A 57,012-nucleotide genomic window follows, 5' to 3' on the forward strand; every position below is an offset into this window, starting at 1 on the left:
GAGTCATTGTCGAGAGACACATAATAGGGATTCATGAGACATGCTGTTTAGCTGAAAAAGAACAGCTTACACGTTCTGTTCCAAATTTTTCTATATTTGTAAGTGACGTTTTGAGCCGCCATTATGTCATAAGAAAACAACTAACAAATATGTTTGTGGCTGTTTTTCGGAGCAGATGCTGTAAAAAAGGCAGAAGCTATGTCGTTTGATGAATTTTTGACCAGTAAAAAAATTGATGCTGACCGGTTTCGTTTAGCCGAGCCGCAGCATTATGCCGAGTGGAAACGTATTTTTGCGCAGATGCACCCGGAAAGCTTTACGGCTCAGAAGAAATTTCTTTTAAATGATACCCGAAGAAAGTATCTTATTCGTTAAAATTGTACCCAGCAGCCTGAAGGTCAGGCTTGCCGTGATTCTTCAACCTATATCCTCTTTACAATGTTGACATTGGGAGAACTGCGCGGCATTACCGATGCCGTATTGAATTCACTGAAAGCCCAGGGTCTGGGCGACAGTAATGGCCTTTTAGAAGCGGCCCGCACACCTCAGGGACGCAAAGAACTGGCATCGGCGGCTGGTATTGATGCCGCTACTCTTCTTAATCTTGCCAACCGGGCCGACCTTGCCCGCATTAAAGGTATTGGCCGGGTATATAGCGACCTGATGGAAGAAGCTGGCGTTGATACGGTAAAAGAACTGGCCCACCGGGTTCCAGAAAACTTACACGCTAAACTGATTGAAATCAACACAAAACGCCAGTTTACACAGCGGCCTCCTTCCGTTGAGCAGGTGAGCGATTTTGTTGAGCAGGCGAAAAGTCTACCGCCCATGCTCGAATATTGATGACAACAGTGGGTGCGCTAAAACTGAATGAGCGCACCCACCGCTGCATAATTGATCCAGGTAAAATTGTAGATGCTTTCTACATTGGCTCCGCCTTCTACAACGCGGTAGCCCGCCTTCAGACCGACGCGTCGGCTGACTTGATACGTAATACCGCCGAAAATATCTTCGGCCCTTCCTTGCGTCGACCCCAGCGCGTCGCCTTCCAGTAGTAAGCCTAATCGCTCGGTTGGGCGGTAGTGCGCGTAGAAATTAATCAACGGTACAAAACCGAAATTGTCGAAATTCGTGTCGCGCCCGCCAGTTTCGCCCCTCAGCCGAACGTTGGCATCCCTGATTTTTGCCGTAAGCCCAAGCCCGACGCGCCACCGTTCGCGAACAACCAGATCGTATCGATACGTCAGCCGGTAGGAATTGAACTGGTAGAAAGCCGTGATTGGCTGACCTGTCGGGAAAACGATTCCGTTGTAATTAACAGGCTGGCTGAAACTACCTTCGTAACGAACCGTGAGTGGGGCGTATAGAGCCGAAATAGTATGTCGGCCCCCCAGCGTGTAGCCCAGCCGGATTCGATAGAATGCCTTAGGTTGAGCCTGCAACTCGTTAAGATCAACGAGTGTGCCGCCCGTGTTGGGAATACGAATTTTGTTGTATGCTGTGCCCAGAACGGCCCCGCCTTCGAGGTCGAGCCGAATTTGAGACAAACCCGTTCGTGATAAACCGAGCAGGCTTATGAGCAGCCCGCCTGCCAAAAGAAAACGCTTCATAGGTCGACGTTGAGTTTTCAAGCTAACCCGAAAGCGCGTAAAAGGGTTTTGGTTAGCCTCTCGGTTCGTGAAGATAGCGTTCCAGGCGGTTCTCTAATTCGGCCTGATTCAGATTGGTATATAACTCGCCGTTGAGGGCCAGAGCCAGCCGGCCACTTTCTTCGGATATGGCAATAATGGCTGCATCGGTGGCTTCGCTCATACCCAATGCGGCCCGGTGCCGAAAACCAAGAGCGGGTGGTAGTTCATCGTCGTCAGAAACAGGCAAAATACAGCGGGCGGCCCGAATACGACCCCGCATAATGAGTACGGCACCATCGTGAAGGGGGCTATACTGACTAAAAATAGCCAGCAGTAACGGCTTCGATAAGTCGGCGTCGATAATCTCGCCCGATTGGGCAAATTTCTCCAGATCGTCGTGCCGCTGCAAGACCAGCAGACCGCCCGAAAACTCTGCACTAAGCGTTCTGCAGGTATCGAGTATGGGCTTGAGAGCAATGCGCTCGTTTGTATGTTCTGACTGACGCAATAACCAACGCCGGATCCATCGGTTACTGCTAAGATTGGTCGATTTGCCGATTAGCATCAGGAATCGCCGGATTTCCTGCTGAAAGATAATAATCAGAGCCAGAGCACCGACGCTGATGAAGTATTCAAAAATAGTTGTTGTCAGGTTTAACCCCAATGCTTTGACCAGCAAATAGGCCAGATAAACCAGCAGATACCCCACAAACACACGGCTGGCAACACTACCCCGAACAAGGTTATATATCTGATAAAGCAGGAAAGCTACCAGCCCAATATCGAGCAAATCGAGCCAACCAATGTCTAAAAAACCCAGGCGAAAAGCCAGCATGAACACATTGAACTAGTTATGGGCCTAAATATAAACAAACCGCATGGGTCTATAGGCTTATTGTTTCGCCTTCGGTAGCTAAATAGGTTTCGCCAAAAACAGACCGGGCCTCGTTCAGGAACTCATCCAACTGTTTATAGCGCGATGAAAAATGACCAATCAGTAACCGTTTCACCTGGGCTTTATCGGCAATGGTAGCGGCTTCGCGGGCCGTAGAATGATATACTTCGGCGGCTCTCTGCGCATTATCATCTAAAAACGTGGCCTCATGATAGAGCAGATCGACGCCCTGCAACTGCGGAATCAACCCTTCAACGTAGCGCGTATCCGAGCAGTAAGCATAGGAGCGAGGCTGCGGTCCTGGTTCGGTGTACTCAGCAACGGCGTAGCGCACATCGCCGTTCTCGTCTAAAACGTCATGTCCTTCCTTGAGTTGTTTCAGGTACTGAATTGGTGTGTCGGTGGGGAGTTTCTCGCGCAGGAGGTGCGGCTTAGCCGGTTTTTCCCGAAACAGATAGCCCGTGCAGTGAATGCGGTGTTGAAGCGGAATCGATTCAACAGTCAAGTGCGGATGGTCGAGAATCAGCGTCGACTGATTGGGGTCAACGGGCTGAAAGTGAAGTTTATAGCCCAGTCGGGAATCGGACACCCGGAAAATAGTCGTCAGCACCTCATCTAAACCATGTGGTCCGAACAGGTATAAATCTTCGGTGCGTCCGCCCAGATTGAGCGTCGACAGGAGCGGAGCCAGTCCAAAATAATGATCGCCGTGGAGGTGGCTGATGAAAATATAGCGAAGTCGCCCCGGCTTGATTCGTTGTTCAAGTAGCCGAAATTGAGTGCCTTCGCCACAATCGATCAGCATATACTCGTTGTTGACCGTAAGCAACTGGGCCGTGGGGTGCATCCGAAGCGTGGGCGTAGCCGAACCGGCCCCCAGAATAGTGAGGGCAAAGGATACATGGGCCGGTCGATGCATAGCAGTTGCTGAGTGGTCGGCGGGTTCAGGGTTCGTCTCGACCAATAGTGGTGCCTCCGGCGTCGTACTCATCGTCATCTTCGCTGCGAAAATCGTTCTCTAATTCATTCATAAACACAGCGTCAATTCCTTCCTCTACCGTTGGCAGAATAGTCAGATCACTGAGATTCGCCGAATCTAATGTTTCGATTAGTTCGTCGCTTTTTGTTACAACCACCAGCAGACCAATCTCGTTGGTACATTGGCGATTAATTTTCCGAATGGTACTGAACCCGGCCTGATCGATGGTCTCTATAGTAGCCATGTCCAGAATAATATTGCTGTATCCCTCGCGGAACAAGTTGCGGCTGAGTGTTTCAAACGTAGCGGGAACATCGCCCTCAAACGCGCTTTCGGCCAGACGGATCAGGGCATACCGTTCGGTTTTCTCAATGGTGTACTTCATAATTAGTTTAATGTCAGGTTTTAGCGAATGGTTTCCCGAATGGCCATTTCAATGCGTAGCTGAGGGTCGGCCTCAGAAGCTGGCACAAATGGCTGACCCGTTACGGTCTCAAACAGTTCGATGTATCGGGCCGAAATCTGGTTCACCCACGCATCGGTCATGGCCGGAACAATCTGCCCGGTTTTACCCTGGAAGCCGTTGGCAATAAGCCATTCCCTAACGAATTCTTTCGATAATTGCTTCTGCGGTGATCCGGCCTGTTGGTTTTGGTCGTAGGTGTCTGCGTAAAAGTACCGCGATGAATCGGGCGTATGCACTTCGTCGATCAGGTAGATCTGGCCGGCTAACTTTCCGAATTCGTACTTGGTATCAACCAGAATCAGGCCCCGTTCGGCGGCCATCTCGGAGCCGCGTTGAAATAAAGCCAGCGCGTATTGTTCCAGCACTACATAGTCGCTTTCGCTGACGATGCCCTGCCGGATAATTTCGTCGCGGCTGATGTCTTCATCGTGGCCCTCGTGCGCCTTGGTCGAAGGGGTAATAATTGGTTGGGGCAGTCGGTCGTTTTCGCGCAGGCCGTCGGGGAGCGGTACGCCACACAGCGTCCGGTGGCCGTCGCGGTATTGTCGCCAGGCGTGGCCCGCCAGATAACCTCGCACCACCATTTCTACGGCAAACGGTTCGCAACGTCGGCCTACGCTTACGTTTGGGTCGGGCACGTCGAGGAGCCAGTTTGGCACAAGGTCGGCGGTAGCTCGCAGAAAATAGGCGGCTGTCTGGTTCAGCACCTGCCCTTTATAGGGTATAGGCCGGGGCAACACCACGTCGAAAGCCGAAATCCGGTCTGACGCGACCATAACCAGCCGGTCGGGAAATGAATATACGTCGCGAACTTTACCGCGATAAAATCCCGTTTGACCGGGGAACTGGAAGTGAGTTTCCTGAATAGGCATGTAGCAAAATTATAACATCTCAATCACTAAAGCCGACGCGCCCCCGCCCCCGTTGCAGATGCCAACGGCTCCATAACGCCCCCCGTTTTGCTGCAACACGTTTGTTAGTGTCGTTACGATGCGGGCACCGGATGCACCCAGCGGATGACCAATGGAAACGGCTCCACCAAACACGTTCAGTTTCTCCTGCGGCACCTGCAAAACTTCGCTGAATGCCAGTGGCACTACGGCGAAGGCTTCGTTTACTTCAAAAAAATCAATGTCGTTCATGGTCAGGCCGGCGCGTTCAACGGCCAGCGGAACGGCTTTGGTAGGGGCCGTCGTAAACCACTGCGGCTCCTGCTCGGCGTCGGCATAGCCCAAAATGCGGGCCAGGGGCGTCAAACCCAGTTCGTCGGCTTTACGGCGACTCATAACCAGCACCGCCGACGCGCCATCGCTGATGGGCGACGAACTGGCGGCTGTCACTGTTCCGTCGGGCGTGAAGGCGGCTTTCAGGGTCGGAACCTTGTCGTAAATGACATTTTTGTACTCTTCATCCTCGCTGACAGTCACACTGCCTTTGCGTCCGGCCACCTCAACGGGTACAATTTCGGCACTAAACCGACCACTTTGCGTACTGGCTTCAGCCCGACGGTACGACTGTATGGCGTAGTTATCCTGCTGGTCGCGGCTGATATTATATTGCCGGGCGGTCTGATCGGCAAAAACGCCCATTGCGCACTGGTCATATACGTCGACCAGCCCATCGCGGGCCAGCCCGTCAACTAATTCAGCATTGCCGTATTTATAGCCGAAACGCGCTTTAGGCACGTAATAAGGCGCATTCGACATACTCTCCATTCCGCCAGCTATAATAACGTCGGCCTGACCTAACTGGATGGCCTGAGCCGCCAGCATAATGGCTTTAGTGCCCGACGCGCATACTTTATTAATGGTTGTGCAGGGCACGCTGGCTGGGATGCCCGCTTTTAAAGACGCCTGCTTCGCTGGTGCCTGCCCCACGTTCGCCGAGACCACATTACCCATAATGATTTCCTGCACCTGCTCAGGCTGAATACCTGCCCGGTTCAGCACCCCCTTAATAGCTGCCGCGCCCAGTTCTGTAGCCGACAGCGTGGCTAAGGCACCGCCAAAACTGCCAATGGGCGTGCGGACGGCAGCTATAATTACGACTTCATTCATACTGCGGTTTATTAATTTGTTGTACGGATTACCAGCGGATGTTACCCGATTCAGGGTTGGCTCCCAGACGCCGGGCCGACGAAGACAGGGCATACGGAAGGTCGTCGTTGCGCATCGCGTCAAGCAGTTGAAGAGCCTGTTCCTCAGTCAGATTGAGCCGCTGAAATCGTTTCAGCAAATCGTCCCGACGTTCAGACCGTTCTACCTGTTGCCCGATGGGTTGTCGGGTTAACGCAGGCCGACGGGCTGTCAACGGACGCGCCGACGAGGGCTTACCGCTGTATTGGTTTTTTACTAATTCAAAGTTATACCGCGCTGGTTCATTTTCAGTATTTTCGAGCAACGCCCGCCGAAACAACACCAATGCCTGGGCCGTATCGCGTTCAATACAGGCAATGATGCCCAACTGCGTAGCGGCCACAGCACGCAGGTCGGGCTGCTCTGACTGAAGCAGGGTTTGATACTGCGGCTTCGCCTTGTGGTATTGATGTAACTGAAAATACGTATGGCCCAGGTTCAGGCGTACCCCAGGGTCGATGGTTGTTGTTGTACGGCTCAGATGAGCATATAACCGTAGAGCATCTTGATATGCTTTTGATTTATAGGCTTTTTCGGCGTCGATACGGGCCTGGTTATTCTGTGAAATCCGACTCAAGACGGGCAATTCGGAGAGCCAGACCCAGGCAGCAAGAAAAGCGAAAGCAATCATAGACGATAAATAACTTGCCAAAAATAAATTGAAACGCTGAATCCGTCATAGCCGAAACGTGCGAAGCCGAATAATTATGTCAAGTGAAATCAATAGTAATGCGGCCAACAGGAAATAATAGTACTTATTGCTTAAGACAGCGGCCCGGCGTTGGTCGGCAACACTACCTTTAAGTGATAGCACTGCCGTAATCAACTGGTCGGCGAAGTGTTCGTTAACATCAGCTTCCAAGTACTGCCCCTGTCCATTGCGCACCAGGTTCTGCAAAAAAGTACGATTTAACCGACTTCGTACAATTTGCCGGTCAGCGTCCCGGACAAAGTCACGGCCTGCCCGAATAGATGCGCCCCCTTCGGTGCCGACGCCGACGGTTATGAGCGACAGGCTGTTTCTGCGGAGTTGGTTAAGCGTTGATTGTGCACAGGTTTCATTCGTTTCGCCATCGCTGAACAATAGAATTGCCTGGGCATTCCGGCGTATCGACGGGGTAGTCAGAAGCTTTTGTTGAGCTAATTCGAGCGCATTACAGATAAGTGCCCCCCCACCCGGCAGTACGTTTGTTCGGATGTCGCGAATAACTTGCCGGAGTGCATCGTGGTCGTTCGTTAACGGAGAGAGCAGCAACGGCTCATCAGCGGCCAGAATGATGCCAAAACGGTCGGCGGGTAAGGAGTCACAAAGTTGCTGAACGTCGAATTTGACCCGTTCCAATCGTGTTGGCACCACGTCGTTGGCATCCATCGACCGCGACACGTCAATCACGATAAAAACATCGCGGCTGATGGCGGCTACCTCGCCCTCCGCTTCGCCGAACGACGGGCCCAACAAGGCGATGAGCAGCAGGCTCAGATAACTACTCCGTAAAAAGAACTTAGGAACAACGCCCCAGGCCGACGTACCTAACTGATTTGCCAGCCAGAATGTACGCCAAATGTAAAGACCGTAGAGCAGCACAAACAGGCCAATAAAAATTAATTCGGTTTGGGATAAGGAATAAAGCCAGTTCATTCGGACGTGTAATCATACTGACATAGAACGCACTATGTGGTGTGGCTGTGCTGACGAAAGGGGCGAAATTAGCGAATTAAAAAAGATTTTGTTTGGTATGATTTGCGGAGAACGGTAAATCACACTATCTTTGTGTCCCAATCATTCGGAAAGACGATAATTGGTCCTGGAGAGATGCCTGAGAGGCCGAAAGGAACAGTTTGCTAAACTGTCGTACTGGCAACGGTACCGAGGGTTCGAATCCCTCTCTCTCCGCGAAAGTTATAGCTTTCTTTTCGGGGTGTAGCGTAGCCCGGTATCGCGCCTGCTTTGGGAGCAGGAGGTCGTAGGTTCGAATCCTGCCACCCCGACTACTTAGTAAACAGTCATCAGCCAACAGCGAACAGTGTACACTGATTACTGTTGGCTGATGACTGTTTAGTGTATTGGTCCCGTAGCTCAGTTGGATAGAGCATCTGCCTTCTAAGCAGACGGTCTTTGGTTCGAATCCAAACGGGATCACTTTTTACGTAAAAAGGCTAATCAGTTTTTGAGTAAAAATTGCTCATTTTCAACTGGTTAGCCTTTTTTTTGCTTGTGCTTTGTTAGAATAAATACGATAAAATAAAGTAAATCCGTCCCCCAATCAGGAGGTTGATACGATTCGTTTACGACCAACGCATTTTTGGCCTACCGTCTCGATTATGAAGATAACCGGCCACAAGTCTGAAGCGCAGTTTATGAAGTACATCAAAGTCACGGGCGAACAAAACGCCCGCTTATTACTCGACCATCCTCATGTCAACGGAACCGCAGCAAGGCGGAACACCAATGTAGTACGAACCATGCACAAGGCTGTGTAACACTGAGGAATCTAATGCTAATCTTTGACGAATACGGATTTCTGAAACCCTATGAACCCATTAAAATTGACCTCGACATGCTGGAGCATGTGTTTGTCAGGGAGTTTGCTAACTCGATTACGCGCCAAACCATATTTGAGCAATACCGGGCCTATACCGACCGATTACTGACGCTCTTACCGGGCGGGTTTACGCAGTGGATAGACGGTAGTTTCGTGAGCCGTAAACTTGATCCCAACGATATAGACGTTTTGACGTTTATCGACGCTGACCTGTACAGTCGGCACGAACGGGCATTAAAAGAATTGAAAAATGAATTTGCACAGGGAGCCGGGCGGGTAGATGTTCATTTCATTCGGATATATGCCGAAGGCCACCGCTACCGACCTCATTTTGAATCTGACCGGGTGCAATGGCTATTTGACTGGAGCCGTACCAACACCCGCCCCCGCCGAAACAAAGGATTTCTTGAACTTATAGTCTGTTGAGCCATGCAAGTAGAGGACATTTTAGACGACCTGCCAACGACACCGCACGAACGGGCCGAACTCATTGAACAACTGTTGGAAATGATAGAACATTGGGACGCAGGAATCAAACGCCATGAATCTTACCCGGAACGGGACGAATTCACGATTGACCAGTTCACCGACCAACGAAACAAGTACATCGCGCAATTAGCCGTACTGCTGAATCAATACGGATTGATAGTTCAAATGCCTACTCAACCCACAACCGGGCGGTTAGCGGCCTGACCTGACGCGCTGAATTGCTATGATACAGGAACTTGATGGCTTCGGCCACCCGGTTAGTGGCTCTGATGGTTGACCGCCCCGCGCTGGGGGATGTGGGAACCGTCGTTCGCATCTACCAGACGAACGACCTTAGGCTCAAAAGAGCATGCGTTTAGCCGGGCGGTAGTGTTTTTTTGGTCATAACGCGCAGTAGAGCGTTCATTCGTACTGAGAAATTGGCCGCTATTCTTGGATCATACTATTCTTACATCATCCCACTCTTACAAAATCTCACATTTAGTCACCAAAAAAACGGGTCGGGGAACCACCCACCCGACCCAATGAGTCCGAAGAAGTATAGGGCCACCCCCGCACCGCCCGGCATATTGTTAATCGATTAGCCTTTTTGCTTGATTTTACTTTATCGCCCTGTCATACGTTCGGAGCTTTCTGGGTAGCGGGCACCCTGCACAGTAATCTGGGCAGCAGCATTGTCAATATCACGCAGGTCGTCTGTCGTTAGTTCGATAGATGCGGCTCCGTTGTTTTCGGTCAGGCGATGCAACTTGGTAGTGCCGGGAATCGGTACAATCCACGGTTTTCGGGTTAGCAGCCACGCCAGAGCAATCTGAGCAGGCGTCGCGTTTTTGGCCTGAGCCACACGACTAAGCAAATCGACCAGCGTTTGATTGGCCCGACGCGCTTCCGCCGAAAAACGTGGTACTACATTGCGGAAATCGGTCGGGTCGAACTGGGTGCTGTCATCAATTTTTCCGGTTAAGAACCCTTTACCCAGCGGACTGAACGGCACGAAACCGATACCTAACTCTTCCAGTGTTGGAATAATTTCGACTTCCGGCTCCCGATACCAGAGCGAATACTCACTTTGCAGGGCCGTAACGGGTTGCACAGCATGTGCCCGGCGAATGGTTTGAGGGCCGGCCTCCGACAGCCCGAAGTGCTGCACTTTGCCTTCCTGAATCAGGTCGCGTACTGTACCGGCTACGTCTTCAATCGGCACGTTTGGATCTACGCGGTGTTGGTAAAACAGATCGATGGTTGCCACCCGGAGCCGTTTCAGGGAGGCTTCGGCTACCTTCCGAATATGTTCGGGTCGACTGTTCAGACTACCCCATCGGGCTTCGCCGGGTGCGTTGGGGGCAAAGCCGAACTTGGTGGCAATAACCACTTCCCCTTTAAATGGCTCGAGGGCTTCGCCAACAAGTTCTTCGTTGATGAATGGGCCGTAAACCTCGGCAGTGTCGAAGAACGTAACACCCTGTTCGACAGCGGCCCGTATCAGGGCAATCATGTCGGTTTTATCGGCAGCCGGGCCGTAACCAAAGCTCATGCCCATGCAGCCCAAGCCAATGGCCGATACGTTGAGACTATTTCCGAGTGTGCGTGTTTGCATAAAAGTTTTGGGGCACAGAGATTCACAGAGAAAACAGAGTTACACAGAGATTTTGTAGTTTGTTTCAAAAATCTCTGTGCATCTCCGTATCTTCTCCGTGCATCTCTGTGTAATAAGTTACAGCTTAACCTCCTCTATCCTAAATGGTTGCTTGTAAAACCGCTTGCCAGTGGTTTTGTACAGTGCGTTGGCAACGGCCCCGAACACGGGCGGGAATGGCGGCTCGCCGAGTCCGGTTGGGTCGATGTCGTTCTGTACGAAATGCACCTCAATTTTCTTCGGAGCTTCGTTATGCCGGATCATGCGGTATTGGTCGAAGTTGGTTTGGCCCGATACGCCGTCTTTGTGCGTCAGCCCACCGTACAGCGCGTTGCCGATGCCATCCACAACCGCCCCTTCGACCATGTTGATGGCCGCATCAGGGTTGATGACAATGCCGCAATCGACCGCGCTGAACGCCTGTTCAACGTAGGGTTGCCCGTCGCGCAGGGTCATCTCTACTACGTGGGCCGCGTAGGCGTTGTGGCAGAAATAAGCCGCTACGCCCCGGTTCTTCGCCTTGTTTTCGGGTTTGTCCCAGCCCGATTTTTCGCGCAGCAACGTCAGTACCCCGGCGTAGCGGTCGGCGTCGTAGTCGTTGTTTTTGCCGACGGGGTTTTCTTTGGCCCGTTTCAGCAGGTCGAGCCGGAGTTGAATGGGGTCTTTTCCCATCATCTCGGCCAGTTCGTCTAAGAACGACTGTTCGGCGGCTGCGTTGAAGTTGGAACGTGGTGCCCGGAATGCCCCAATCGTGATGTTCGACGGAATCTCCCAGCTTTCGGCTAAGTAATTGTCTACGGCCCCTGCCGGGAAGCGGTTGGCATGAACCGGATTTTCGGGAATACCCCCGCCCCGGACGTGGAAGCCGATCAGATTCTTATTGGCATCGAGCGCGGCCCGGTACGTAGCGGTGTACATGGGCCGGTAGATGCCATACGTCATATCATCCTCGCGGGTATACACGAGTTTGACCGGAGCCTTCACCTGCCGCGAGATCACGCCCGCTTCGACCATATAATGCGGATAGGCCCTACGACCGAAGCCTCCGCCCATGCGCGTCATCTGAATGTCAAGTTTGTCTTTGGAAATCCCAAAGCGGTTCGCCAGCGTTTCTTCGGCCAGACCCGGTGCCTGCAACGGCCCCACGAACAAGGCTTTGTCCGCCGTTACGTGGGCGAAGCAGTTCATAGGTTCCATACAGTTGTGGGCCAGAAACGGGGCCGTATAGGTACGTTCCAGAATCTGCGCGGCCCCTTTGAACGCCGTTTCGGGGTCGCCGTCTTTGCGGAGCTGGGTGGCGGGTTGTTTGGCCCGTTCCTGCATTTTCTCGAACTGGGCAGCGGTGGTTGCCAAACCGGCGGGCATCAACTCCTCGCGTTTGTTGCCGCGCATGTTGACCATCTCTTTGAAATCGGTCATCGGCTCCCAGTTCACTTTCAGCTTTTTGCGGGCGTTCATCACCTCCCAGGTGCTATTGCCCACCACGGCCACCAGCTCATTAAAGGTGCGGGTCTCGAACATACCCCGTTCGGTGCCATCTTCAAATACCTTGAACGAGAAAACAGCTTTGATGCCCGGCATTTTCAGTACCTGAGCCGCATCGAACGATTTCAGTTTCATGCCAAATGCGGGCGGGTGCTGTACCATCGCAACGAGCATTCCTTCGGTCTGGTAATCAATACCAAACAAGGGTTTGCCCGTTACGACCTTTTTGCCTTCTACGTTTTTCTGCGACTTCCGAACCACCGAGAAGTCTTTCGGAGCTTTGAGTTTCACGTCTTTCGGCACGGCTACCGTAGCGGCTTTGGACGCCATCTCGCCATACGTGGCCGATTTGCCGCTGCTGTGACTCAGCACCCCCGCTTTGGTCGTTACTTCGTCAACCGGAACGCCCCACGTCTGAGCAGCGGCTTCGCGGAGCATCTGCCGGGCCGAGGCTCCGGCCTGACGTAGCGGTTTCCAGTACGCCCGCACCGACTGACTACCGCCCGTAAACTGAAAACCGTATTTGACACCATCGTGCGGGGCCATCTCGACCACCACGTTCTTCCAGTCGGCATCGAGTTCTTCGGCGGTAATCATAGGCAACGAAGTCATCACGTTCTGCCCGAATTCAGGATTCGGACACATCAGTTTGATTACGTTGTCGGGCGTGATACGGATATAGCCGTTTAATTCCTGCCACGCATCAGCGAGCGTTTCTATTTTATCGGCGGCCTGCGCTTTAGCCATCCAGCTAAAACTCAGCAACAGTCCGCCCCCGGCCAGAGCCGACGATTTGAGGAACGAACGCCTATTGAGGGTTGTCTTTTTCATGGTCTGTGAGACCCCACCCCAACCCCTCCCCGTTAGGGAGGGACGAGTAGAAAATTCTATCCCCAAAGCTAACTGTTGGTACGGAAGGCCGACGATTAGCCCCTCACTAACGGGGAGGGGTTGGGGTGGGGTTATTTATTTCGCGGCTGAATGAATAGCTTCTTTAATCCGTAGGTACGTTCCGCAACGGCAGATGTTGCCGCTCATCGCATTGTCGATATCCTCGTCGGTGGGCTTTGGATTCGTTTTAAGCAAACTCACCGCGCTCATAATCTGCCCCGCCTGGCAGTAGCCGCACTGCGCTACGTCGTGGTCGAGCCAGGCTTTCTGTACGGGATGGTCGCCGTTTGCCGACAAGCCTTCGATGGTCGTGATTTCCTGATTCGCTATGGCCGAAAGAGGCAACTGACAGGAGCGCGTGGCGGTGCCGTTGAAGTGAACCGTGCAGGCCCCGCACTGCCCTACGCCACAGCCGTACTTGGTGCCTTTGAGGTTCAGCGTGTCGCGCAAGGCCCACAGCAGGGGCATTTGCGGGTCGGCATTCAGCGTTTGCCGCTTGCCGTTGAGTTTGAAGGTGATGGTTGCCATAAGGTTTGTTTAGTTGCCTACCCGGCTTTGCTCGACGGGCGTGTAACGGTCGCCAAAGATGTTGATTTGTGAAATCGTATCGCCCAGCAAAGGCTTCCAAGCAGTTGCGCCAGGCTAATTGTTGTTCCGTTCGTTTGCCATAACGTAATCCGTTTATTGACACAGTATTACGAAGACAAATCTCGCCTACTTTCTAACGGAAAAATAATAAAAAACAAACAGAGACTTACGAATTTCAAACAGGAACTTTTGCCCAGTTGCCTTAAACACAGGCGGGTAGGCGGGTTCGCCCATACCGAATCTACTTTTTCCTGTACACCTGTTTCCGATCTGCCACTTCAATCACCCTACAGTCAGAATGGTATCGTTGATTTCGTAAATAATGCGATAGGTACCAACCCGAATGCGGTATGCTTCCACGTTGGTCAACTTGATATAGTTGTGAGGACGGGGATTCTGGGCTAACCCGGCAATGGCTGCTTTGATGGACGTGATTAGTTGCCTGTCGAGTTTTTTGAGCTGGCGAATGGCATATTCGGTGATGACAATCGTGTACATTCAGGAAATCTGATTGCTGTGGTGAGCCTCTATTTCCTGAAAAGCTTCATCGAATGGCACCGATTTTCCGCTTCTTTTTTTTGCTTTTTTATACGCGGCAATATCAGCCAACTCCTCGGCATCGGCCACTAATTTCTCGTACTCTTTGACCGGTATCTGCACATAAAGCGGCTTACCCTGACTATCGGTGACGTAGTGAACGTGTAGCATGAGCGAAATTCTTTCTGTTAACAAATATACACTACATCCGTAAAAGCTGTATGCCAGCACGCGCTACGCCACTACGACGATTTTTCTAAACCTTCCGAAAACGGCTGGTCATAAAACCGCTTGCCGGTGGCTTTGTAAAGTGCGTTGGCAACGGCGGCAAAAACGGGCGGATAAGCTGGCTCGCCCATGCCGGTTGGAGCAATCTCGTTTTGTACGAAATGCACGTCGATTTTCTTCGGGGCTTCGTTATGGCGAATCATCCGGTAGCGGTCGAAGTTCTGGGCATCGGGTACGCCCTTGGTGAAGGTCATCTTGCCGAACAGTGCCGTACCCACGCCATCGACCACCGACCCTTCGATCATGTTTTGAGCGGCAATGGGGTTGATCACAATGCCACAGTCAACTGCCGCGCAAACCCGCTGCACAATGGGCTGCCCGTCTTTTATGTCCAACTCAAGCACGTGTGCCGCGTAGGTGTCGTGGTTGAAATAAGCCGCTACACCGAGGTGTTTGGTTTTCTTTTGCCGCTCCCAATCCGACTTCTCACGTACCAGTTCCAGCACCCCGGCGTAACGGTCAGGGTCGTAATCGTTGTTCTTACCAACGGGTTTTTCTTTGGCCCGTTTCAGCAGTTCCAGCCGGAACGCGATGGGGTCTTTCCCGGCTACTTCGGCCAGTTCGTCTAAGAACGACTGTTCGGCGGCTGCCATGAAGTTGGAGCGCGGGGCGCGGAACGAGCCAACCGTGATGTTGGTGTTGATGCTCCAGTCTTCGGCGAGGTAATTGTCCACCGCACCTGCCGGGAAGCGGTCAGGGAAAAGAGGTGGCTCAGGAACGCCCCCGGCCCGCACGTGAAACGCAATCAGGTTGTTGTCGGCATCGAGCGCGGCCCGGTACGTAGCCGAGTACGACGACCGATAAATGCCGGATGTCATGTCGTCTTCGCGGCTGTACACTAATTTGACGGGAGCCTTCATACGTTGCGAAATCAGGGCCGCTTCGAGCAACCAATGGGCATACGACCTTCGCCCAAACCCACCGCCGAGCCGGGTCATCTGAATGTCGATTTTCTCTAACGGCATCCCCAGCCGGGCCGACAGTGCCTTTTCCGTAAACTCCGGCTTTTGCAACGGCCCGATGAGTTCGGCCCGCTCGTCGGTTACGTGGGCGAAGAAGTTCATCGGCTCCATGCAGTTGTGCGCCAGATGCGGGCCGGTGTAGGTTCGTTCGAGTACGTTGGCCGCGTTTTTGAACGCTGTTTCCGGGTCGCCGTCGCGTCGCCGAACGGTGGCCGGTCGGCGGCTGACCTCCGCAATTTTGGCCCGGTGTTCGGCGGTATCTTCGAGTCCTGCCGGGATGGTGGCGGTCACTTTCCGGCCCATCATATCCTTCTTCTCAGTGTATTCGGCAAACGGCTCCCAGGTAATTTTCAGGGCTTTTTTTGCCTGCATCACCTCCCAGGTCGAGTTGCCCACAATGGCGACGACTTCGGGAAATTGGGCAGTATCGAAAAACTGCCGCTCGTAGTCGTCGTGCATGGATTTGACGGTGAACACGTCCCGAATGCCGGGTAGTTGACGGGCGGCTGCATCGTTTACGGCTTTGATTTTCAGTCCAAAAGCAGGCGGATGCACAATCATGGCGATGAGCATGCCGGGCCGCTGCACGTCGATACCGTATAAGGGTTTGCCCGTCACGATTTTCAACCCATCCACGTTTTTGCGGGACGTGCCGACCAGCGTAAAATCTTTTACCGATTTCAAGGAAACATCTTTGGGAACCGGGAGCGTAGCAGCGGCTGAAGCCATTGCGCCATACGTGGCCGACTTGCCGCTTTTGGCGTGGAGCAACGTACCGGCTTTGGTAGTGACCTCATCGAGCGGCACGTTCCAGGCGTTGGCGGCTGCCTGCCGGAGCATCTGCCGGGCCGCAGCACCGGCAGTACGTAGGGGTTTCCAGCCTATGCGGATAGCCTGACTGCCGCCAATAAACTGCCGGGTGAAATGTTTGGTATCCAACCCCGCCTGCTCGATCACAATCGTCTGCCAGTCCACGTCTAACTCTTCGGCTACAATCATCGGCATGGATGTTTTGACCCCCTGCCCGCCTTCGGGATTGGGCGACATAATACGGATAACGTTGTCGGGCGTGATCTGCACAAATCCATTGAGTTCTGTCCAGTTGGCGGGGGCAGAAACACCCGCCCCCGTTGGTACGCCGGACGCCTGGGATTCAGATAGCCAGCTAATACCCAGCAGCATACCGCCACCGGAGAGGGCCGAGACTTTCAGAAACGAACGCCGGTTATAGATGGTTTTGACGGTTTTCATGGCTTTGGCTGATAGAAAGCATGATTATTAAGATCAATCATAAAGATCATAATGGTCTGTGTTCTATCGGTTTGTCTGGTTAAATAACGTTTAGTTTCTGCAACCATTTCTTCACCTCCCGCTTTACTTCGTCAGCACGTTGGCCTTTGATAACCAAGTATTGGCCGTCTCGTTCTACTCCACCTTTTGTTGTAAAGCCTTCTAAGATTTTACTGTCAGGACACAATTCCTTCACCGTCTGAAAACTGCTGCCCACGCCATAGCCAGCATTGGAATTGAACGGAATAACGGTTTTACCACTTAGATCATTTTGTCGCAAAAAGCTTTTCACGGGCGGGGGCAGTTGCATACCCCAGGTCGGAAAACCCACAAACACAACGTCGTATTGTTGAATACTATCAATTTTTGTTTTCAGAGCGGGCAGGAAACCCGTTTCATTTTCCCGCGCTACCTGCTCAACGGTGGTGCGGTAGTCCTGCGGGTAGGGTGTCACCAGTTCGAGCGCAACTAATTTACCGCCAACGTGCTTATGGATGATTTCGGCAATCGCTTTGATATTATTAGTCCGCGACAGATACACAATCAGCACCTTGTCGGGGGCCAATGTAGCGGCTACGGTGGCCCTGCTGTCCGTCTGTTGAGCGGGCGAACAGGCTGAAATCAGCAGAAAAAGAGCCAGTAGCAGGTGCATCGTGGACTGAAGCTTATTTAATGCTCAATTTTGTGCGTGTCGCGTACACTGCTAAACGTCAGGGCCAGGAGTTTCCAATCCTTAGCCTGTTTTGTGTAGACTTCGGTTACGGTAAACTCAACCTTTGCTTCACTGCCCCGAACTGTGGATTCCAGCGTAATCCGGCTCCAGATAATAGCGGTGTTGTCCACAATCTCTACGGCCACATCGTGTACATCGGCTTTCCTGTACCAGATTCGCCCGGTTTTGATGATGTCGAGTTCTTCGGCTTTTTTCCAGGTGCCGCTCATGTGAACGAACTTGGCCTCATCGTGAAAGAGCGGAGCCAGCTTGTCTACGTTCTTGTCGGCCATCCACTGCCATTTTTGCTTCGAGAGGTCAATGATTTCCTGTTCGGCCTTTGTCTGCGCGAAGGCCGATGATGCGCCCATGATAAAAATACACAGGTTGATAATCAGGGTTTTCATAAAACGATTGGTTTTTAAGCGATTAAGGTTTGTACGGACTATTTTAGTTTAACAGGCCGCATCAGCTTCGAGAACGTTAGCGAACCCATTTTCCACTTGCCGTTTTGATTCACATACACCTCCGTCACCATAAACGGATTGACGACTTCATTGCCGCCCACTACCGCCACTAAGTCAATGTCGTTCAGCAGGATGGCCGTGTTGCCCATCATATTCACGGACGCTCCGTAAACTTCGGCTTCTTTGTACCAAATGCCGCCCATTCGGATAACGTTGAGTTCCTGCGTTTTGCCCCAGCTTCCGCCCATATGAACGAACACCGATTTTTCAGCGAACAGCGTGTCTAACTTGTCCACACTCTTGTCGGACATCCATTTCCATTTGTCTTTCGACAGTTGGAGAACTTCCTGTTCCGCTTTTGTCGGGGTTGCCGGGCTGGTTGTGCTTGACATTGGCAGGCTCGCCTGAGCACGGGATAGCTGTACACTGGCTACGCACAGGAACAAACCAAAAATTGCTTTTATCATTATTGTTTTCATAAGGGCGATGGCTAACGAATAGCAAACAGAAAGGTAAGAGATTCACTCAGACCCGAAACGTTTTGGGGCTTGTTCCGGTCATTTTCTTGAAGAAGTTATTGAAGTAAGTCGGGTAGTCGTAGCCCAGGCCGTAGGCGATTTCCGAAATACTCCAGTCGGTGTGTTGCAGCAACGCTTTGGCTTCGCTGATGACCCGCTCGGCGATGTGGGCCGTAGTAGGGCGGCCCGTCACCTCTTTCACGGCCCGGTTCAGGTGATTGACGTGAACCGACAGCCGGAGGGCGTAATCCTGCGCGGTACGTAGTGTCAGGGGTTTGTTGGGGCTTTCGATGGGAAATTGCCGCTCCAGCAGTTCCAGAAACAACGTAGCAATCCGCGACGCGGCATTCTGAGGTTTTACGAAACCCTCGGACGGTTGCAGCTTCAGCGTTTCGTGAATAATCAGGTTAATGTAGGTACGTATCAGTTCTCCCTTAAAGGCATAATCTGTATCCTGCTCGGCCAGCATCTTCTGAAAGATAGGCGTGATGGTCTCTTTCTGGGCATCGTTGAGCAGGAAAACCGGAGTGCCGCCGATTCGGAACAGGGGCGATTGCAACAGACTTTCGGAGCGGTCGTTGGGTTTTAGAAACTCCTCGGAAAACACACAGGATATGCCCTTCTGTACGTCGGTGAGCCGTTCGACCGAATAGGGAACGTGCGGATTGGCGAAGAACAGCGAAGTTCCTTCCATTTCGATACTCCGATCTGCATAATGAATAACCAGATGCCCCGTACTCAGCACAATTTTATAAAAATCCCGGCGTGTGTAGGGGTGGATTTTGCTAACGGGCAGGTCAACTTCATACACCTTGAAGCCTTTAAGCTTTAGCTCCAGCGAATTGGCCTCGGCGGTCTGCGTATCGGGTTGGTTGTTCATCTGCACGACTGATAAAGTCAAACAAGCTTATTTTGGGCAACAACGGCGTCACGGCAAACAAAGGTAGCTTAGTCAAGTTGCCTTCGAGTAAAGAATATCAAGCAGATGATTATGAAAATCAAACAATAACGTGGAATAAATTTCCGAGCCACTAACTGAAAATGACCATGAGCAACCAATCACGCCGAAATTTCGTTAAAAACACAATAATAGCCGGTTTGACAACTACTCTGCCAACCATGCCCAACCCCGAAACTGCTCCCCCAAACGTGTTTGTACACCACGTACTCTTTTACCTGAAAAACCCCGATAGTAAAGCCGATCAGGCGAAACTGCTGGAAGGACTCAACAAATTAGCTAAATGCCCAACCATTCGTATGGTACACATCGGCACGCCTGCCGCTACCAACCGGGCCGTCATCGACCGGGCATATGCCTACTCGTGGCTGTGCTTTTTCGATAGCCCCGCCGACGAAGAAAGCTACCAAAAACACCCCATCCACGATGACTTTCGCAACAACTACGCGCATCTGTGGGAGAAAGTGGTGATTTACGACGCCGTCGGCCCGAAGCTCTGAATATGACCAACCTGCTGGAACGCTATAAACAGGTAAGGGCGCGTACCGAAGCCATTTGTCAGGGGTTGCAGGCCGAAGATTTTGTGGTGCAGCCCGTTGTCGATGTCAGCCCGCCAAAATGGCATTTAGGCCATACAACCTGGTTTTTTGAAACCTTTATCCTGCAACCCTACGCGGCTGAGTACGCGGTTTTCGACGCGGGATACAATTTCGTCTTCAACAGCTATTACGAGTCGGTCGGAGTCAGGGTGGTACGTACCGACCGGGGAAATCTGAGCCGGCCAACCGTGGCCGACGTGCTGGCCTACCGGGCCTTTGTCGATCAGGCTATGCATCGCTTTCTGGCTGAGGAGACCCGGCCTGACGAACGTCTGAACGCCATGCTGGAATTGGGCCTTAACCACGAAGAGCAGCATCAGGAGTTGCTGATTACCGACATCAAATACATTCTGGGTCATAATCCGCTGCTGCCCGCCTACCCAACCTGCTACGACAAACCAGACGTGCCCCACATCGGCCCGGAGCAGTGGGTTAGCCAGTCGGCAGGCATCTACAACATTGGGGCCAACGGCGACGCGTTTTGTTTCGACAATGAACTGAACCGGCATAAGGTCTATTTGTCGGCTTATCAGATTCGTCAACAACTCGTTAGTAATGCTGAGTATCTGGCGTTTATCGAAGCTGGGGGCTACACCGACTTTCGGCACTGGCACGCCGAAGGGTGGGAGTGGGTGAAGGCAAATCGAATCGACGCCCCGCTCTACTGGCATCGGATAGATGGCGTATGGCATCATTACACGCCGGAAGGGTTGATGCAACTACCTCTCGATGAGCCGGTTTGCCACGTCAGTTATTACGAAGCCTGGGCCTACGCTCAATGGCGGGGGCTGCGCCTGCCTACGGAAGCCGAATGGGAAACCGCACAGGCTCAATTGCAGTGGGGCTCGCGCTGGGAATGGACCGAAAGTGCTTACCTGCCTTATCCCGGTTTTACAAAAGCCGAAGGAGCCATTGGGGAATACAACGGCAAATTCATGGTTAGTCAGATGGTGTTGCGGGGAGCGTCTGAAGGTACGTCGCCGGGGCATAGTCGCCCTACCTACCGCAATTTTTTTCACCCGCCGTTACGCTGGCAGTTTACGGGCATAAGGCTGGCAAGATTTATCTGATTTATCGCTATCGTATGGAAGTTACGCTGATCGACAGCCTGTTCCGGCAGGATGTTATCCGGGGGTTATCGGCCCCACAGAAGTATTTATTACCCAAGTATTTTTATGATGCTACCGGCGACGCGCTGTTTCAGCAGATTATGCACTGCCCGGAGTATTACCTGACCCGCGCCGAAACCGAAATTCTACAGCAAAAAAGTGGGGAAATCCTGCAAGCCTGCACCGCCACGCTACCCGTGTTCGACATTGTTGAACTGGGCGCGGGCGATGCTTCTAAAACAATCTATCTGTTGCAGGAAGCGTTGGCCCGCCGATGCAGCAGACAGTATATCCCGATTGATATTTCGGCCAGCATGATCGCGCACCTCAACCGGAGCTTACCGGCGCAGTTGCCGGGTATGCGCGTTAGTGGCCTCTGCGGAGAATACATCCCGATGCTGGCGCACTTGCAGACCAGCCAACCTACGCCAAAGTTGGTTTTGTTTCTGGGGGCAACCATCGGCAATTTGCTTCCCGACGAGGCTTCAGCGTTTTTTCGGTCGTTGCATACGTTCCTGAACCCCGGCGATTATGTACTGACCGGATTCGATTTGAAAAAAAATCCGCAACTGATCTTAGACGCTTACAACGATAAAGGCGGGCTTACGCGGGCTTTCAATCTCAACCTGCTGGAACGTATCAACCGGGAGTTGGGCGGCAATTTTGAGGCAGATGCGTTTAATCATTTCCCCGTCTATGACCCCATGAGCGGAGCCTGTAAAAGCTATCTTATCAGTACCTGTCAACAACGGGTAACATTAGACGACGGCACCCATTTCGACTTCGACCGCAACGAACCCATTTACATGGAAGTATCGCAAAAATACAGCGTTGCTGAAATAGGCCAACTGGGGCGAAAAGCCGGTTTTACACCCGTTGAAACGTATTTTGATAGTGAGCGGTTATTTGCCGATGTGCTTTTTACTGTAGCATACCCATGAAGGCGGCTATCTTATACAACCCTGGCGCGGCTGACCAGTTTCGGTTGGAAGAACGACCAATACCAACTCCTCAGGACGGACAGGTACTGATTCGGGTAAAAGCCTTTGGGCTGAATCGTTCGGAGTTGATGACGCGCAAGGGATTGTCGCCCAATGTCCGGTTTCCGCGTGTGCTGGGCATCGAATGTGTGGGCGAGGTAGCGCATGACCCAACGGGCGAATACGCACCCGGTCAGCAGGTTGCGGCTTTGATGGGCGGCATGGGCCGTGATTTCGATGGCAGTTATGCCGAATATACCGTTGTGCCTACATCCATTATTTATCCGTTTCGGAGTACGCTTTCCTGGGCGCAGTTGGGGGCCATCCCCGAAATGTTTCAGACGGTGTATGGCTCGTTGCAGTTGTCGCTTCGCATTCAGCCGGGCGAAACAGTATTGATTCGGGGTGGTACGTCGTCGGTGGGAATGCTTGCTACACAACTTGCCAAAAACGAAGGACTAACGGTGCTGACTACCACCCGAAACGGGGATAAGAAAGCACTGTTGGTAGCCAATGGAGCCGATTATGTGCTGATTGACGACGGCAATCTGCGCGGTCAGGTGAGGAGTATTTTTCCGCAAGGGGTCGATAAGGTGCTGGAACTGGTAGGGGCGAGCACGCTACAGGATTCGTTGCAGTGTGTGAGGCCCGGCGGAACGGCCTGTATGACGGGGATGCTGTCTGAAACCTGGTCTATCGACAACTTTGCCCCGATGGAATTTATCCCCGCAACCGTACATCTGACCATTTATGACAGCGGCCAAATCAGAAGCTCTCCGGATGTATTTCAGCAGTTTATCAACGACGTAGAAACGGGCCGGGTCAAGCTCACGATAAGTCAGGTATTCCGGCTCGATGAGATTGCTCAGGCGCACCGGCTGATGGAACAGAATCAGGCGAGTGGAAAGATTGTCGTGCTGACCTGATTTTCGTTAGTGAGACGTAACGGGGTGACGGCTGACGCAGGTGAGACGCAAAGGGTTGCGTCTCTACGCCGGATGGTCTACTGTAGAGACGCAACCCTTTGCGTCTCTTTCGCGCCAGCCATTACCCCGTTGCGTCTCTACGTACAGGACATTGTACGCCAATTAAGGGAATCCCCCGCTAAGGCAGGGGGAAGGATGTCAACTAACACTATTCAACGCGATACTTACGATTTTCAAACAACGGATGGCTGACTATTATTCAGCTAATGCGCTACTACACATAAATTCTTTCGGGCATAGAGCACTTTTTTTACTTTGGGCCGTTACGTTCCCGCATACAGCTTCGACTCTGTATCAAACCGAAGAATCATGAACAGACTAACTCGTACATTACTGTCCATCGTTACCGTAGGGCTGGTGGCACTGGTCGGCTGCGAACGCAGCGATTCCAACCAGGGCATTGATCCGCAGACAACGGGGGCTGGCGGCACGAATCCGGCCTGCGCGGCATTTCAATATGCCGATACTGTCTTCTACTACCGTGAGCAGACAACCCCTTATCTCGAACTCCCGACTACGGCACAATCGGGCACCTACGGAACCTATCCGCAGGGGCTGAGCATCAACGCTGCCACTGGCGCGATCAACGTCAATGCCAGTGAGTCGGGTCTGAAATACCGGGTGTGGTTCGTGAAAACCGGTACTGCCGACACCTGCACCCGATACGTGACCATTTCGGGCGTCAACTATACCAGCAAAGTCTATCAGCTCTCAGCCAATGATACACTGGCCCGGCCCTTCTACAATGCCATTCGTGCACTGGCTCCGCCCTGTAGCGACGATGACGATGATGATGATGACGACGACGAGGAAGAAGATGAGGACGATGATGATGATGACGACGACGATAACTGTGAGTTTGACGATGGGCGCGACGACGACGACGGCGATGGGCTGGGCGATGAGCCACCCGCTGGTCAGGAAGTGATTCCGCAGGGTATTGCCATCAACAAGCTCGACGGTATCATAGACCTCCGCCAAACGGTGAACAACGGTACGTTCGGTACTACACCTGTGAATGGCAGCTCGAAAAGCGTGCGGATTTATTACCGCCTGAACGATGCCAGCAACAAGACGCTCAATCACATTGACGTTACCTTCCACTGGTATGCCACACTGAGTCAGGTGCCTGCCTCTCTGCTGTCGCAGATTACCACAAAAACCGGGGCTACCCTGCGTGTTGCGGCTACCTCGCTTGCTGCCAGCCGCCCCCGCCCACCCGACATTGTGCTGGTAGGTCGTTAAACAAAAGGTAATATATATAATCCTGTTGCTTTGTTTATATTTGAGCAAGGCAACAGGATTATGCGTATTTACTACTGGGTATTACTACTTAGCCTTAGCCTGCTTGGTGCAGTACTCTACGGGCAGGAAAGTGACGGAGACCGGTTAGCGAGGGCGTGCCATCAGCGGGCTTCGGCTTACTATAATACGCCCAATCCGACTGATGAAACCGATAGCCTTGCGCTACTTTTCTACCGCCGTGCGCTGAAGTATTCCCGCTTAAGCCCAGCCACCGCTGCGTTGGTGTTCGACTGCCATGAGAAAATTGGTATTTACGGGCAAACGTTTGATAATCAACAGGAAGCGTTGCTCAATTATCGGCGGGCCATTGCCATTTGCAGGCAATACAAGTTGTCTGATTCGTTGCTGTTTATCCCGTACCTGTACACCGGCTCGGTGCATTTTTACCAGCAATCATACGATTCGACGACGTATTATTTCGAGCAGGCCGAAAACCTGTTCCAGCGGTATCGCCGACTGCCCGAAGCGCAGCGACTCTTCAATTCGCTGGGGGTGCTGTATCACGAAACCGGCAACTATCGGCAGAGCATCAACTACTTCCAGAAGGCACTGCAACTGATGCTGGCGAAACCCAAAACAGACAGTGCCGCCCTGTACAGCTACAAAAGCAACATCGCAACGGCACTGCGAAACCTGAATCAGTACGATTCGGCGGCCACCATCTACAAAAGCCTGCTGCCCATCACCCAGAACCGAAATAAGCTGTACACCAACCTCGGCATCGTGTACCTCAGCAAACACCAGCCCGCCGAAGCCCTGCGCTATCTGCTGAAGGTGGAAACCGATTCAACCAACGCAATCATTGTGCGTAACGCGCTGGCCGAAACCTACCTACAGCAACTGCGCTATACCAGTGCCGAAACAAGCCTGAACCAGTCTTTGCAGGTAGTGAGCCGGTATGGTAATCAGTCAAAAAAAAACAGCCATGTCGGACTGACCTATAAACTGCTCGGCGACATAGCCCGGCAGCAGAACCAAATCTGGCGTGCCCTGAATTACTACCAGCAATCGATAATTCAGTTAGACCTCGATTTTGCCTCTACCGACGTTTACCGTAATCCACAAAACTATGCGCAGGGTTTCAGCAGCTATCTGCTGTTTGAAAGCCTCGTTGCCAAGGCCGAATGCTGGCGCAGCCTGCACCGGAAACGCCCCAATAACCAGCACCGGCAGGCAGCTATCAGCACGTACCTGTCGGCGTTTCGGCTGGCCGATTACATCGAAAAATCATTCGACAATGAAGAAGCCCGGCTGTTTACGGTGCAGAAAGCCTACCCCGTTTACAAGCAGGTGGTAGCTTTTCTGATACAAACCTATGAAGAAACCGGCGATGCTACCTACCTGAACGAAGCCTTCTGCTGGAGCGAAAAAAGTAAAGCGGCAGTGCTGGCTATCGGGCTGAAAGAAAATGCGGCCAAGTCGATTTCGGGCATTCCCGATTCGCTGCTGTCGCGCGAGCGGAATCTGCACCTGAGCCTGTCGCGGCTGATGATGAAAGTTGAGAACGCCGTTGACGATGCCGAGACCGAAACGCTGACCGGACAGTTGCGCGATACCGAACTGGAACTGTCGCGGCTGACCGACAAACTGCACGACTACCCGGCCTACTATCGGCTGAAATTTAGCTTCGACAGTGTTAACGTAGCTCATCTGCAACGTAATGTGCTGGGAAAGCAAACGGCCCTGCTATCGTATTTCTGGGCCGATACAACGCTGTTTGGTTTTGTACTGACGGCAAAGCAACTTCGGTATTTTCGGGTGTCGCAGCGTTCTTCTCTCAATCAGGCTCTGGGCGGTTTACTTACGCAGTTGAAGACCGTTTCGCCGGGGCGGGCGTTTGGGGGGCACATCTACGCCGAGTCGCTGTATAACAAGCTGGTTCTGCCTGCCGAACCGTATCTGACCACTGTTAAATCATTGATTATAATTCCGCACGATGAACTGACCCTGCTGCCCTTCGAGACGCTCCACGACCATAGCCGGGCCTACCTGCTCGAACGCTTCGACGTGACGTATCAATATGCGGCTTCGTTTCTGCAAAGCCGACTACAAAGTCCGCCCAATCTTGACCAAATGCTCTCGGTTGCCCCTTTCGATAAGCCGACTAATTCAGGTGAATTTGCGCCACTGACGGCTTCCCGGCAGGAAATTAGTTCGCTGGGTGGCGAAAAACTGACCAGCCGGTTTGCTACCAAAGCCAATTTTCTGCGCATGGCCGCCGATTATCCGGTCATTCATCTGGCTACCCACGCCGTTGCCGATAACGTAAACCCGCTACGTTCGTTTATTGCTTTTTACCCTACCAGCTACGCCAGCAACCGGCTTCATGCCCACGAGATCAACTACGGTACGCTGCCCAATACCGAACTGGTTTTTTTGAGTGCATGTGAAACAGCCAGCGGAAAACTGGTTCGGGGTGAGGGGGTTATGAGCCTGTCGAGGGCATTTTCGCTGGCAGGTTGCCCCAATCTCGTTACCTCGCTCTGGAAAGCCGAAGACAATGCCACGGCGTATATCAGCAGCCGGTTTTATCGGCATCTGCGTCAGGGAATGCCTTTTTCGCGGGCGTTGCAGGCAGCCAAATTAGACCTCCTCCGCGACCGGCAGCAGGTTCAGTTTCATTCGCCCCAATACTGGTCGCATCTGATTTACATTGGCACCCCCGCCCGAACCAGTGCATCGTGGGCCGTTTGGTTGCTGCTTACGCTCGGCGGGTTGGGGGCAGGCGGGTGGTTCTGGCGGTATCGGCGCAACAAACAAAAGCGTCTCCCGGCGGGAAACGCTTGACTATGAACATCAGGCACTTAAGGCGTCATGATTCGCTCAGTACGGGCTGCTGCTCCGCCGACCTGGTGCGGCTGAAGCGGGCCAGCACCCAGCGCACGGCGTATTCGGCTGGGAAGAAACACGCATACATGGCCGCAAAAAGCTGATACCGGAAGGTAATGTCCATCACGAACAGGATGCCCCAGTGCATGAGCCAGGCCACCACCGCCCAGCGCATGGCCCACTTACGACTGGCGAGCGCAAACGGCGAACCCAACTCCACCACCATCGTGGTCAAGCCCAGTAGCATAAACAGCAGTGGCTGGTCGTAGAGCCAGTAAATGGCATCGGACGACGACGTGCCGAGAACAATTTTTCGCAGCGTGTCGGTTGCTACCTGATCGCGCATAACCTCGCCCGTTACCCAGCCCAGTCCCGTTGGCCCGGCTAATTTGGCAATGCCCGATAGAAAATACGGTGCCGTAGCCACAGCCATCATCAGTTTGGCAGGCCAGCCGTATTGCCAGTCTACCCGGTTTGGTACGCGCCCGAAAAGCAAGCTTCCAAACCTCGCCCGCCGAACCGAATCGACCGACCACGCATCGGCAGCGGGCGCGAAACCGAGAATCAGTGCGTGCAGCACCACAATATTATCGTTGTGAAAAATCATCGACCACGAGTTACGGTAACACATCGTCAGCAGCAGGAGCAGCGCGAACAAAGGGCCTGTGAGCCGGAATTTCCAGCCTAACAGAAAGGCTACAGTAGCCAGCAGAGTCAGGCCCAGCAGCGCATCGAACAGCAGTGGGGGCAGGGGAGCCGTTAGCCAGCTTACAGCTCCTATTGGTTCAAACAAATCAGCGGTTTGTTGGCTCATTTCGCGGTACATGCCAATGCGTGGTAGCAGATAACCGAGCGTAAACAGGCCCAGCACGATGCGGAGAGCGGCAAGCCGTTCGGCAGGAGCTTCGGCAAACCAGAACTGACGGAGGTGATTCAGGGTATTTTTCATGATGCAGCCAGATTAGTAGCGGAGTTATTTGTGGGCGATAGCATCGCGGTTAACGAAACACGAACACAGCACGTTGCTGCTTTTGGGCGTTTGATCGCCCGAAAAGAATTGATCGAAGCTAAACTGACCGCGAATGATTTTCACCGTCTGCACGTCGTTCAGGTCGCGCTCGCCACTGGCAATGGCATCGGCCACGGTTTTGCACAGGCCGGTGGGGTCTTTTTTTGCCCGTTTGGCAATTACTTTTCGCACCTGATTCATGCCGCCCGTGCCTGCCAGTTGGTAGGGCAGATACCGACGCTTGCCATCTGCCGAAACACCCAGCAGGTATGTCATCTCGGCCTTGCCGTGCCGGTCGTGCGAAAACATAGGGTAATACGACAGCGGGAAACTGTCGACGGGTTTTCTGGCCCAGTTATACCGGACGGGCCAAACGATGACCAGAATCATCAGTACGCTCAGGCCAGCGGCTAAGCGCATACGGGGCGTGTTTGTCATGGTTGTTAAGTTGAAAGTGAGCCGGAAATTCGTCGCGCAGAGCCTGCTGTGCTGCGTGATAGCCACACAGCCCATGAACACCACCACCCGGCGGGGTCGATGATGAGCACAGATACAGCCCTCGCGCCGAGGTGCGATAGGGCGATGCCCGCAGAGCAGGGCGGGTAAACAATTGTGTCAGATCGGCCCGACCCCCGTTGATGTCGCCCCCGCGATAGTTGGGGTTATAGTGTTCGAGGTCAGCCGTATTCAGCGTGTGGCGGGCCAGAACCCGGTCGCGGAAGCCGGGCGCAAACCGTTCGATCTGCCGTTCGATAGCCGCCGTCATATCCACTGTCGAACCATTTGGGACGTGGCAGTAAGCCCAGGCCGTATGCTTCCCGGCGGGCGCGCGGGTGGGGTCGAACCGGCTTTGTTGAGCCAGCAGCACAAAAGGGCGTTCGGGGTGCTGACCACGCGCTACGGCCCGTTCGGCAGCCGCAATTTCGGCCAGTGTGCCGCCGACGTGTACCGTTCCGGCGTGACCGCAGCTTTCGTTTTTGAATGGCACAGGACCATCGAGTGCGTAATCGACTTTAAAAACACCCGCGCCGTGCCGATACCGTTTCAGTTGCCACCGATACAGAGCCGACAGCCGATGCCCGGCAATGTTGAGCAGTTGCGTAGGTGTCAGATCAAACAGCACGGCTCGTGCCAGTGGTAGCTGTCTTAGCGATTTCACCCGTATGCCCGTCTCGATTTTACCCCCCAGCGACACAAAGTAGCCTGCCAGCGCATCGGCAATGGCCTGCGAACCACCTTTCGGCATGGGCCAGCCTTTTAGGTGAGCCTGCGTCATGAGTACCAGCCCAATGGCCGAGGTTGTGAGTTGGTTGAGCGGCAGTAATGAATGAGCTGCCATACCGGCAAACAACCCCCGCGCAGCTTCGCCCCGAAAAAGGGCATTCGCCAGCCACTCGGCGGGCATCAACGCTTTCAGCCCAAACGACATGATGTTCAGCAGGCGCGGGTGCAGGGTCAGCGGCCCCAGCACACTGGCTTCGATGTCGGCCCATCGCTCTCGGATGGGGGCCACCAGCCGGGTGTAGGCTTCGGCATCGATGCCCAACCCGTGCGCCGTTTCGAGAATCGAGTGCCGGAGCAAAGCCGCCGTGCCATTGTCGAAGGGGTGGGCGGCAGCTATGGGCGGCTCAATGTAGGTCAGGCCAAAATCAGACAAGGGCAACTGGCGAAAAAACGGTGAGTTAACGCCCATTGGGTGAATGGCCGAACAGATGTCGTGCCGAAAACCTGGCAGCGTCAGTTCGGCAGTGCGCATACCACCCCCCACCGTTTTTTTGGCTTCGAGCAACAGCACCGACAGGCCCGCGTGTTGTAGGGTGATGGCCGCTGCCAGCCCGTTTGGTCCGGAGCCAACTACAACAGCGTCGAAATCAGGGTGTGTGTGCATGGTAAGAGCGGTTCAGTGCCGATTTCCCGGTTGCTTGCCAGTAAAATCGTCAGGTTATCAGCGCGTTGGTCGAGCCAGTCGATCAGTTGGCGGGCACCGTCGTCGGTCAGGCCGGCAAACGGTTCATCGAGCAGCAGAATTGGCTTCCGGGTGAGCAGGGCACGCGTTAGCCGCAGCACCGACCGTTGGCCTTCGGAGAGGTTGCGGCCCTGTTCGCCAATCAGATCGTCGAGGTGCAGGCGTCCGGGCAGGTTCGTTATGGCCTGTAGTTCGTTCAGCAGTTTCTCGGCGCGGGGCCGTTTGTCAGCTTTTCGGCTGTACGAAATGGCCTCGAACACGGTGCGGCCCAGCAGCGGCACGTCTGCCGAGGCCAGCGTGACGTGTTTGCGAACCGACGCCACCGAGTGTTCGCTTACTACCTGCCCATCGATTCGGATATTGCCACCGCTGGGGGTGTACAGGCCCAGAAGCAGGTTGAACGCGGTGGTTTTGCCCGTACCCGGCCCTCCCGGCATCTGCGTGATGGTGCCAGCACTGGCCGACAAAGACAGGTCGTTCAGCACCGATTTACCGGACACATAGGCAAATGAAACCGCATCGAATACAACTACTCCTTTCGTTACCTGCAAGGCTGGCCGGTGGTCGGTATCTTCGGCAGGCTGGGCGAAAAAGTCGGCTAATTTGTTGAGCGAGAGTCGGCCCGTTCGCCAAACCGATCCTACCCGCAGCAACCGCCGAAAAACGGGCCGTAAACTCAGTACCAGCAGAATAAACGTTATCAGAATACCCCCCGTCTGGCGACTGACCCCATTGGGCAACAGCGCGTGGACGCCCAGCAGAACCGCGAAGATCAGTGCATAAACAGCCACCGGCAGTACGCCTTCCAGCGCACTACGCCAGTCAAGTGCATCACGATTAGCCCGCGTGAGGTTAGCTGACCGCTTCGCAAACTGTTCATTCTCAACAGATTCCCGGTTGAAGACTTTGATGGTCTCCAGGGCGGCCAGCCGGGTGGCTACGTGGGCCACATAGCCTGAACGCAGATCGCGCCGTTGTATCGTGTGGGTTTCCAATCGGTTGTTGATCCACCGGAGCAACCCCAGAAACGGTAGCATACTGAAGACCAGGATGCCCGTGAGCGGGGCGTTGAGCCAGAGCAGCACCAGCCCCGCCAGCGTCAGAAACAGCACGTCCTGCATAAACCCAATGCCGCCTTTGGTGAGGTATCGGCGCAGACTCCCAAAATCGCTGCTGTAGCGAAGCAGGTACTTGCCAATGGGTTTCTGCCGGTGAGTGGCCGTGGGCAGGGCGAGCTGATGGGCAAAAACGCGCTCGCGCATCTCCTGCACAAAATACTCGCCCAATGTGCCGGTCAGCCGATAATTGGCGTATCCCAACAAGCCACGCAGCACAATCAGAGCCGCAAACATGCCGAAGAACGTACTCCACGCCTGACCGCTAAGCCAGCTCATTCCCAGCGTGTTGAGGGCTTGCCCCCGGTTAGAAACTCCGCCGAAAAACTGCTCGTAGAACCGCCCCAGACTAAGTGGGAGCAACAGCGTGACGGCACTGTTCAATAAACCTATCCCCACCGACAGGCCCACCAGCCGCCACCGCTGGCGCAGAAACGGGTAAAGTAGTTGATGCTGGGTAGCCATCGTCAGGCTGCTTTTAGCATTAGTCGCTGCTCCAGGGCGTAAACCGGCACTTCGCAGTCGGCAGGGAGCGGCTTACGGCTCATCAGCAGCGACGCGCCTTCGCTTTGCAGCTTCTCGAGCGTGAAAATGGGCAGGCTGACCTGTTCGTTCACTTCGCGCATCAGCAGCGGGCTGGTGGTAAACATACCACAGAGGGCAAACGGTGCAATACCCCAGCGTTGTAAGGTCTGTACACCACACACCGCCGAGAGGCTGTCGCAGGCCGAGAAAATAACTTCGTGTACCGTCTGCATGAAGCGTTCATTTTGCAGCAGCATTTTGGTTTCGCGCTGGTAAATACCGTCGGCTATTTCCATCACAACGTAATCGGGGTCTGATTCGAGGGCCTGATGCAGCAGCGATTCGTAGAGATCGAGTAGTTCGTTTTCGGCGCACATGTAAGTCGAAGGGAACCCGAACAGGCTGAAATCCAGCGATTGAGCGGCACCGAGGTCGTAGGCCAGGTCGCGGTCTTTGGTAAATACCGTACCGGTGAGTTTGATAAACACAACGCGCTTTCCTTTCCGAACGAGACCATGTACGAGGTGGGCCGCCGTAGTTGTTTTACCGCTGTCCATCGACGAACCAATCGACAGCACAACTTTCGTGAACGAAGCCGACAGTCCTGAGAAGCCAAAAAGCTGTTCGGCTTTCATTTTTTTTGTATTAACGACCTGCCCGCTGTCGTCGGTGGCGTAACCAATGATGCGTAGCCGCGTTGGGCCACCCCCACTGAATTTGGCGTGGGTGCTGTGTACCCAACCTACCGTGCCACCCGCACCGAGGATGTGAAATTCCTGCTGGCACTGCTCTGGCACGTAGCCTTCAAATTGTTCGGTAGCGTAGCGATGCCCAAAAGCCGCCATGATCCGGTCGCCGGGCATAATCTTGTTCATGACGCCCGTTTCGCCCTGAATGGTCAGGTGCTTGCCCAGACTGAGGACTTCAAAAACGGCTACGTCGCCTACCTGCGGCACGTAATACTGAGTACGCTGCTTGTCGAGTGAAACATGCTGCACATCGGCGCAGATAAAGGTTTTTTTCAGACGGGGTTCCATGCGCTTATTTTTTTAAAGTTGATGCACGACTTGGTTAGCGTTGGTCTGGCTGATCGGGGCGGGTTGCGAATCGCACCGATTAGCCAGCCTTCCAATCAAAGTCGTAGCTACCCGAGCGGATGTAATCGAAGTATTGAAAAATTTTATATGATAGTTTCTGAAAAAGAAAAAAGGCTCGTCTCTGCATCAGAAACGAGCCTTTTTTGTAAATAACTATCCTTATTTTTTCCAGGCAATTAGTTTTAGTTTCCACAAATCCGTTCGGCTAACGAAGGCGTGGTAAGGGTGATTGGCATCTTCATAAATCCGGCTGAAGAGGGCGTAAGCTGGTTCGTACTGTTTCGCGCCTAAATAAGCCAATGCCTGATAATACTCGGTTTCTGACGAGAAGTAGGGCGTAACCCGCTGCCTGTTGGCCTGTTGCAGTTGTCCGAAGGCAGCAAGCGCAGATTCATACTGCCGCAATTCGAGGTGCGCCACGCCCGTCAGAAAATAATCGGGTGGTCGCTGGGTAGGCAGGGTTCGGGCCTGTTGCACTACGCCGGCAAAATCACCGGCCCGGTAGCGCGATTCTAACCGCGAAGGCAAATCGTCGGTGCCGCGCGTGGTGGGAAGCTGATAGCCTACAAATTTTTCGCCGTAAATGCCCTCCTCGCTGACGGTGGCAAGCTGGTAGCCACCAAATCCCAGCACTGCCAGCAGCACCGACGCGGCAATGCGTACTACCCAGCCCAGTGCGCCGGACCGCCCGACGCTGCTATTCAGCGGGATTACTTTAGCTTCGACAGCGTTAGCATCCTGTTCGGCGCGTTCGGCCCGAAGCTGGGTCATAAACTGTGCATGAACCTGCCGCACGTCGGCGCGGATGGCTCCCACCTGCACCGCCCGTTGGCTAATCAGAAGGCTGTCGAAGAGGTGACGGAGGTCGGGGTTTCGTGCCAGTTCCTGCTCAAAGGCGGTGGCTTCGTCGGACGTCAGTTCGTTGCTGAGGTAGCGGTCAATTCGGTCGATTGGTTCCATATCATCGGGTGCGCTGGAGCGCGTCTCTCACAGATTCCGACAGGCCGGGCGTGCGCTGAACAAACTCGGTCATGTCTTTTAAACATTTGTGTTTCTTGTTTCGAAGTACCTGTTCGCTGCCGTAATCGGTTTGGGTAAGAATTTCCTTCATCGACAGGTTCTGGTAATAAAACAGCGTCAGAATTTTCCGACAGGCGTCGCCTAAGCGGTCAAACAGGGCTGTCAGGGTTTGCTGGGCTTCGAGGCTCATCACGTAAGCCGATACGTCGTCTTCTTCCTGATCACGTTCGGTTTCAAAGACTTCGTTGCGCCGGGTGTCGCTGCCGCGCTTCCGCAGCATAGTAATCCAGTGGTTGCGGGCCAGTGTAAACAACAGCGATTTTACACTGGCTTCACCCCGATATTTATCCTGCTGTATCAGATCGACCAACGAGACCATTACCTCCTGTACTACGTCTTCGGCGTCCATTTCACTACCACTGTTCGTCAGCACGTATCGTTCCAGCAGCCGGTAATAGCGGTCGTACAAGAACAGCAGTGCCTGATTCACATTGGTTTTCGACCGGATCGCCTGGATTAGTTCGGCATCGGTGAATGTTGTTCGGGTTGCCATAGCTACGGTTAATAGTTAGTCGAAATAAGCAGTGGAAATGTAATACCGATTGCCTGAAAAAACCGTATTTACAACGAAAACCAGTACGTTAATTTAGCGACGAGGGCGCGGTCGCGGGTGCGAAACGGCTCAAAATAGCGTGCTTCCGACAGTGTGGTAGCCTGCGTAAAATAATTATTGGTGTACACAAGGTAAAAATCGCTGACGGGCTTAAACCGCCACTGAAGCCGGGCGTTGATGTTCAGGTTGTTGACCTGATTGTTGTACTGCACAAACGTGGTCAGATACAGATTTCGGGTAAACGTCAGGTCGGCGCGGGGGCCAATCAGCCACAAATCGGCGTCGTTATAGCCATCTGGTAGTCGAATGCGGTTGTAGTTGACCTCAAGAGCCACCGACGCGAAGGGCTGATGCCGATAATGGAGCGTGCCGTGCAGATTCACCAACTGCCCGTTGTAGTACTGCCCAAACCGCGATTCGATAGTGCCGTAAATCAATTGCCGACTGTCGGACTGATACTGGATTTTTGCCTGTGCGTATCGGTACGATGAACCTGCCGGAAGCTGCCGTTCGGGGTCATTCTTGCCCGACGGGTCGAATGGGCTGAACAGATACACGTATTCCCAGCGCAGAAACGTAAACTTCAAACTGGCCGTGTTCTGAAACTTGACGCGGCCATACAACCCGGCTTCCCAGTCGAGCAGGCGTTGCTGGGTTGTGCCGTATACGACGTCGACTTCGGGGCCGAAACTGATGGCGTTGATGGTTCTACGCAGGTCATTTTTCGGGAAATACGTGTAACTCGCTTTGTTGATAGTACGTACAATGCCCCGACGTGGCACAAACCCTACATCGGGCGTATAGTGGCGACCGATGATTTCGTTCTCGGTTTCGGCATTGAATCGCTTCGTGCTGTAATCGAGCCGTGCTCCGGCCACAAACTGTTCGCTGCGGTTTTGATTTCTCAATAGCTTGTGATAGAAAAACTTACCCTGCCAGATACCGTCGGGCGAAGCCAGATTGTAGTCGGCCCCCACTACGGTATTATACCCCGTTCGGTCGATTTTGTTAACGACAATGCCGCCGATGGTTGAGCGTGAAAACACCCGGTACTGGGCCGTGGCAACGGTGAAGTTTGCCGTTCGTATGCCCAGACTGGCGTCTTCGGCGGTCTGTACGTTAAGCAGGCCCACGCGCCAGCGGTCGTTGAGTTTGCCGCTCAGCCGCAACCCCGCGTGAATGGCGTTGCGTTCGAGTTCGTCGCTGACGGGGCTGCGGACCAGCCCAATCCGGCGCGAGAAAAAAGGCTTCGCTTTGCTGAACCCAAACGAACCGAAGAGGTCGGCGTTTTCAACAAAAAACTGCCGCCGTTCGGGAAAATAGAGTTCAAACCGGCTGAGATTTGTTACCTGCTGATCGACTTCGACCTGCGCGAAATCGGGGTTTACCGTGAGGTCGAGATTAAGTGAGGGTGTCAGGCTCACCTTAGCGTCGAAGCCCGCGTTGAGCCGGGGTTGGGCGGGTATGTCGCGCACGTAATCGCGCTCAACGTCGGCCAGTACGTAGGGGATAAACGCCATGTTTTTACCGGGTTGTGGCGGTTGCTGGTCCCAGACGAGCGTACCCGAAAAAGCCAGATCGCTGCTGTTGAACCCGCGCGGAATGGGTGCCCAGCACGACCGTTCGTTGTCGGCCAGATTATAGCGAAAAAAGTTGATACCCCACTGGTTTGCTTCGCGCTCGGCCCGGTAACGCAGCGTTTTGAACGGAATGGCGATTTCCACAATCCAGCGGTCGTTGAGGTTGGTGACTCGGCTTGTCCAGCGGTTATCCCAATCGGTAGAAAAATGATCGCCGTTGGAAACAAGCCCTTCGCGCTCAACGCCATACGGGTTTACGGCAAACTGAAACGCCGTTTGTTTATCGCGGAATGTGTCGATGTTGATCAGCACGGCGTCGGAGTGTCCACTCGTCGCAAAATCGCGCCGGAGCGACGGTATAACGTACTGCTGCTGCTGAAACGCGACAATGCCGATATATAGATTTTGTTGATCGTAAGTAAGCCGAACTTCGGTTTGTTTGCCCGCCCGGAGCGTGTCGTAGGGAAATTGCTGCCAGAAGTTTCGCGCCGGGCGGGCCGATTTCCAGGCGGCTTCCGTCAGTTTGCCATCCAGTACAATTCGGCCCGTTGCCCGCCGAATTGGAAGCCGATAGCGTTGGTCGTTGTCGGCGTTCTGAGCCAGCGAAACCGGGCTTGCACCAAGACTAAGGGCCAGGAAGAACAGTGGAGGTAATAAACGCATAGCCGGTGTACTTGGTCAGCAGTAAACAGGCATAAGTCGAAGCCAGCAGACCGAACGTAACCGGGCCGGAAACTTTTCCAGACGAAATCGAACCGGTCAAAATCTGGCGGGAAGGTCGTTAATGCGGTATTTGTTGTATGAGAGAATTATCATTATTAATTTTCAGGATTCCTCTTTCCTTCTCAACCTTATGCATCTACGCGGTTTGTTTTATATCTTTTTATTAATTGGGCTGGCCCGGTTCGCCAACGCTCAATCGTCGCTGCTGCCCGATTCGCTGGCCGACGCCCCCGACTCGGTCAAGTGCTGGCACCTGCGCGAGTTGGGCGATCAATTGATTGTGAAGGGTAAAATGCCCGAAGCCAAAGCTGCTTACCAGCAGGCACTTGAGTTGGCACAGGCGGCCAAACGTCCCGTCGATATTGGCATGGGATACCGGTCGCTGGGTTATTGGTATCAGAATGCGAACGACTACGGTAAAACTTTAGACCTTTATCATCAGGCGTTACGCATATTTCATCGGCACGCGCCAAACCGGGCCGTGCGCGTGTATCTGCGCATTGGGCAAAGCTACCTCTACCTGAAAGACCCCGACAAAGCCCGCAGCTACTTCCAGCGGGGGCTAACCGTTGCCCGGCAACAGCGAGATACCTCCGACGCCGTACACTTCTATGGTAGCTTATCGATAGTTGAAAAAGATCAGAAAAACTATCCCAAAGCCATTCAATACAGTCAAACTGCACTGAAGCTATATCAGCAACAAAAAAACAAGTTAGAATACAATGTAACGTTATTGAATCAGGCACTGCTCTATAAAGATATGGGGCAGTATAAAACCGCTGAAGCACAACTAAAGGAGGTTGCTGCCTATTCCCGTCAGGCCAACGATAAGGAGATGCTGGCCTACGTCGACATCAACCTGCCCAACGTGCTGCTGCCGCTCAATCGGCTCGATGAGGCCGAAGCAGCCAGTAGGCGGGCATTGGCCTGGATCAATCGCACGGGGGTGAATCAGTTTTCCATGCACGAAGAAGTGTATGGCCACCTGAGCCGCATAGCCGAACGCCGGGGCAACTATCAGCAGGCACTGGCCTTCTATAAACTACAGATGGCGGCTCACGACAGCGTATTTAATTCCGCTAAAAATCAACAGATTGCCGAATTAGACGCCCGCTACCAAACCCGCGAACAGGAAGCCCGCATCCAGCTTCTGAACGAAAGCAATGCCCTGAAAGACCGGCAGATTTGGGCAGGCGTTGGGGAATGCTGTTGCTGACGCTGCTGCTGGGCGGACTGTTCTGGCAATTCCAGTCTATACGGCGTAAACGGTCTGAAATTGAGCGGCAGGCCGATCAGCTAAAAACGCTGATGCGCGAGTTGCACCACCGGGTCAAAAACAACCTCGCGATTGTGTCGAGCCTGTTGCGGCTACAGGTTCGGCATTTAGACGATGAAAAAGCGATTGAAGCCGTGCGGGTAAGCCAGCAGCGAGTACACGCTATGTCGCTCATTCATCAGCGACTCTACCAGACCGACGCCGTTTCGTCGGTGAATATGCGCGAGTTCCTGACCGATCTGGCCCAGAACCTGATGCAGGCGTATGGCTTTGAAGCCAATCGGTTCGATTTGCAGATTGCTATCGACCAGCCCGACGTTGACGTCGATGTGGCGATACCGATGGGGTTGATTGCCAATGAGTTGATTACGAACGCATTCAAATATGCCTACACCGACGTGGAGCGGCCCCGGCTGCATATTGGCCTGCACAATCATAACGGTCTGACCCTCGAAGTGCAGGACAATGGCCCCGGCTTAGCCGATACCGACTGGCAACCGCAGGTCAATCGGCAGGCGTCGTTTGGGCAGCGATTGGTTGCTACCCTCAGCCAGCAGTTAGACGCTACCATTGAACTCGTTCGGCAGAACGGCACCCTGTTTCGGCTTCATATCCCGTCGAATCGACTGCAACCGGTGGAGTGATGTGCGTACAATACGGCAACGATAACGATCAAAACAGATTCACCATACGCGACAGCCACGCCGAAATCAGCAGCGAAATAGCTACAAAACCCAGCCCGTAATATAGCCCAAAGCTTTCGGCAATGAAACCAACGATGGGTGGCCCGGCCAGAAAACCGACAAAGCTAAACGTGGCGAAGGTTGCCAGCCCGGCAGCGGGCGGAATGCCCGGCACCCGCAACGCAGCCGCGTACAGAATGGGCGCACCCAATGAGCAGCCTGCACCCAGCACCGCAAAGCCCAACAGGGCCATAGCTGGATAGGGGAGGGCAATGGCAATAAGCAGACCCGCAGCGGCCAGTGTACCGCCAATTTGCAGCCAGCGTTTGGCCCCAATTTTCGGGATAATAGCGTCGCCCAGAAACCGGAAACTGGTCATGGTCAGCGAGAAACTGGCGAATCCCAGCGCGGCAATCTGACTGCTGGCTCCCAGCGTTTCGCGTAAATAAACCGCACTCCAGTCGAAAGCCGCGCCTTCGCCCATTGCCAGAGCGAGACCAATCAGAATCATCAGCAGCAGGTCGCGGTTGGGCCGCACAAACGACGACCCGGCTTTTTCGCCCGATTCCGTGCGGCTGCTCGACGGCACCTGCGCCAGGGTAGGCTGTAGCAAAAACGAGCCAATCAGCACCAGGGCGGCCATTGCCATCACGTGTACGGGCGGGGCTACGTGCAACGCAATTACAGCCCCGGCAATGCCCGACCCAAACAACCCGCCCAAACTCCACATGCCATGACACGACGACATAATCACGATGCCTTCGGCCCGTTCGAGGTTGGTGGCACTGGTGTTCATGGCTACGTTGATGAGCGCACCATTCAGGCCCATCAGAAACAGACCGAGGGCCAAAATTGCCGGATTAGGCGCGTTGAGCGGGATGCATACGGCCAATGCCAGCCCAATAGCCGACCACAAACACGCCCGTGCTTCGCCTAATTTGCCGATGATCCAGCCCGTTATGGGGTTCATGACCAACAGCCCGGCAGGCAGCGCGAAGAGCGTCAGGCCCAGTTCGGCATCGGACAGTTGCAGCTTTTGTTTGACGTAAGGGATGTGCGACACCCAGCTACCGAACAGGATACTGTCGGAAGCAAAGACTAATCCAATGGCTAACGCCCGCCGGTTCAGGAAGAATGTCAGCAGGTTCCGCACAAACAGGTTTCGGTGCGGCTTTTCGACAGAAATAGTTGAGTTCATAGGTACAAAATTACAGCAGGTTGCCACGCGGTTTCTTGCGTGAATTAGCCAGTTTTAATGCTGTATTGATTAAATTTGGTTGTTATTGTCTGTTGAATTATCAATAAGGCGTTATTTTGGTAAAGCGGGTGGAAACCCGCATTACAGGAATGGAATGAAACTACAATTCGAGAAAATAGAACCCGAAGCGGGGAGTTCGTTTCGCGTGATTCACCTGACCGAAGCCGAAACGTGCCGCGTGTTCTGGCATTATCACCCCGAATACGAGATTGTGTACATTCCGCACGGCAACGGTCAACGGCGCGTTGGCACCAACGTGTCGCGGTACGAAACCGGCGAACTGGTGTTTATCGGGCCGAACCTGCCGCATCTGAATTTCAGCTACGGTAAAGCCGGGCAGTACGACGAGATTATTGTGCAGATGCGCGACGATTTTCTGGGCGATTCGTTTCTGCAAAAACCTGAGCTGAGCCACGTTCGGCGGTTGTTCGAGCGGGCGCACCGGGGGCTGGCGTTCGGCGACGAAACCAAACAGCGCGTTGGCCCGCTGCTCAACGAATTGCCCGCGCAACCCCCGTTCGAGCGAATGCTGACGCTGCTGCGTGTGTTGCAGCAATTGGCCGATGCCGCAGACATGCAGCCGCTCCATGCCAACGGCGTTCGGTTCGATCTGAACCCAAAAGAGCAGGAACGGATTAGCCGCGTTTGTCAGTATGTTGAACAGCACTACGCCCAGCCTATCGACGTTCGCGCCGTGGCCGACCTCGTTAGCCTGACCGTACCGGCTTTTTGCCGCTATTTTAAACGCATGACGAACCTGACATTTACCGATTTCGTAAACGAGTACCGTGTCAATCAGGCCCGCAGGCTCCTGCATTCGTCGCGCACCGTGGCCGACGTGGGCTATGCCGTGGGGTTCAACAACCTATCGCACTTCAACAAAACGTTCCGGGCCATAACCGGTCAAACGCCAAGCGATTATCGAAAAGAATTAGTGGTGTAGCTGAATACTTCGCTGGTGCATAGGCTACCTGACCTGCTTCCACGCTTTCTGTAACACATCTCCCGCCGTGCGGTCCTGCGGGCTGTACTGGTCGCGTTCGCGGTGGCGCAGGTCATCGTCCATGAACCACTTCCAGGCAAAACCGCCCGCAAACCACGGCTGCGGCCACACGGCTTCGAGCAACGCTGCGTAGGCGTTGGCCTGAGCGGTTAGGTTGGCCGTGCATTCGGTGTCGGATTCCCACGGGCGACGGGCCGTGTGGTCGCAGGCACGGTAGCCAAATTCGGTGAACAGGATGGGTTTCTGGTGTCGGCTGCTGGTTTTTTTTAAGGCGTTCAGGTGTGGTTTCCAGCCCCGCACAAGGTCGGCGGGGCCCGGTTCGCGGTCGTCGGAAAGGGGGAAATAAGCATCGACGCCAATGTAATCCAGTTCGCTCCAGAACGGGATGCGTTCGTAGCGGTCCCAGTTGGCTGCGTAGGTCAGCTTGCCTTTGTAAACGCTTTTCACCTGTCCAATGAGTCGTTGCCAGAAGGCAGGCCGGGCAATGGCGAAGCGGTCGAGTTCGGTGGTGATGCAATACAAATCGACGTTGAGCGAGTCGGCCATGTGGGCGAAAAACAGTACGTATTGCGCGTAGTCGTGTTCAAAACTTTGCCAGTCGGCTTCGGTCGAAAATTCGAGATCGAGGTGCGAACCACCCATCATCCATACGTGCGGTTTGAGCATCGTTTTCAGCCCCTGCCGACGCGCCATCCGAACCGTTTCGGCCACACCCGCCGGAGTTTCGCCCCACCACTGCCCCCAGTTTCGACGCTCTTTGGGGCGGTTTTCGCTGAAATAAAAATGCGGGTCGCCTTTTCGGTTGAAGCCGTATGGCACAATGGCGACCCACTCGCCCCCAATGGCCCGCACGGGGGCCAATGCCATCGAATCGGGCTGGCGGGGCGGAGCCACCAAATTCACGCCTTTGTGCTTCGGGCCGTTGTATTGAAACGGCGGGGCAGTCTGGCAACCGAGCAGCGTAACGAAAACTAAAAGCAGGTGAAGGGGCATAGTAGAAGTTGGCAAGTCGGTAATTTACGATAGTAAACCGCTGCTTACTATGAAACGTGTTTTTTTAGGTTTATTTACTTTGCTGCTGGGTGTAGCACTCACCCCACCCGAACGATTGCCCCGCTTCCAACGCTATTTTGTAGCTGCCGAAAGCTACGAGTCGGTGGGCGTATTCGATGTCGATAACAACGATACACTTGATTTGGTATCGGGCGATTTCTGGTACGAAGGGCCAGCGTTTCGGCGTCGGCACCTGATTGGCAATTTACCCCGGCAGAACGAATATTACGACGATTTTTCGACTATTCCGATGGACGTCAATGCCGACGGGCGCATGGATTTCGTTACGGGCGGCTGGTTCGACGGCACACTGCGCTGGCTCGAAAACCCCGGTAAAAAAAATAGCCGCTGGCCCACGCACCCCATTGCAAAAGTAGGTAACATTGAAACTACCCGCGCCTGGGACGTTGATGGCGATGGTACGCCCGAAATTGTGCCGAATAACCCCGGCCATCCGCTCAAATACCTCAAAATGACTGGCCCTGCCCAGTTTACGATTGTGCAAATTGCTCCTACCCAGGGCCACGGACTGGGTTTTGGTGACGTTAATGCCGACGGGCGGGGCGACTTCATTCTAAGCGACGGCTGGCTCGAGGCCCCCGCCGACCGTGCATCGGGTCCGTGGACGCTGCACAACGAATTTTCACTCGGTTCGGCCAGCATACCCGTTCTTGTCATTGACGTGAATGGCGACAAGCTCAACGACCTGATTGTAGGGCAGGGGCATGGCTACGGTCTGCACTGGTACGAACAAACCCGCACCGCCACTGGTCAGCGCGGCTGGACGAAGCACCTGATCGATGACAAAAATTCCCAATATCACTGCCTTGAGTGGGTAGACCTCACCGGCGACGGGCGGCCCGAGTTGCTGACAGGCAAACGCTACCGCGCTCACAATGACAACGACCCCGGTTCCAACGACCCGGTAGGGTTGTACTATTTCACGTGGGACGTGGCCCGGAAGCAATTTGCCAAACACGACATTGCTTATGGCCCGGCGGGTGTAGGCAAAGGCACTGGCATCTACTTTGCCGTAGCTGACCTCCGTAAAACAGGCCGGAAAGACATAATTGTGGCTGGTAAAGACGGGTTGGCCGTTTTTTTCAACGAGCGGTAATCGAAACAAATTTCGTCAGGATAACGAAAAAGCGAATGCCACTACTCGAAAGTAATGGCATTCGCTTTTTCGTTATCCTGACGGCACAGCCGGTTACGCCGTGAGCGACCAGCCTTCGCGGTATTGGCGCGAAACAAACTGGTTGGCGTCCTCGAAGTTGGTGATCTTCATGCTTTTGCCATCCCACAGCAGCTTTTTGCGACCCGGATAATCGAAGCCCCGACCGTCGGCGCGGGCCGTGCGGAGGTTGTAGCTGCGAATGGCGAGGTTGCCCATCAGTACGGTTTCGGTGAGCGGACCCGAGAAGTCGAACGAGGAGGTCAACCCTTTGTGTTCTTTGCTGTTGAAACCCGCTTTGCAGGCATCGGCCCACAGCACCTGATGGCCCCACTCGGGTAGCTTCAGGTTCAGGTTGTTACGGTCTTCTTTAGGCACTTCGTACTTTTCTCCGCTCTTGGTATAAATTTTGGGATTCATACCATACAGGCCGCAGGTCAGCAACCCTTTATCGCCAATCATGAACATACCGTTGCTGCCACCGTCGTCGCTGAGCGGTTCGCTATCGGGCAGGAAGGCAGGCCGGAAGGGCTTGATACCGCCATCAGACCAGGTCATCGTAATGGGCGACTTGTTGGTTTTTGTCGGCTCGAACTGCATCATTACCTGCGATGAAGGCGGGCATCCTTCCGGGATATACTCCGGCGTCCAGTCTTTCATGAATACGGCACCTACGCTGCATTCGACCGAGGTTGGGTAGCTGATACCCAGCGTGCGGAACGGAACGTCCATGATGTGACAACCGATGTCGCCGAGCGCACCGGCCCCGAAGTTCCACCAGCCGCGCCATTTAAAGGGGTGATAACCAGGCGAGTAGCCAACCTTTTGCGCCGGGCCAATCCACAAATCCCAATCTACGTCGTCGGGGGGCGTAGTGGTTTGCGGCACCGGAATGCCCTGCGGCCACACCGGGCGGTTGGTCCAGAAATTGATGGTATGCACGTTGCCCAGCAATCCTTTTTTCACCCATTCGACCATCTGCTGCTGGGCCGGGTTCGACGCTCCCTGATTGCCCATCTGCGTCACGACCTTGTATTTGCGGGCTGCTTCGGTCAGCATCCGGGCTTCGTAGATATTGTGCGTCATTGGTTTCTGCACATACACGTGTTTGCCGAGTTGCATGGCCGCCATGGCTACCACAGCGTGCGTATGGTCGGCGGTCGAAACCGTCACGGCGTCGATGGTTTTGCCTTCTTTATCGAGCATCTCGCGGAAGTTTTTGTACCGCTTGGCGTTGGGATGCTTGTTGAAGTTGGCCTTAACCTGATCGCGACTCCAGTCGATGTCGCACAGGGCCACAATGTTGTTGGCACCGTTGTTAAAGGCGTTATTGGTATCCGAGAACCCTTTACCGGCAACGCCCACGCCCGCAATATTGAGCTTATCGCTGGGAGCAATAAAGCCTTTGCCGCCGAGTACGTGGCGCGGCACAATCATAAAACCGGCAGCCGCCAGCGCACCAGTCTGCAAAAACTGTCGGCGGGTGGTTTCGGTACTGGTCAATTTATCAGGTTGGTTCATAGACGTGATCGGATCGTTTTTGGTAAACAAAAGGGCATATCGGTCAATTTTTACCCGGAACCGCTACTTTTTTTAGCCAGCCTTATGCGTCTATCTTTGCCTTCTCTTCGCGTGTTCATGAAAAAACTCGTTTACCTGCTTTGGCTGGCGGCTCCGGCCTGGGCACAGTCGCCGTCAACCACGATACCGGCGTTGATCCCGGCCCCGCAAACGCTCGAACCTCGCTCCGGTTCATTCGCCATTACCAACCAGACCCGGTTGCATATACTGACCCCCGTTGCCTCGATACGCCGGATGGTGCGGGCCAACCTGCCCGGCCTGAAACTGACCGATCAGCCCCGACCCCTAAAAGCCATAACGGTGCGGCTGGCCCCGGTGCCGGGCGTTGGTGCGGAAGGCTACGACCTGACGGTTGGTGCCGACGGTATTCTGCTGACGGCCCCGCAGGAAGCCGGGTTGTTCTATGGGCTGCAAACCTTGCGGCAGTTGTTGCCCGTAACAACGCGGTCAGGCTCGCGGCTGGATCGTATTCCCGCGCTGCACATCCGCGATCAGCCCCGGTTTGGGTGGCGTGGGCTGATGCTCGACGTGAGCCGCCATTTCTTCGACAAAGCGTTTGTAAAGCGATTCATCGATCAGATGGCGCAGTACAAATACAACGTTTTCCACTGGCACCTGACCGACGATCAGGGGTGGCGCATCGAGATCAAAAGTCTGCCCCGGCTTACGCAGGTGGGCGCATTCCGGGTGCCGCGCACGGGCCGCTGGAATGACATCGAAAACCCGATGCCGGGCGAAAATCCGTCGTATGGCGGCTTCTACACCCAAAACGACATCCGCGAAATTGTGCAGTACGCTGCCGAACGCCAGATCACCATCGTACCTGAAATCGACATGCCGGGGCATAGCATGGCCGCTATCGTGGCGTATCCGAATCTGGCCTGTGACGGTAAACAGAAGGTGGTGCCGACGAATGGTAAATTCTATAAGTTGGAAGACAACACCCTGAACCCATGCAGCGACAGCACGTATGCCTTTGTCGATAAAGTGCTGACCGAAGTGGCTGCTCTGTTTCCCGGTCCGTATATCCATGTCGGGGGCGACGAAGCTTACAAGGGTTTCTGGACGACCTGCGAGCTGTGTAAACCTGTGATGGCGACCAACGGGCTGAAAACGATGGAAGAGTTACAGAGCTATTTTATCCGGCGCGTGGAACGAATCGTGCGGTCGAAAGGCAAAAAGCTCATCGGCTGGGATGAAATCCTGGAGGGGGACGGTCCGACGATTCGGCTGGCTCCGGGTGCTACGGTGATGAGCTGGCGTGGGATGCGGGGCGGTATCGAAGCCGCCCGGCAGGGTCGCCCGGTCATTATGACGCCTTTTCAGCACTGCTACTTAGACCTCTATCAGGGCGAACCGTCGGTCGAGCCGAGTACCTACAGCATGTGCCGGCTGAGTGATTCGTACCGGTTTGAACCTGTCCCTGATAGCGTTCGGGCCGAGTTGATTCTGGGAGGGCAGGGTAATCTCTGGACCGAGTCGGTGCCAACGCCCCGGCACGCCGAATATATGGTGTGGCCGCGTGCGTTTGCGCTGGCCGAGGTGCTGTGGTCGCCTAAAGAACGGCGCAACTGGCCGGAGTTTATGAACCGGGTAGAAGCACATTTCCGGCGGTTCGATGCGCTCGGTATCAACTACGCCCGCAGTGTGTATAACCCGATTATCACGGTTAAGCGACCACCATTGGGTTTCGTCGAGGTCTTTCTGAACCACGAACTGCCCGACGTGCTGCTGTACTACACCACTGATAGCACACAACCCGACGACCGCTCGCTCCTGTATGCCAACCTGATTCTGATGCCCAAAGGAGCCAGTCGGCTGAAGGTGATGGCCTACCGTTACGGCAAACCCATCGGCATGCTTATCGACCTGCCAATTGAGGAGCTTGCCAGACGGATTCGGTGAAGGTCATAAAAAATCGTTCCCGCTTACGGAACACAGCGGGAACGGGTTGAAATCCGAAATGCTGTTACTTCGGTTTGGCGAAGATGGTGTTATCGACCGGGCTGTTGATCGTCAGCTTCGTAATTTTAGCCGTAATTGGGGCGGGAACCTGTGGGTTGCTGACCTCAAACGTATGTGGCACGCTCAACCCATCCACTACTTTGTAATCCGAAAACGTTGCGCTGGTTTCACCCTGCGGGCTGCTGCCTTTCAGACCTAAAAGCTGGTAATCGTCGGCGGCAATAAAATAATTGTAAACACCTTCGGGCCGGGTCACTTTCAGGTTGTAGGCATCTTTTTCTTTGAATTTCTCTTTACCAACCAGTTCGTAGGGGAGCTTATCGGCTTTCAGGTAGGCCAGATGAAACATCTGTGGTTCGGTAGCGGTTTTGCCGGCTTTCAGGGCTTCGGCAGGCAGGTCTTGTGCTGTATTGCCGCCCGCCATCGGGTTAATCATCCAGCCTTTGTCGCCATCGAACACGTTCGTAATCTGCTGACCCATCACCGACACGTCGCTGCGGAGCGACTGGCCTACGACGTACACGTTTTTGGCGGTCATCTCCATGCCCATCACCGCCATCGACTGGTCCATTTCGAGCGTTTTTACAGCCGCAATTTTGTCGGCTCCGCCAATGGCAGCAACGTGCTTATCAATCACTTCGTCGGCGGTTTGGGCGAACGAAAAAGTTGGAATCGCTACCAGAGCGACAAGCGTAATCAGTTGTTTTTTCATGAAAAAAGTTGTCGAATACAGCCTTAAAGATACCGCTTTTTTCAACTTTGCCCAAGCTGCCTGGCAGGCCCAATAATCCTGCCGACAACAGTAGGATTATTGGGCCCGGCGGGTCATGACCTGAAAAACATCAACAGCTTCGACCAACGTGCGTTTGATAGAGTAGTGGATTAATAGAAATCTGCCTTGGTGCTATGATGAGAAGCCGGTGCGTTTTATCTTCAACCGATAAAACCTAAATCCGTTAACCCCCGATGCTGAACACAACGCGCGTTAAGCTCTCGATCATGATGTTTCTCCAGTTCTTTGTCTGGGGAGCCTGGTACGGGCAGATGAGTAAATATTTATTAACCCAACTCAACGCTACCGGCGATCAGGTGGGCAACGCTTACGCGGCTTTTTCGCTGGCGATGCTTGTTGCACCCTTCTTTGTCGGTATGATTGCCGACCGCTATTTTGCCGCCCAGAAAATGCTTGGCATCCTGAATCTGCTGGGCGCGGGCGTGTTGTACCTGATTACCCAAAACACTGACCCCGACCGCTTTTTCTACCTGATTCTGGCCTACTGCATCACCTTCGCACCGACGCTGGCCCTCACGTCGTCGATTGCCATGCAGCAGATGAGCAGCCCCGAAAAAGAATTTCCGGGTATTCGGGTACTGGGTACGGTAGCCTGGATTGTAGTTACGAACATCGTGGGTTTCTACGGCTTCGGCGATCAGGTCACGATTTTTCAACTGTCGATGTACTCGGCTGTCGCGCTGGGCGTGTTCTCGTTTTTCCTGCCCGATACCCCGCCCAAAGCTGATAAATCGACCTCGGTAGCGCAGATTCTGGGGCTTGATGCGTTCCGGCTCTTCCGCGACCGCTCGTTTGCCATTTTCTTTCTGTCGTCGGTGCTGATTTGTATTCCGCTGTCGTTCTACTACGCTATGGCAAATCCGTCGCTCACCGATGGCGGGATGCAGAACGTAGAGAACAAAATGTCGCTCGGTCAGGCATCGGAAGTGATTTTTATGCTGCTGATTCCGTTGGCTTATACCCGCTTGGGCGTTAAAAAAATGCTGATTGTGGGGCTGGTAGCCTGGATTGTACGATTTATTTGCTTCGGGTACGGCGACGCATCGAGCGAGTGGCTGCTGTATATCGCCATTCTGCTGCACGGCGTTTGTTATGATTTCTTCTTCGTAACGGGGCAGATTTATACCGACAACAAAGCGGGCGAAAAAATCAAATCGTCGGCGCAGGGGCTGATTACGCTGGCTACTTACGGCATTGGCATGGGCATCGGCTCGAAATTATCGGGCATCGTACTCGATATGTACACCCGCCCCGACGGCACCAAAGACTGGCTCTCGGTCTGGCTCGTGCCTGCCGGTATCGCAGCCGCCGTGCTGGTGGTATTCGTGTTGCTCTTTTCCGACAAACAACGTGTTCGCGCTACCAAAGACGAATCTGATTTAGTGAAAAGTTAAAAGTGAAGAGTGAAAAGTGGGTAACGGATATAGTGTGGGAAACGCTACTCACTTTTCATTGGTAACTTTTCATTTTTCACTTTTACCTATGCAACTCATTTCTTACAACATCAACGGCATTCGGGCAGCCATGCGCAACGGCCTGATTGACTGGCTTGCCCAACACGATTTCGATATTCTTTGCTTTCAGGAAGTAAAAGCCACTGCCGATGTTGTTGATCTGGCCCTGTTCGAGCAGCTTGGCTATCAGTACCACTGGCACGCTGCCGAGAAGAAAGGCTATTCGGGTGTGGCAACGTTTTCTAAAATCCCGCCGACGAATGTGGTGGTTGGCTGCGGCTTACCTGTCTACGATTGTGAGGGCCGGATTTTACGTACTGATTTCGAGGATATTACGCTCTTGAACTGCTATTTTCCGTCGGGTACGTCGGGCGAGACCCGGCAGAGCGTAAAGATGGAATTTCTGCGCGATTTTTTCGACTACGTGCAAAACCTGCGCCGGGAACGGCCCAATCTGATTGTGGTGGGCGATTATAACATTGCCCATACCGAGCGTGACATCCACGACCCGGTGCGGAACAAAAATACGACCGGCTTCCTGCCCGAAGAACGCGCCTGGATGGACGACTGGTTCGGCAACGGCATGGTCGATGCGTTCCGGTACGCCAATCCCGACAAAGTGGCCTATAGCTGGTGGAGTTACCGCGCTGGTGCCCGCGCCAACAACAAAGGGTGGCGCATCGACTACGCATCGGTCAGCGAACCGCTCCGCCCCCGTATCCGCGACTGTCAACTGCTGCCCGATGCCGTCCACGCCGACCATTGCCCGGTGCAACTATCGTTGAACCAAGATTAGCCAGAGTTGTCAGGATTAAACAGGATTTATGCGCTGTGCTTATTTTTGTAGAATCAAATAAGCGCAGCCCAGCATTAAATCTTGCGGTAATCCTGATAATCATGGCTAATCCTGGTTCAGATTATTTCCTCGTTTACAAACCCTACCTCACTCTCTCGCAGTTTTCGCGTGAGGGGAATAAGCCGACGCTGGCTGATTTGCCATTTGTGTTTCCGCCCGATGTATATCCGGTTGGTCGGCTCGATGCCGACAGCGAGGGGCTGTTGCTCTTGACCAACGATAAGCAACTGAACCACAGACTATTGAATCCTAAATTTCGGCATAACCGAACCTACTACGTACAGGTCGATGGGGCGTTGACCGACGAAGCATGTCGGCAACTTTCCGAAGGCGTCACCATTTCGGTCGATGGCAAGCCGTATCAGACGCTACCCGCAACGGCCCGCACCATAGCCGCACCCGATCTGCCCGAACGAAACCCGCCCATTCGGTATCGGGCCAACATTCCAACATCGTGGCTATCCATTAGCCTGCACGAAGGCAAAAACCGGCAGGTACGCCGAATGACAGCCGCCGTTGGTTTCCCGACGCTACGGCTCGTGCGCTGGTCCATCGAGAACCTTACCGCCGAAGGTATGCAGCCCGGCGACGTGCGCCAACTGAGCCGTGCCGAGGTGATGCGGGGGTTGACATTAGCGTAGATGTTCAGGCTACAGAATCCCTTCATCCGCAAAACTTAGATACGCCTTGTCGGTGAAAATCAGGTGGTCGAGTACGGGAATGTCGAGCAGGCGACCGGCGTCTTTGAGTTTGCGGGTCAGGTCTTTATCGGCCTGCGAGGGGGTAAGATTGCCCGACGGGTGGTTGTGGCAGAGAATAATGGCCGAGGCCAAATGCTCAATGGCCTGTTTGAAAATAATGCGGGTATCGGCCACCGTACCCGACACGCCCCCCGCGCTAATCTGCACCGGACGCATAACTTCATTAGCGCGGTTGAGCAGCAACACCCAGAATTCTTCGTGGGGTTTATCCATCAAATGGGGTATCATCTCGTTGTAGGCATCGCGTGAGCAGGTGATACGCGCTCGTTGCGGTCGATCCTGTTCTTTGCGCCGACGCCCCAGTTCGAGCGCGGCCACAATGGCAATAGCCCGTGCTTCGCCAATGCCCCGAAATTTCGACAGGTCTTTGACGCTCAGGCGGGCGAGTTCGTTAAGATTGTTGCCAACGCTCTTCAGGATAATTTTGGCAACGTCGACGGCGGTCAGATCGACGGTGCCGGAGTTTATCAGAATGGCAATCAGTTCAGCTTCTGACAGAGCTGCTTTGCCTTTCAGCATCAGCTTTTCGCGCGGGCGGTCTTCCTCGGCCCAAGTCAGGATAGTACCGGAAGTAGTTTCGTAAGTCACGCCGGCAAAATAAAACAAAAAACCTTACCCACAAAAAGGTAAGGTTTCGTCAGTGTCGCTGAAGGGGGTAGAACTAAGCAGCAGCCGGTTTCAGGCTGTTAACCAACCGAGCCAGTTTCGACTTATTGTTCGATGCTTTGTTCTTGTGGATGATGTTGCGCTTAGCGAGTTTGTCAAGAGCCGACGATACGGTTTTGAACAACTCAACGGCCATTGCATGGTCGGTAGTGGTACGCAGTTTTTTAACAAGGTTCCGCGTTGTTACGTGCTGATAGCGGTTTTGCAACCGCTTCTTTTCGCTTGACCGGATTGCTTTTTTTGCTGACTTATGGTTTGCCATTGGTATATAAATGAAATCGTTGTCGCGATATGAGGGCGCAAAAATAAACAATTCGGGCCGAATCACCAATAGTTCGGCCCGAATTGTTTTGTAAGTAGTTCATGGTCAGGGCCGAATGTCGGCATTGACGATCAAGGAATTATCCCAATCAGCGCGGTTCTCGGCCACGAACTGTTTGTAGGCCGGACTGTTCTCGAAAATTTTTATATCGGCCTCCGACTGAAACGTCAGGTAATGTACTACGTCATAGTCAGAAACACCAGTGTTGGTCAGGATTGTCTTACCCGACGTATAATTGACGATCTGTGGAATTTCGTGTTTTAAAGCCGCAAAACCGTTCATATGCCGTTCAACAGCTTGCGATTCGACCCCTTTTTTAAATTTCACACAGACAATCTGCTGTTTCTGCGCTTTGCGGGCGGGCGAGTAGGCTCCGTAGATTGTCAAAGCAAAAGCGCACATCAGCACAACGATGAGGGCATACCCCCGTGATTTCGCATTCATGATTATTTGTCTTTTTGTTGATTTGCCAAATTTTGTTCTGAAAAACATAGAAGTTTTTTTGAATAGTTAAATTAAATACTCAAAAAGTACCATGTTCTATCAAATGTACAAACGATTCATTCGGCGCAAAGGTTTCGCGAAATTTTTTTTGTGTCTCCTGATTTCGATTAGCTCCTGTTACGCCGGAAAATCCATTCTCCCAAAAAAGCCAAGCTGTCTTCTGGCTCAGAAAAGTACAATTCACATAATCCCGTCCTGGGGGTTTTACGCGCATCAGCAGATTAACCGACTGGCTGTGTTTACGCTGCCCGCCGAGATGATGCCGTTCTTTAAAAAGCACATTCAGTTCCTGACCGACAACGCCGTGAATCCCGACAAACGCCGGTATGCCGTGGTGGGTGAAGCTCCGCGCCATTTCATCGATCTCGACGCCTACCCCGATACGTCAACAACCACATTACCACGCTTTTACAAAGAAGCGGCTACTCGTTACGGCGAGGACACGCTGGCCCTGCACGGACTGGTGCCGTGGCAGATTCAACTGACGAAATACCAGCTTACCGAAGCGTTTAAACAGCGCAACATCCGGCGTATTCTGCGCATCGCGGCTGATCTGGGCCACTATATTGCCGACGCCAACGTGCCGTTGCACACTACCCGCAACTACAACGGTCAATTGACTGGGCAACAGGGCATTCATGGTTTCTGGGAATCGCGATTGCCGGAATTGCACAGCCTGAATTATGACTTCCTGACTGGCCCGGCGGAGTACGTACAATCGCCACAGAAAGCGGCCTGGCGGGCGGTGTTTCGGGCCAATGCTGCGCTCGATTCGGTGCTGCGCTTCGAGCGACAACTGACCGACGAACTGGGTGAAAGCCGCAAATTTGGTTTTGACGAACGCAACGGCATCACCTCTAAAGTTTACGCCGATGACTTTTCGCGGCAGTACCACGAACGGCTGCACGGGCAGGTGGAGCGGCAGATGCGGGCGTCGGTAAAAATGGTCGGCGATTTCTGGTACACCGCCTGGGTCGATGCCGGTCAACCCGATTTGAAAGCGTTAGCGAACTATAAATTCACCGACGAAGAAGAAAAAGAAGAAGCCGAAGAAAAGAAAAGCTGGCTGAAACGCCTGTTTTCGGCCAGGGAAGAAGGATAGTACGTGGTGCCGAAACTGCGGCACTACAGATACGGGCGTCGGGGCATCAAACAACAACAACTTCCGGTACGTCGCTCAAATACACCAAACGACCTTCGACTTCGGGAAAGCCCATGTCGCGGTAGAGGTTTGTGAAGTATTTCAACGAGCTGAGCGGGTCGCGGGCTTCGTCGGCGGGCTGGCCGACCGATTGGTACTGTACCAGCACGATTCGGCCCGTCGAAAAATGCACCACGCGATGTGGAGCACCGTGTAATCGCTTGTTGCTCAGAATACTTCGGTCGGTGTCGATACGCAGTGTGTCATCAAATAAATTTGACAGCGCGGGGTGCGAGACGATGGCGGTCAGGCTCTGGCGGAGGTCGTCGCAGTCCGACAGGCGAATCAGTCCTTCGCTAACAAGCCGACGTAGACTATTGTCGATGCTGTTGGGGCCTTTAATCAAACTAAGAGCCGCGCCGAGTTTGCGGTCGCGCTCGCGGGTGCGTTCAAACGTGCGGACGTCGAACATACGGTCGGCCTGTCGGCGCAGGTTTAGCTCCTGTAGGCGGTGGCCGCTGATAATATCGTCCAGCACAATCTCATCGGCAGTGTCGTTGGCTTTTTTGTGTTCAAACGCGTCTAAACACAGGCTGATTTCGTAGCTGCTGCGGCCTTCCTGCCAGCTACAGCCGCAATTGCGGGCCACCTCGCCATCGCGCAGGAACGCATGGAGCCAGTAGCTGATGTCTTTCTGACTACCTTCTTTCGAGAAATCGCCCCCCTCGCCAATGATGTACAGCCGGTCGGTAGGGCGGGTGAAAGCCACGTACAGCAGATTCATATTCTCCAGAAACGTTCGCGTCACCTCTTCCTCATACTGCGCCGAAACACTCGTTGGTACTTTTTTGAGTTTATTCGTCGGATGAACGGGCGCACTGAGCAGCCGGGTTGATTGGCCCAGTGGGTCGGCGTGGGTCAGCAGGTCGGTTTCCACGTCGTCCAGATTGACCCAGATTGTGCCCTTCGACATGGGCGCAACGTCCCAGTTGGCAAACGGGATAATCACCACCGGGAATTCCAGCCCTTTCGATTTGTGAATGGTCTGAATCTGCACGGCGTTGCGGGCATTGCCTTCGACCGATATTTTCTCACGAACACCGTCCCAGTACAGCAGAAAATCGGCCAGGTGTCCGCTGCGTTTCTGGTTGAAGGTCAGCACTTCGTCTAAAAACCGGAACAAAAACGGGTTGTGCTCAGCCTGCCCGAACAGGCCAAACTGCGCCGTAAGCCGCTCGGCCAGTTCATAAGGGTTAAGTTGCCCGAGCGCATAGGGGTTGAGCGGGTAGCCTTCGTTGGTCAGGTATTCATAGACGGCGTCGGCCCCGGTTTCGGCTACCTTTCGCAATTCTTCCGTCAGCATATCGTCGGGAAAAATGCCCCGTACAACACGGTGATAAAGATACAGCAGTTCGTATCGCCACAACTTATGGTCGGGCCGCATCAGCACCCGCATCACCGTTACGAGCCACTTTACGGGGTCTGAAAATTCGAGCGACAGCGAATCGGCAGACACAAGCGGAATTTGCCGGGCGTTGAGTTCATTCGCCAGCGCACGGGCGTCCTTTTTTCGGCGGCACAAAACGGCAATGTCGCCGTACTGATAGCCATCGGCTAAGGCATTGTTCAGATGCTCGATGGTTTTTTCGAGCATCATGGTCGTCAAATCTTTTTTGGCTTCGTCGTCCTTCTGCACAAAGTCAATCTGCACGTGACCTTCAGGCCGCGCTTTAGGCGACACCTGCTGGTGAAACAACTGTTCGGCATCGAACACGTCGGCGAGTTTGGGGTGGTCGAACTCGAACTTGCGGGCGGTATGCTCAAAAAATTCGTTGTTGAATTGTACGATGGGGGCTGCGCTGCGCCAGTTGGTATTCAGCACCTCGTCTTTGATGTGCCCGTCGAGCATGGCAATGCGTTCGGCGGTCCACGAATCGGGTCCGTGGGCGTGTTTCAGGCTGTTGAGGTCGTGCCGGTGCAGGGCTACAATCTGGTCCATATCGCCCCCCCGGAAGCGGTAAATGGCCTGTTTGCCATCGCCCACGGCCAGATTGAAATGCTCGAAACCGAGCGCGTTCTCAATCAGCGGCAGCAGGTTGGCAAATTGCAGCCGCGACGTATCCTGAAACTCATCAATCAGAATATGATTGTATTTCTCGCCTAACCGCTCATACAGAAACGGCACTGGTTCGGAGGCTACAATGCTCAGAATTTTTTTGTTGAATTCCGAAATATGCACCCGCCCATCTTTGCGAAGCAGTTCATCGAACTCAATTCGCATTTGCTTCAGCAGGGCCAGCTTTTGCAGGTGTGGCAACAAACACTCGAACAGCGCGACCTGCCGACCGCGCTCGTCGCGCAGGGTTTCGATTTGGGTCAGGCAGTCGCAGAGTTCGTCGGCCATCGCATCGATCATACCCTGCACGGGCATCGGCGTTTTTTTGCCGTACCACTCGCCTTTGTCAACGGCGTTTCGCACCCGCGTACCGGCTTCTTTGGCTGCGTCGCCCCCGGCCACGGCCCGAATGAAGCCACCAACGCCCGCTTTCCCGTAGGTGAAATCGTCTTCGCTCAGACCCGCGTCTGTGATGCGCTGCCAGGCGCGTTGTGCGTGGGCCACAATGTCGGCTTCGTGCTGTTGGGTGAAGCCCAGCAGTTGCCCGCGAATCTGGCGAATAGCACTGGGCGAAAGTTGCTGAGCGGCATTGACGGCCTCGTAAAACTGGTCGGAGGTGAGGTTTCGGCCAAATTCTCTGAGCATTTCGGGCAGTTGGTTCCAGCTTTTACCCTCGTCGGCGGTGGTGGTGTAATAATCGCTCAGGATGGTTGTAATCTCATCCATTTCATCCACGCCCGCTTTCTCGATCAGGCTGTCGATAGCCAGTTCCAGCACTTCGTCGGTCTCCATTTCGACCTCGAACGAGTAGGGCAGGCCCAATTCATCGGTAAATGCCATGACTACCCGTTGCGTAAATGAGTCGATGGTTGTCACCGAAAAATCAGCGTAGCGGTGCAGAATGGTTTTGAAAACGGCGTCGGCTTTCTGGCGCAGGTCGGTCAGGGCAACGGCAAATGCATCAGACTGGCGCGGGCATTCGTACAGTTCTTCGGCCAGATCGATAGCAAGGTCATCGACCTTACCAGCGGCCAGGTCGCGGAGCCGGTCGAGAATCCGGTTTTTCATCTCATTGGCGGCTGCGTTGGTAAACGTAACGGCCAGGATATGCCGGAAATAGTCCTCTTTCTCGCCTGGTCGGAGGGCTAATTTGAGGTACTCTTTGGTAAGGGTATACGTCTTACCCGACCCCGCCGACGAACTATAGATTTTGAACATGCCTAAAAATTATACCGAATTCCCAGCCCGGTGTTCAGGCTCAGGAAAAACGGGGCCTGGAGCAGCTCGACGTAGCCGCCCCCTTCCAGAAAGAACGAATACGGTTTGTTGGCCGGGAAAATCTCCAGCCCACCAATGCCCGATGCCCCCAGCGAGAGCGCGTTCTCGAACTCGCCGTTGAGCCGGGGCGGGTAATACCGGCGCGTATTGATCTGCCCGCCAAAGCCGTAGTAGCCGCGCAGGCTTTCGTTGCTGGTCAGGG

At 53.9% G+C, this 57,012-nt stretch carries 56 protein-coding genes and 3 tRNA genes (2 of these 59 cut by a window edge); 23 read left to right on the top strand and 36 right to left on the bottom strand.

Features of this window, described 5'->3' with window-relative positions:
• Positions 1 to 35, bottom strand: partial view of a S1C family serine protease gene (locus AWR27_RS04220; protein ID WP_077130049.1) — the beginning only. The gene continues 1,024 nt to the left of window position 1, outside the view; only the first 35 of its 1,059 coding nucleotides appear in the window; the start codon lies at positions 33 to 35; the stop codon falls past the left edge of the window.
• Positions 36 to 153: 118 nt separating this feature from the next.
• Here AWR27_RS04220 and AWR27_RS04225 point away from each other — a divergent pair, with 118 nt between their 5' ends.
• Positions 154 to 375 (top strand): hypothetical protein, encoded by a 222-nt coding sequence (locus AWR27_RS04225; RefSeq protein WP_077130050.1) that lies wholly within the window; start codon positions 154 to 156, stop codon positions 373 to 375.
• 63 nt (positions 376 to 438) lie between these two features.
• Complete coding sequence (locus AWR27_RS04230; protein ID WP_077130051.1) at positions 439 to 843, top strand: DUF4332 domain-containing protein; 405 nt, start codon at positions 439 to 441, stop codon at positions 841 to 843.
• A gap of 17 nt (positions 844 to 860) precedes the next feature.
• Here AWR27_RS04230 and AWR27_RS04235 read toward each other — a convergent pair whose 3' ends face one another.
• The 8 genes from AWR27_RS04235 to AWR27_RS04270 are packed head-to-tail and all read right to left on the bottom strand — an operon-like array spanning position 861 to position 7,745.
• Positions 861 to 1,610 carry a porin family protein gene (locus AWR27_RS04235; RefSeq protein ID WP_077130052.1) on the bottom strand — a complete coding sequence of 250 codons (750 nt, stop codon included), beginning with the start codon at positions 1,608 to 1,610 and terminating at the stop codon, positions 861 to 863.
• A 52-nt stretch (positions 1,611 to 1,662) separates the two neighbouring features.
• Positions 1,663 to 2,466, bottom strand: coding sequence for a diadenylate cyclase CdaA (cdaA, locus tag AWR27_RS04240; protein WP_077130053.1), 804 nt, complete (start codon positions 2,464 to 2,466; stop codon positions 1,663 to 1,665).
• Between the two features lie 49 nt (positions 2,467 to 2,515).
• Positions 2,516 to 3,445 carry a ribonuclease Z gene (locus tag AWR27_RS04245; RefSeq protein ID WP_077130054.1) on the bottom strand — a complete coding sequence of 310 codons (930 nt, stop codon included), beginning with the start codon at positions 3,443 to 3,445 and terminating at the stop codon, positions 2,516 to 2,518.
• Positions 3,446 to 3,470: 25 nt separating this feature from the next.
• Entirely contained in the window at positions 3,471 to 3,890 is a 420-nt protein-coding gene (locus AWR27_RS04250; RefSeq protein ID WP_077130055.1) for an STAS domain-containing protein, read from the bottom strand.
• Positions 3,891 to 3,910: 20 nt separating this feature from the next.
• Positions 3,911 to 4,843 (bottom strand): phosphoribosylaminoimidazolesuccinocarboxamide synthase, encoded by a 933-nt coding sequence (locus AWR27_RS04255; RefSeq protein WP_077130056.1) that lies wholly within the window; start codon positions 4,841 to 4,843, stop codon positions 3,911 to 3,913.
• Between the two features lie 9 nt (positions 4,844 to 4,852).
• Complete coding sequence (locus AWR27_RS04260) at positions 4,853 to 6,028, bottom strand: acetyl-CoA C-acyltransferase (protein ID WP_077130057.1); 1,176 nt, start codon at positions 6,026 to 6,028, stop codon at positions 4,853 to 4,855.
• A gap of 28 nt (positions 6,029 to 6,056) precedes the next feature.
• Entirely contained in the window at positions 6,057 to 6,737 is a 681-nt protein-coding gene (locus AWR27_RS04265) for a tetratricopeptide repeat protein (protein ID WP_232325972.1), read from the bottom strand.
• Positions 6,738 to 6,782: 45 nt separating this feature from the next.
• On the bottom strand, positions 6,783 to 7,745 hold the full coding sequence (locus AWR27_RS04270; RefSeq protein ID WP_077130058.1) for a vWA domain-containing protein: 963 nt from the start codon (positions 7,743 to 7,745) through the stop codon (positions 6,783 to 6,785).
• Positions 7,746 to 7,913: 168 nt separating this feature from the next.
• Here AWR27_RS04270 and AWR27_RS04275 point away from each other — a divergent pair.
• The 6 genes from AWR27_RS04275 (at position 7,914) to AWR27_RS04300 (ending at position 9,342) form a co-directional block, all read left to right on the top strand.
• Positions 7,914 to 8,000 (top strand) — tRNA-Ser (locus AWR27_RS04275).
• Between the two features lie 21 nt (positions 8,001 to 8,021).
• Positions 8,022 to 8,095: transfer RNA gene (locus tag AWR27_RS04280), tRNA-Pro, on the top strand.
• A 77-nt stretch (positions 8,096 to 8,172) separates the two neighbouring features.
• Positions 8,173 to 8,246: transfer RNA gene (locus AWR27_RS04285), tRNA-Arg, on the top strand.
• 182 nt (positions 8,247 to 8,428) lie between these two features.
• Positions 8,429 to 8,587 (top strand): hypothetical protein, encoded by a 159-nt coding sequence (locus AWR27_RS04290; protein WP_232325973.1) that lies wholly within the window; start codon positions 8,429 to 8,431, stop codon positions 8,585 to 8,587.
• Positions 8,588 to 8,601: 14 nt separating this feature from the next.
• Positions 8,602 to 9,075 carry a DUF6932 family protein gene (locus AWR27_RS04295; RefSeq protein ID WP_077130059.1) on the top strand — a complete coding sequence of 158 codons (474 nt, stop codon included), beginning with the start codon at positions 8,602 to 8,604 and terminating at the stop codon, positions 9,073 to 9,075.
• Between the two features lie 3 nt (positions 9,076 to 9,078).
• On the top strand, positions 9,079 to 9,342 hold the full coding sequence (locus AWR27_RS04300; protein ID WP_077130060.1) for a hypothetical protein: 264 nt from the start codon (positions 9,079 to 9,081) through the stop codon (positions 9,340 to 9,342).
• A gap of 400 nt (positions 9,343 to 9,742) precedes the next feature.
• Here the strand turns inward: AWR27_RS04300 and AWR27_RS04305 are convergent, their stop codons facing one another.
• The 10 genes from AWR27_RS04305 to AWR27_RS04350 form a co-directional block, all read right to left on the bottom strand.
• Positions 9,743 to 10,735 (bottom strand): aldo/keto reductase, encoded by a 993-nt coding sequence (locus tag AWR27_RS04305; RefSeq protein ID WP_077130061.1) that lies wholly within the window; start codon positions 10,733 to 10,735, stop codon positions 9,743 to 9,745.
• A gap of 117 nt (positions 10,736 to 10,852) precedes the next feature.
• Complete coding sequence (locus AWR27_RS04310) at positions 10,853 to 13,090, bottom strand: molybdopterin cofactor-binding domain-containing protein (protein WP_077130062.1); 2,238 nt, start codon at positions 13,088 to 13,090, stop codon at positions 10,853 to 10,855.
• A 135-nt stretch (positions 13,091 to 13,225) separates the two neighbouring features.
• Positions 13,226 to 13,678: a (2Fe-2S)-binding protein gene (locus AWR27_RS04315; RefSeq protein ID WP_077130063.1), complete on the bottom strand. Its 453-nt coding sequence runs from the start codon at positions 13,676 to 13,678 to the stop codon at positions 13,226 to 13,228.
• Between the two features lie 342 nt (positions 13,679 to 14,020).
• Complete coding sequence (locus tag AWR27_RS04320) at positions 14,021 to 14,236, bottom strand: type II toxin-antitoxin system RelE family toxin (protein WP_157579131.1); 216 nt, start codon at positions 14,234 to 14,236, stop codon at positions 14,021 to 14,023.
• A complete protein-coding gene (locus AWR27_RS04325; RefSeq protein WP_077130064.1) occupies positions 14,237 to 14,446 on the bottom strand; it encodes a hypothetical protein in 210 nt (69 codons plus the stop codon).
• 71 nt (positions 14,447 to 14,517) lie between these two features.
• Entirely contained in the window at positions 14,518 to 16,776 is a 2,259-nt protein-coding gene (locus AWR27_RS04330; protein ID WP_077130065.1) for a xanthine dehydrogenase family protein molybdopterin-binding subunit, read from the bottom strand.
• Between the two features lie 79 nt (positions 16,777 to 16,855).
• Entirely contained in the window at positions 16,856 to 17,467 is a 612-nt protein-coding gene (locus AWR27_RS04335) for a flavodoxin (protein ID WP_077130066.1), read from the bottom strand.
• Between the two features lie 17 nt (positions 17,468 to 17,484).
• On the bottom strand, positions 17,485 to 17,934 hold the full coding sequence (locus tag AWR27_RS04340) for a nuclear transport factor 2 family protein (protein WP_077130067.1): 450 nt from the start codon (positions 17,932 to 17,934) through the stop codon (positions 17,485 to 17,487).
• Between the two features lie 38 nt (positions 17,935 to 17,972).
• Entirely contained in the window at positions 17,973 to 18,461 is a 489-nt protein-coding gene (locus tag AWR27_RS04345) for a nuclear transport factor 2 family protein (protein WP_083732746.1), read from the bottom strand.
• 58 nt (positions 18,462 to 18,519) lie between these two features.
• Positions 18,520 to 19,413: a helix-turn-helix domain-containing protein gene (locus tag AWR27_RS04350; protein WP_232325974.1), complete on the bottom strand. Its 894-nt coding sequence runs from the start codon at positions 19,411 to 19,413 to the stop codon at positions 18,520 to 18,522.
• 197 nt (positions 19,414 to 19,610) lie between these two features.
• On the opposite strand from AWR27_RS04350, the gene AWR27_RS04355 reads away from it, so the two are divergent.
• The 6 genes from AWR27_RS04355 (at position 19,611) to AWR27_RS04380 (ending at position 27,236) form a co-directional block, all read left to right on the top strand.
• A complete protein-coding gene (locus tag AWR27_RS04355; protein WP_335695411.1) occupies positions 19,611 to 19,970 on the top strand; it encodes a Dabb family protein in 360 nt (119 codons plus the stop codon).
• A gap of 2 nt (positions 19,971 to 19,972) precedes the next feature.
• On the top strand, positions 19,973 to 21,139 hold the full coding sequence (egtB, locus tag AWR27_RS04360) for an ergothioneine biosynthesis protein EgtB (RefSeq protein ID WP_077130069.1): 1,167 nt from the start codon (positions 19,973 to 19,975) through the stop codon (positions 21,137 to 21,139).
• A gap of 14 nt (positions 21,140 to 21,153) precedes the next feature.
• Positions 21,154 to 22,119 (top strand): L-histidine N(alpha)-methyltransferase, encoded by a 966-nt coding sequence (gene egtD / locus AWR27_RS04365; protein WP_077130070.1) that lies wholly within the window; start codon positions 21,154 to 21,156, stop codon positions 22,117 to 22,119.
• Complete coding sequence (locus tag AWR27_RS04370; RefSeq protein WP_077130071.1) at positions 22,116 to 23,084, top strand: zinc-binding alcohol dehydrogenase family protein; 969 nt, start codon at positions 22,116 to 22,118, stop codon at positions 23,082 to 23,084. Before egtD ends, AWR27_RS04370 begins: the two co-directional genes overlap by 4 nt.
• A 369-nt stretch (positions 23,085 to 23,453) precedes the next feature.
• Positions 23,454 to 24,389 carry a hypothetical protein gene (locus AWR27_RS04375; RefSeq protein WP_077130072.1) on the top strand — a complete coding sequence of 312 codons (936 nt, stop codon included), beginning with the start codon at positions 23,454 to 23,456 and terminating at the stop codon, positions 24,387 to 24,389.
• Between the two features lie 60 nt (positions 24,390 to 24,449).
• A complete protein-coding gene (locus tag AWR27_RS04380) occupies positions 24,450 to 27,236 on the top strand; it encodes a CHAT domain-containing protein (protein WP_077130073.1) in 2,787 nt (928 codons plus the stop codon).
• Positions 27,237 to 27,261: 25 nt separating this feature from the next.
• Here AWR27_RS04380 and AWR27_RS04385 read toward each other — a convergent pair whose 3' ends face one another.
• The 8 genes from AWR27_RS04385 to AWR27_RS04420 all read right to left on the bottom strand — a co-directional run bounded on the left by AWR27_RS04385 (position 27,262) and on the right by AWR27_RS04420 (position 36,866).
• Positions 27,262 to 28,227, bottom strand: a complete 966-nt coding sequence (locus AWR27_RS04385; protein ID WP_077130074.1) for a hypothetical protein — start codon at positions 28,225 to 28,227, stop codon at positions 27,262 to 27,264.
• A 24-nt stretch (positions 28,228 to 28,251) separates the two neighbouring features.
• Complete coding sequence (locus tag AWR27_RS04390; RefSeq protein WP_077130075.1) at positions 28,252 to 28,707, bottom strand: hypothetical protein; 456 nt, start codon at positions 28,705 to 28,707, stop codon at positions 28,252 to 28,254.
• A complete protein-coding gene (locus tag AWR27_RS04395; RefSeq protein ID WP_077130076.1) occupies positions 28,643 to 30,175 on the bottom strand; it encodes a phytoene desaturase family protein in 1,533 nt (510 codons plus the stop codon). Before AWR27_RS04395 ends, AWR27_RS04390 begins: the two co-directional genes overlap by 65 nt.
• Positions 30,142 to 31,833 (bottom strand): ABC transporter transmembrane domain-containing protein, encoded by a 1,692-nt coding sequence (locus tag AWR27_RS04400; protein WP_077130077.1) that lies wholly within the window; start codon positions 31,831 to 31,833, stop codon positions 30,142 to 30,144. Before AWR27_RS04400 ends, AWR27_RS04395 begins: the two co-directional genes overlap by 34 nt.
• Before the next feature lie 2 nt (positions 31,834 to 31,835).
• Positions 31,836 to 32,930 carry a P-loop NTPase family protein gene (locus AWR27_RS04405; protein ID WP_077130078.1) on the bottom strand — a complete coding sequence of 365 codons (1,095 nt, stop codon included), beginning with the start codon at positions 32,928 to 32,930 and terminating at the stop codon, positions 31,836 to 31,838.
• Between the two features lie 219 nt (positions 32,931 to 33,149).
• Complete coding sequence (locus tag AWR27_RS04410) at positions 33,150 to 33,950, bottom strand: tetratricopeptide repeat protein (RefSeq protein ID WP_077130079.1); 801 nt, start codon at positions 33,948 to 33,950, stop codon at positions 33,150 to 33,152.
• 1 nt (position 33,951) lies between these two features.
• Positions 33,952 to 34,563, bottom strand: coding sequence for an RNA polymerase sigma factor (locus AWR27_RS04415; RefSeq protein ID WP_077130080.1), 612 nt, complete (start codon positions 34,561 to 34,563; stop codon positions 33,952 to 33,954).
• Between the two features lie 68 nt (positions 34,564 to 34,631).
• On the bottom strand, positions 34,632 to 36,866 hold the full coding sequence (locus tag AWR27_RS04420) for a carbohydrate binding family 9 domain-containing protein (RefSeq protein ID WP_077130081.1): 2,235 nt from the start codon (positions 36,864 to 36,866) through the stop codon (positions 34,632 to 34,634).
• 190 nt (positions 36,867 to 37,056) lie between these two features.
• Here AWR27_RS04420 and AWR27_RS04425 point away from each other — a divergent pair, with 190 nt between their 5' ends.
• Positions 37,057 to 38,142, top strand: a complete 1,086-nt coding sequence (locus tag AWR27_RS04425) for a tetratricopeptide repeat protein (protein ID WP_077130082.1) — start codon at positions 37,057 to 37,059, stop codon at positions 38,140 to 38,142.
• The gene (locus AWR27_RS04430) at positions 38,130 to 38,846 is read left to right on the top strand and encodes a sensor histidine kinase (RefSeq protein ID WP_077130083.1); all 717 of its coding nucleotides are present in this window, start codon (positions 38,130 to 38,132) and stop codon (positions 38,844 to 38,846) included. The genes AWR27_RS04425 and AWR27_RS04430 overlap by 13 nt, the downstream gene beginning before the upstream one ends.
• A gap of 28 nt (positions 38,847 to 38,874) precedes the next feature.
• Here AWR27_RS04430 and AWR27_RS04435 read toward each other — a convergent pair whose 3' ends face one another.
• Positions 38,875 to 40,083, bottom strand: coding sequence for an MFS transporter (locus tag AWR27_RS04435; RefSeq protein WP_077130084.1), 1,209 nt, complete (start codon positions 40,081 to 40,083; stop codon positions 38,875 to 38,877).
• Positions 40,084 to 40,237: 154 nt separating this feature from the next.
• Here AWR27_RS04435 and AWR27_RS04440 point away from each other — a divergent pair, with 154 nt between their 5' ends.
• Entirely contained in the window at positions 40,238 to 41,086 is an 849-nt protein-coding gene (locus AWR27_RS04440; RefSeq protein WP_077130085.1) for an AraC family transcriptional regulator, read from the top strand.
• A gap of 24 nt (positions 41,087 to 41,110) precedes the next feature.
• On the opposite strand, the gene AWR27_RS04445 is transcribed toward AWR27_RS04440, so the two are convergent.
• On the bottom strand, positions 41,111 to 42,139 hold the full coding sequence (locus tag AWR27_RS04445; RefSeq protein ID WP_077130086.1) for a glycoside hydrolase family 113: 1,029 nt from the start codon (positions 42,137 to 42,139) through the stop codon (positions 41,111 to 41,113).
• Between the two features lie 49 nt (positions 42,140 to 42,188).
• Between AWR27_RS04445 and AWR27_RS04450 the strand changes: the two genes are divergently transcribed.
• Positions 42,189 to 43,316 (top strand): FG-GAP repeat domain-containing protein, encoded by a 1,128-nt coding sequence (locus AWR27_RS04450; RefSeq protein ID WP_077130087.1) that lies wholly within the window; start codon positions 42,189 to 42,191, stop codon positions 43,314 to 43,316.
• 93 nt (positions 43,317 to 43,409) lie between these two features.
• Here AWR27_RS04450 and AWR27_RS04455 read toward each other — a convergent pair whose 3' ends face one another.
• Positions 43,410 to 44,894: a Gfo/Idh/MocA family protein gene (locus tag AWR27_RS04455; protein ID WP_077133793.1), complete on the bottom strand. Its 1,485-nt coding sequence runs from the start codon at positions 44,892 to 44,894 to the stop codon at positions 43,410 to 43,412.
• Positions 44,895 to 45,011: 117 nt separating this feature from the next.
• Here AWR27_RS04455 and AWR27_RS04460 point away from each other — a divergent pair, with 117 nt between their 5' ends.
• Positions 45,012 to 46,859, top strand: a complete 1,848-nt coding sequence (locus tag AWR27_RS04460; RefSeq protein WP_077130088.1) for a beta-N-acetylhexosaminidase — start codon at positions 45,012 to 45,014, stop codon at positions 46,857 to 46,859.
• Positions 46,860 to 46,923: 64 nt separating this feature from the next.
• On the opposite strand, the gene AWR27_RS04465 is transcribed toward AWR27_RS04460, so the two are convergent.
• Positions 46,924 to 47,631 carry a LolA-like protein gene (locus AWR27_RS04465; protein ID WP_077130089.1) on the bottom strand — a complete coding sequence of 236 codons (708 nt, stop codon included), beginning with the start codon at positions 47,629 to 47,631 and terminating at the stop codon, positions 46,924 to 46,926.
• 254 nt (positions 47,632 to 47,885) lie between these two features.
• Here AWR27_RS04465 and AWR27_RS04470 point away from each other — a divergent pair, with 254 nt between their 5' ends.
• From AWR27_RS04470 to AWR27_RS04480, 3 genes are all read left to right on the top strand, one after another.
• Positions 47,886 to 49,106 carry a nucleoside permease gene (locus AWR27_RS04470; protein WP_077130090.1) on the top strand — a complete coding sequence of 407 codons (1,221 nt, stop codon included), beginning with the start codon at positions 47,886 to 47,888 and terminating at the stop codon, positions 49,104 to 49,106.
• Between the two features lie 88 nt (positions 49,107 to 49,194).
• Positions 49,195 to 49,962, top strand: a complete 768-nt coding sequence (locus AWR27_RS04475; protein ID WP_077130091.1) for an exodeoxyribonuclease III — start codon at positions 49,195 to 49,197, stop codon at positions 49,960 to 49,962.
• A gap of 101 nt (positions 49,963 to 50,063) precedes the next feature.
• Complete coding sequence (locus AWR27_RS04480) at positions 50,064 to 50,663, top strand: pseudouridine synthase (RefSeq protein ID WP_077130092.1); 600 nt, start codon at positions 50,064 to 50,066, stop codon at positions 50,661 to 50,663.
• A 9-nt stretch (positions 50,664 to 50,672) separates the two neighbouring features.
• On the opposite strand, the gene radC is transcribed toward AWR27_RS04480, so the two are convergent.
• The 3 genes from radC to AWR27_RS04495 all read right to left on the bottom strand — a co-directional run bounded on the left by radC (position 50,673) and on the right by AWR27_RS04495 (position 52,215).
• Positions 50,673 to 51,371, bottom strand: a complete 699-nt coding sequence (gene radC, locus AWR27_RS04485; RefSeq protein WP_077133794.1) for a RadC family protein — start codon at positions 51,369 to 51,371, stop codon at positions 50,673 to 50,675.
• A 73-nt stretch (positions 51,372 to 51,444) separates the two neighbouring features.
• Positions 51,445 to 51,711, bottom strand: coding sequence for a 30S ribosomal protein S20 (rpsT, locus tag AWR27_RS04490; protein ID WP_077133795.1), 267 nt, complete (start codon positions 51,709 to 51,711; stop codon positions 51,445 to 51,447).
• A gap of 105 nt (positions 51,712 to 51,816) precedes the next feature.
• Positions 51,817 to 52,215: a Dabb family protein gene (locus AWR27_RS04495; RefSeq protein ID WP_077130093.1), complete on the bottom strand. Its 399-nt coding sequence runs from the start codon at positions 52,213 to 52,215 to the stop codon at positions 51,817 to 51,819.
• Between the two features lie 91 nt (positions 52,216 to 52,306).
• Between AWR27_RS04495 and AWR27_RS04500 the strand changes: the two genes are divergently transcribed.
• Positions 52,307 to 53,377 carry a zinc dependent phospholipase C family protein gene (locus AWR27_RS04500; protein ID WP_418346607.1) on the top strand — a complete coding sequence of 357 codons (1,071 nt, stop codon included), beginning with the start codon at positions 52,307 to 52,309 and terminating at the stop codon, positions 53,375 to 53,377.
• A gap of 46 nt (positions 53,378 to 53,423) precedes the next feature.
• Here AWR27_RS04500 and AWR27_RS04505 read toward each other — a convergent pair whose 3' ends face one another.
• On the bottom strand, positions 53,424 to 56,750 hold the full coding sequence (locus AWR27_RS04505) for a UvrD-helicase domain-containing protein (protein WP_077130094.1): 3,327 nt from the start codon (positions 56,748 to 56,750) through the stop codon (positions 53,424 to 53,426).
• A gap of 2 nt (positions 56,751 to 56,752) precedes the next feature.
• A protein-coding gene (locus tag AWR27_RS04510) for a hypothetical protein (RefSeq protein ID WP_077130095.1) crosses the window boundary here: on the bottom strand, positions 56,753 to 57,012 show its end. 271 nt of this gene lie beyond the right edge of the window; the window shows 260 of its 531 coding nt (coding positions 272–531); its start codon lies beyond the right edge, outside the window; the stop codon is at positions 56,753 to 56,755.

Source organism: Spirosoma montaniterrae (genome assembly GCF_001988955.1).
GTDB lineage: Bacteria > Bacteroidota > Bacteroidia > Cytophagales > Spirosomataceae > Spirosoma > Spirosoma montaniterrae.

Coding starts and splice junctions, on each gene's coding strand:
- egtB (WP_077130069.1), top strand. CDS start 19,973: ATGACCAACCTGCTGGAACGCTATAAACAGGTAAGGGCGCGTACCGAA.
- AWR27_RS04480 (WP_077130092.1), top strand. CDS start 50,064: ATGGCTAATCCTGGTTCAGATTATTTCCTCGTTTACAAACCCTACCTC.
- AWR27_RS04405 (WP_077130078.1), bottom strand. CDS start 32,930: ATGGAACCCCGTCTGAAAAAAACCTTTATCTGCGCCGATGTGCAGCAT.
- AWR27_RS04380 (WP_077130073.1), top strand. CDS start 24,450: ATGCGTATTTACTACTGGGTATTACTACTTAGCCTTAGCCTGCTTGGT.
- egtD (WP_077130070.1), top strand. CDS start 21,154: ATGGAAGTTACGCTGATCGACAGCCTGTTCCGGCAGGATGTTATCCGG.
- AWR27_RS04330 (WP_077130065.1), bottom strand. CDS start 16,776: ATGAAAACCGTCAAAACCATCTATAACCGGCGTTCGTTTCTGAAAGTC.
- AWR27_RS04420 (WP_077130081.1), bottom strand. CDS start 36,866: ATGCGTTTATTACCTCCACTGTTCTTCCTGGCCCTTAGTCTTGGTGCA.
- AWR27_RS04440 (WP_077130085.1), top strand. CDS start 40,238: ATGAAACTACAATTCGAGAAAATAGAACCCGAAGCGGGGAGTTCGTTT.
- AWR27_RS04450 (WP_077130087.1), top strand. CDS start 42,189: ATGAAACGTGTTTTTTTAGGTTTATTTACTTTGCTGCTGGGTGTAGCA.
- AWR27_RS04415 (WP_077130080.1), bottom strand. CDS start 34,563: ATGGCAACCCGAACAACATTCACCGATGCCGAACTAATCCAGGCGATC.
- AWR27_RS04460 (WP_077130088.1), top strand. CDS start 45,012: ATGAAAAAACTCGTTTACCTGCTTTGGCTGGCGGCTCCGGCCTGGGCA.
- AWR27_RS04260 (WP_077130057.1), bottom strand. CDS start 6,028: ATGAATGAAGTCGTAATTATAGCTGCCGTCCGCACGCCCATTGGCAGT.
- AWR27_RS04505 (WP_077130094.1), bottom strand. CDS start 56,750: ATGTTCAAAATCTATAGTTCGTCGGCGGGGTCGGGTAAGACGTATACC.
- AWR27_RS04425 (WP_077130082.1), top strand. CDS start 37,057: ATGCATCTACGCGGTTTGTTTTATATCTTTTTATTAATTGGGCTGGCC.
- AWR27_RS04230 (WP_077130051.1), top strand. CDS start 439: ATGTTGACATTGGGAGAACTGCGCGGCATTACCGATGCCGTATTGAAT.
- AWR27_RS04375 (WP_077130072.1), top strand. CDS start 23,454: ATGAACAGACTAACTCGTACATTACTGTCCATCGTTACCGTAGGGCTG.
- AWR27_RS04435 (WP_077130084.1), bottom strand. CDS start 40,083: ATGAACTCAACTATTTCTGTCGAAAAGCCGCACCGAAACCTGTTTGTG.
- AWR27_RS04245 (WP_077130054.1), bottom strand. CDS start 3,445: ATGCATCGACCGGCCCATGTATCCTTTGCCCTCACTATTCTGGGGGCC.
- AWR27_RS04395 (WP_077130076.1), bottom strand. CDS start 30,175: ATGCACACACACCCTGATTTCGACGCTGTTGTAGTTGGCTCCGGACCA.
- AWR27_RS04235 (WP_077130052.1), bottom strand. CDS start 1,610: ATGAAGCGTTTTCTTTTGGCAGGCGGGCTGCTCATAAGCCTGCTCGGT.
- AWR27_RS04295 (WP_077130059.1), top strand. CDS start 8,602: ATGCTAATCTTTGACGAATACGGATTTCTGAAACCCTATGAACCCATT.
- AWR27_RS04445 (WP_077130086.1), bottom strand. CDS start 42,139: ATGCCCCTTCACCTGCTTTTAGTTTTCGTTACGCTGCTCGGTTGCCAG.
- AWR27_RS04310 (WP_077130062.1), bottom strand. CDS start 13,090: ATGAAAAAGACAACCCTCAATAGGCGTTCGTTCCTCAAATCGTCGGCT.
- AWR27_RS04320 (WP_157579131.1), bottom strand. CDS start 14,236: ATGTACACGATTGTCATCACCGAATATGCCATTCGCCAGCTCAAAAAA.
- AWR27_RS04495 (WP_077130093.1), bottom strand. CDS start 52,215: ATGAATGCGAAATCACGGGGGTATGCCCTCATCGTTGTGCTGATGTGC.
- AWR27_RS04255 (WP_077130056.1), bottom strand. CDS start 4,843: ATGCCTATTCAGGAAACTCACTTCCAGTTCCCCGGTCAAACGGGATTT.
- AWR27_RS04250 (WP_077130055.1), bottom strand. CDS start 3,890: ATGAAGTACACCATTGAGAAAACCGAACGGTATGCCCTGATCCGTCTG.
- AWR27_RS04290 (WP_232325973.1), top strand. CDS start 8,429: ATGAAGATAACCGGCCACAAGTCTGAAGCGCAGTTTATGAAGTACATC.
- AWR27_RS04325 (WP_077130064.1), bottom strand. CDS start 14,446: ATGCTACACGTTCACTACGTCACCGATAGTCAGGGTAAGCCGCTTTAT.
- AWR27_RS04340 (WP_077130067.1), bottom strand. CDS start 17,934: ATGAAAACCCTGATTATCAACCTGTGTATTTTTATCATGGGCGCATCA.
- AWR27_RS04305 (WP_077130061.1), bottom strand. CDS start 10,735: ATGCAAACACGCACACTCGGAAATAGTCTCAACGTATCGGCCATTGGC.
- AWR27_RS04455 (WP_077133793.1), bottom strand. CDS start 44,894: ATGAACCAACCTGATAAATTGACCAGTACCGAAACCACCCGCCGACAG.
- AWR27_RS04385 (WP_077130074.1), bottom strand. CDS start 28,227: ATGAAAAATACCCTGAATCACCTCCGTCAGTTCTGGTTTGCCGAAGCT.
- AWR27_RS04500 (WP_418346607.1), top strand. CDS start 52,307: ATGTTCTATCAAATGTACAAACGATTCATTCGGCGCAAAGGTTTCGCG.
- AWR27_RS04300 (WP_077130060.1), top strand. CDS start 9,079: ATGCAAGTAGAGGACATTTTAGACGACCTGCCAACGACACCGCACGAA.
- AWR27_RS04410 (WP_077130079.1), bottom strand. CDS start 33,950: ATGGAACCAATCGACCGAATTGACCGCTACCTCAGCAACGAACTGACG.
- AWR27_RS04270 (WP_077130058.1), bottom strand. CDS start 7,745: ATGAACTGGCTTTATTCCTTATCCCAAACCGAATTAATTTTTATTGGC.
- AWR27_RS04470 (WP_077130090.1), top strand. CDS start 47,886: ATGCTGAACACAACGCGCGTTAAGCTCTCGATCATGATGTTTCTCCAG.
- AWR27_RS04400 (WP_077130077.1), bottom strand. CDS start 31,833: ATGGCTACCCAGCATCAACTACTTTACCCGTTTCTGCGCCAGCGGTGG.
- AWR27_RS04315 (WP_077130063.1), bottom strand. CDS start 13,678: ATGGCAACCATCACCTTCAAACTCAACGGCAAGCGGCAAACGCTGAAT.
- AWR27_RS04265 (WP_232325972.1), bottom strand. CDS start 6,737: ATGATTGCTTTCGCTTTTCTTGCTGCCTGGGTCTGGCTCTCCGAATTG.
- AWR27_RS04335 (WP_077130066.1), bottom strand. CDS start 17,467: ATGCACCTGCTACTGGCTCTTTTTCTGCTGATTTCAGCCTGTTCGCCC.
- AWR27_RS04465 (WP_077130089.1), bottom strand. CDS start 47,631: ATGAAAAAACAACTGATTACGCTTGTCGCTCTGGTAGCGATTCCAACT.
- AWR27_RS04370 (WP_077130071.1), top strand. CDS start 22,116: ATGAAGGCGGCTATCTTATACAACCCTGGCGCGGCTGACCAGTTTCGG.
- AWR27_RS04345 (WP_083732746.1), bottom strand. CDS start 18,461: ATGATAAAAGCAATTTTTGGTTTGTTCCTGTGCGTAGCCAGTGTACAG.
- rpsT (WP_077133795.1), bottom strand. CDS start 51,711: ATGGCAAACCATAAGTCAGCAAAAAAAGCAATCCGGTCAAGCGAAAAG.
- AWR27_RS04390 (WP_077130075.1), bottom strand. CDS start 28,707: ATGCGCTTAGCCGCTGGCCTGAGCGTACTGATGATTCTGGTCATCGTT.
- cdaA (WP_077130053.1), bottom strand. CDS start 2,466: ATGCTGGCTTTTCGCCTGGGTTTTTTAGACATTGGTTGGCTCGATTTG.
- AWR27_RS04430 (WP_077130083.1), top strand. CDS start 38,130: ATGCTGTTGCTGACGCTGCTGCTGGGCGGACTGTTCTGGCAATTCCAG.
- AWR27_RS04475 (WP_077130091.1), top strand. CDS start 49,195: ATGCAACTCATTTCTTACAACATCAACGGCATTCGGGCAGCCATGCGC.